Source organism: Citrobacter sp. Cpo109 (genome assembly GCF_030332565.1).
GTDB lineage: Bacteria > Pseudomonadota > Gammaproteobacteria > Enterobacterales > Enterobacteriaceae > Citrobacter > Citrobacter portucalensis.
In genome coordinates this window covers 58,631-116,165 of sequence record NZ_JAOWHQ010000068.1, presented here as the reverse complement: position 1 = coordinate 116,165, position 57,535 = coordinate 58,631, and the positions used below count along the sequence as shown (strand labels likewise).

General features: G+C 53.2%; 54 protein-coding genes and 4 tRNA genes (1 of these 58 only partly in view). 33 read left to right on the top strand and 25 right to left on the bottom strand.

Going from position 1 to position 57,535, the window contains the following annotated elements; all coding sequences use genetic code 11:
* The 9 genes in view from OGY71_RS17380 to OGY71_RS17340 are tightly spaced (at most 45 nt apart) and all read left to right on the top strand, a layout consistent with a single transcriptional unit that may run on beyond the window.
* Positions 1-1,656 carry the 3' portion of a sensor domain-containing phosphodiesterase gene (locus OGY71_RS17380; RefSeq protein ID WP_191222218.1) on the top strand. Its footprint begins 555 nt before the window's first position, so only the last 1,656 of its 2,211 coding nucleotides appear in the window; its start codon lies beyond the left edge, outside the window; its stop codon occupies positions 1,654-1,656.
* A 45-nt stretch (positions 1,657-1,701) separates the two neighbouring features.
* Positions 1,702-3,792 (top strand): methyl-accepting chemotaxis protein, encoded by a 2,091-nt coding sequence (locus OGY71_RS17375; protein ID WP_063940964.1) that lies wholly within the window; start codon positions 1,702-1,704, stop codon positions 3,790-3,792.
* A complete protein-coding gene (locus OGY71_RS17370) occupies positions 3,789-4,856 on the top strand; it encodes a chemotaxis protein CheB (protein WP_003825849.1) in 1,068 nt (355 codons plus the stop codon). Before OGY71_RS17375 ends, OGY71_RS17370 begins: the two co-directional genes overlap by 4 nt.
* A complete protein-coding gene (locus tag OGY71_RS17365; RefSeq protein WP_063940965.1) occupies positions 4,853-6,265 on the top strand; it encodes a CheR family methyltransferase in 1,413 nt (470 codons plus the stop codon). Before OGY71_RS17370 ends, OGY71_RS17365 begins: the two co-directional genes overlap by 4 nt.
* Positions 6,266-6,276: 11 nt before the next feature.
* Complete coding sequence (locus OGY71_RS17360) at positions 6,277-8,409, top strand: hybrid sensor histidine kinase/response regulator (RefSeq protein ID WP_286613493.1); 2,133 nt, start codon at positions 6,277-6,279, stop codon at positions 8,407-8,409.
* Positions 8,410-8,431: 22 nt separating this feature from the next.
* Positions 8,432-8,791 carry a response regulator gene (locus OGY71_RS17355; RefSeq protein WP_008785648.1) on the top strand — a complete coding sequence of 120 codons (360 nt, stop codon included), beginning with the start codon at positions 8,432-8,434 and terminating at the stop codon, positions 8,789-8,791.
* Between the two features lie 17 nt (positions 8,792-8,808).
* Positions 8,809-10,485 carry a diguanylate cyclase gene (locus tag OGY71_RS17350; RefSeq protein WP_003825856.1) on the top strand — a complete coding sequence of 559 codons (1,677 nt, stop codon included), beginning with the start codon at positions 8,809-8,811 and terminating at the stop codon, positions 10,483-10,485.
* Positions 10,486-10,496: 11 nt separating this feature from the next.
* Positions 10,497-11,021, top strand: a complete 525-nt coding sequence (locus OGY71_RS17345; protein ID WP_003825859.1) for a chemotaxis protein CheW — start codon at positions 10,497-10,499, stop codon at positions 11,019-11,021.
* Positions 11,005-11,364 carry a hypothetical protein gene (locus tag OGY71_RS17340; RefSeq protein ID WP_003825861.1) on the top strand — a complete coding sequence of 120 codons (360 nt, stop codon included), beginning with the start codon at positions 11,005-11,007 and terminating at the stop codon, positions 11,362-11,364. Before OGY71_RS17345 ends, OGY71_RS17340 begins: the two co-directional genes overlap by 17 nt.
* A gap of 59 nt (positions 11,365-11,423) precedes the next feature.
* Here the strand turns inward: OGY71_RS17340 and OGY71_RS17335 are convergent, their stop codons facing one another.
* The 6 genes from OGY71_RS17335 to OGY71_RS17310 all read right to left on the bottom strand — a co-directional run bounded on the left by OGY71_RS17335 (position 11,424) and on the right by OGY71_RS17310 (position 17,464).
* A complete protein-coding gene (locus OGY71_RS17335; protein WP_003825862.1) occupies positions 11,424-13,046 on the bottom strand; it encodes a serine hydrolase in 1,623 nt (540 codons plus the stop codon).
* A gap of 94 nt (positions 13,047-13,140) precedes the next feature.
* The gene (locus tag OGY71_RS17330; RefSeq protein WP_003825864.1) at positions 13,141-13,863 is read right to left on the bottom strand and encodes a cysteine hydrolase family protein; all 723 of its coding nucleotides are present in this window, start codon (positions 13,861-13,863) and stop codon (positions 13,141-13,143) included.
* 163 nt (positions 13,864-14,026) lie between these two features.
* The gene (sitD, locus tag OGY71_RS17325; protein ID WP_286613492.1) at positions 14,027-14,878 is read right to left on the bottom strand and encodes an iron/manganese ABC transporter permease subunit SitD; all 852 of its coding nucleotides are present in this window, start codon (positions 14,876-14,878) and stop codon (positions 14,027-14,029) included.
* Positions 14,875-15,732: an iron/manganese ABC transporter permease subunit SitC gene (gene sitC / locus OGY71_RS17320; RefSeq protein WP_008785642.1), complete on the bottom strand. Its 858-nt coding sequence runs from the start codon at positions 15,730-15,732 to the stop codon at positions 14,875-14,877. The genes sitD and sitC overlap by 4 nt, the downstream gene beginning before the upstream one ends.
* A gap of 2 nt (positions 15,733-15,734) precedes the next feature.
* The gene (gene sitB / locus OGY71_RS17315; RefSeq protein ID WP_003825870.1) at positions 15,735-16,550 is read right to left on the bottom strand and encodes an iron/manganese ABC transporter ATP-binding protein SitB; all 816 of its coding nucleotides are present in this window, start codon (positions 16,548-16,550) and stop codon (positions 15,735-15,737) included.
* Complete coding sequence (locus OGY71_RS17310) at positions 16,547-17,464, bottom strand: metal ABC transporter substrate-binding protein (RefSeq protein ID WP_125112827.1); 918 nt, start codon at positions 17,462-17,464, stop codon at positions 16,547-16,549. Before OGY71_RS17310 ends, sitB begins: the two co-directional genes overlap by 4 nt.
* 187 nt (positions 17,465-17,651) lie before the next feature.
* Between OGY71_RS17310 and OGY71_RS17305 the strand changes: the two genes are divergently transcribed.
* Positions 17,652-17,996 carry a nitrous oxide-stimulated promoter family protein gene (locus OGY71_RS17305; RefSeq protein ID WP_003825888.1) on the top strand — a complete coding sequence of 115 codons (345 nt, stop codon included), beginning with the start codon at positions 17,652-17,654 and terminating at the stop codon, positions 17,994-17,996.
* A 122-nt stretch (positions 17,997-18,118) separates the two neighbouring features.
* Here OGY71_RS17305 and OGY71_RS17300 read toward each other — a convergent pair whose 3' ends face one another.
* From OGY71_RS17300 to hypA, 7 genes are all read right to left on the bottom strand, one after another.
* Positions 18,119-18,547, bottom strand: a complete 429-nt coding sequence (locus OGY71_RS17300; RefSeq protein WP_003825890.1) for a TOBE domain-containing protein — start codon at positions 18,545-18,547, stop codon at positions 18,119-18,121.
* A 44-nt stretch (positions 18,548-18,591) separates the two neighbouring features.
* Positions 18,592-20,670: a formate hydrogenlyase transcriptional activator FlhA gene (gene flhA / locus OGY71_RS17295; protein WP_003825895.1), complete on the bottom strand. Its 2,079-nt coding sequence runs from the start codon at positions 20,668-20,670 to the stop codon at positions 18,592-18,594.
* Between the two features lie 220 nt (positions 20,671-20,890).
* Positions 20,891-21,901, bottom strand: coding sequence for a hydrogenase maturation carbamoyl dehydratase HypE (hypE, locus tag OGY71_RS17290; RefSeq protein ID WP_003825897.1), 1,011 nt, complete (start codon positions 21,899-21,901; stop codon positions 20,891-20,893).
* Positions 21,898-23,019: a hydrogenase formation protein HypD gene (gene hypD, locus OGY71_RS17285; protein ID WP_003825899.1), complete on the bottom strand. Its 1,122-nt coding sequence runs from the start codon at positions 23,017-23,019 to the stop codon at positions 21,898-21,900. Before hypD ends, hypE begins: the two co-directional genes overlap by 4 nt.
* Complete coding sequence (gene hypC / locus OGY71_RS17280) at positions 23,020-23,292, bottom strand: hydrogenase 3 maturation protein HypC (RefSeq protein WP_003037411.1); 273 nt, start codon at positions 23,290-23,292, stop codon at positions 23,020-23,022.
* On the bottom strand, positions 23,283-24,155 hold the full coding sequence (gene hypB / locus OGY71_RS17275; protein ID WP_003037409.1) for a hydrogenase nickel incorporation protein HypB: 873 nt from the start codon (positions 24,153-24,155) through the stop codon (positions 23,283-23,285). The genes hypC and hypB overlap by 10 nt, the downstream gene beginning before the upstream one ends.
* Positions 24,156-24,258: 103 nt before the next feature.
* On the bottom strand, positions 24,259-24,630 hold the full coding sequence (gene hypA, locus OGY71_RS17270) for a hydrogenase maturation nickel metallochaperone HypA (RefSeq protein WP_003825904.1): 372 nt from the start codon (positions 24,628-24,630) through the stop codon (positions 24,259-24,261).
* A gap of 198 nt (positions 24,631-24,828) precedes the next feature.
* Between hypA and hycA the strand changes: the two genes are divergently transcribed.
* The 9 genes from hycA (at position 24,829) to hycI (ending at position 32,707) form a co-directional block, all read left to right on the top strand.
* On the top strand, positions 24,829-25,287 hold the full coding sequence (gene hycA, locus OGY71_RS17265) for a formate hydrogenlyase regulator HycA (RefSeq protein WP_003825906.1): 459 nt from the start codon (positions 24,829-24,831) through the stop codon (positions 25,285-25,287).
* Positions 25,288-25,430: 143 nt separating this feature from the next.
* A complete protein-coding gene (gene hycB, locus OGY71_RS17260) occupies positions 25,431-26,042 on the top strand; it encodes a formate hydrogenlyase subunit HycB (RefSeq protein WP_003825909.1) in 612 nt (203 codons plus the stop codon).
* On the top strand, positions 26,039-27,865 hold the full coding sequence (hycC, locus tag OGY71_RS17255; protein ID WP_284962420.1) for a formate hydrogenlyase subunit 3: 1,827 nt from the start codon (positions 26,039-26,041) through the stop codon (positions 27,863-27,865). The genes hycB and hycC overlap by 4 nt, the downstream gene beginning before the upstream one ends.
* A gap of 2 nt (positions 27,866-27,867) precedes the next feature.
* Complete coding sequence (locus OGY71_RS17250; protein ID WP_003825914.1) at positions 27,868-28,791, top strand: respiratory chain complex I subunit 1 family protein; 924 nt, start codon at positions 27,868-27,870, stop codon at positions 28,789-28,791.
* Positions 28,792-28,808: 17 nt separating this feature from the next.
* A complete protein-coding gene (gene hycE, locus OGY71_RS17245; RefSeq protein ID WP_286613490.1) occupies positions 28,809-30,518 on the top strand; it encodes a formate hydrogenlyase subunit HycE in 1,710 nt (569 codons plus the stop codon).
* 9 nt (positions 30,519-30,527) lie between these two features.
* Positions 30,528-31,070, top strand: coding sequence for a formate hydrogenlyase complex iron-sulfur subunit (locus tag OGY71_RS17240; RefSeq protein WP_003825918.1), 543 nt, complete (start codon positions 30,528-30,530; stop codon positions 31,068-31,070).
* Positions 31,070-31,837: a formate hydrogenlyase subunit HycG gene (hycG, locus tag OGY71_RS17235; protein ID WP_003037388.1), complete on the top strand. Its 768-nt coding sequence runs from the start codon at positions 31,070-31,072 to the stop codon at positions 31,835-31,837. Before OGY71_RS17240 ends, hycG begins: the two co-directional genes overlap by 1 nt.
* Positions 31,834-32,244, top strand: coding sequence for a formate hydrogenlyase maturation HycH family protein (locus OGY71_RS17230; protein WP_003037385.1), 411 nt, complete (start codon positions 31,834-31,836; stop codon positions 32,242-32,244). Before hycG ends, OGY71_RS17230 begins: the two co-directional genes overlap by 4 nt.
* On the top strand, positions 32,237-32,707 hold the full coding sequence (gene hycI, locus OGY71_RS17225; protein WP_149334875.1) for a hydrogenase maturation peptidase HycI: 471 nt from the start codon (positions 32,237-32,239) through the stop codon (positions 32,705-32,707). Before OGY71_RS17230 ends, hycI begins: the two co-directional genes overlap by 8 nt.
* Before the next feature lie 56 nt (positions 32,708-32,763).
* Here hycI and OGY71_RS17220 read toward each other — a convergent pair whose 3' ends face one another.
* The 3 genes from OGY71_RS17220 to ascF form a co-directional block, all read right to left on the bottom strand.
* Entirely contained in the window at positions 32,764-33,003 is a 240-nt protein-coding gene (locus tag OGY71_RS17220) for a SymE family type I addiction module toxin (protein WP_008785630.1), read from the bottom strand.
* Between the two features lie 172 nt (positions 33,004-33,175).
* Entirely contained in the window at positions 33,176-34,600 is a 1,425-nt protein-coding gene (locus OGY71_RS17215; protein ID WP_286613489.1) for a 6-phospho-beta-glucosidase, read from the bottom strand.
* A 22-nt stretch (positions 34,601-34,622) separates the two neighbouring features.
* Positions 34,623-36,077, bottom strand: coding sequence for a PTS cellobiose/arbutin/salicin transporter subunit IIBC (gene ascF / locus OGY71_RS17210; protein ID WP_003825926.1), 1,455 nt, complete (start codon positions 36,075-36,077; stop codon positions 34,623-34,625).
* A 264-nt stretch (positions 36,078-36,341) separates the two neighbouring features.
* Between ascF and OGY71_RS17205 the strand changes: the two genes are divergently transcribed.
* The 3 genes from OGY71_RS17205 (at position 36,342) to hypF (ending at position 40,437) form a co-directional block, all read left to right on the top strand.
* Positions 36,342-37,355 (top strand): LacI family DNA-binding transcriptional regulator, encoded by a 1,014-nt coding sequence (locus OGY71_RS17205; protein ID WP_193134580.1) that lies wholly within the window; start codon positions 36,342-36,344, stop codon positions 37,353-37,355.
* Between the two features lie 152 nt (positions 37,356-37,507).
* Positions 37,508-38,053 carry an electron transport protein HydN gene (gene hydN / locus OGY71_RS17200; RefSeq protein WP_003037366.1) on the top strand — a complete coding sequence of 182 codons (546 nt, stop codon included), beginning with the start codon at positions 37,508-37,510 and terminating at the stop codon, positions 38,051-38,053.
* A 143-nt stretch (positions 38,054-38,196) separates the two neighbouring features.
* Positions 38,197-40,437 (top strand): carbamoyltransferase HypF, encoded by a 2,241-nt coding sequence (hypF, locus tag OGY71_RS17195; RefSeq protein ID WP_286613488.1) that lies wholly within the window; start codon positions 38,197-38,199, stop codon positions 40,435-40,437.
* 148 nt (positions 40,438-40,585) lie between these two features.
* On the opposite strand, the gene norW is transcribed toward hypF, so the two are convergent.
* Together norW and norV are read right to left on the bottom strand one after the other, a co-directional pair.
* Complete coding sequence (gene norW, locus OGY71_RS17190; protein ID WP_003825933.1) at positions 40,586-41,719, bottom strand: NADH:flavorubredoxin reductase NorW; 1,134 nt, start codon at positions 41,717-41,719, stop codon at positions 40,586-40,588.
* Complete coding sequence (gene norV, locus OGY71_RS17185; RefSeq protein ID WP_003825935.1) at positions 41,716-43,164, bottom strand: anaerobic nitric oxide reductase flavorubredoxin; 1,449 nt, start codon at positions 43,162-43,164, stop codon at positions 41,716-41,718. The genes norW and norV overlap by 4 nt, the downstream gene beginning before the upstream one ends.
* A 191-nt stretch (positions 43,165-43,355) precedes the next feature.
* Between norV and norR the strand changes: the two genes are divergently transcribed.
* Positions 43,356-44,876: a nitric oxide reductase transcriptional regulator NorR gene (gene norR, locus OGY71_RS17180; RefSeq protein ID WP_191222227.1), complete on the top strand. Its 1,521-nt coding sequence runs from the start codon at positions 43,356-43,358 to the stop codon at positions 44,874-44,876.
* Here norR and gutQ read toward each other — a convergent pair.
* From gutQ to srlA, 7 genes are all read right to left on the bottom strand, one after another.
* The gene (gutQ, locus tag OGY71_RS17175) at positions 44,873-45,838 is read right to left on the bottom strand and encodes an arabinose-5-phosphate isomerase GutQ (RefSeq protein ID WP_191222228.1); all 966 of its coding nucleotides are present in this window, start codon (positions 45,836-45,838) and stop codon (positions 44,873-44,875) included. The genes norR and gutQ overlap by 4 nt on opposite strands.
* Positions 45,831-46,604, bottom strand: a complete 774-nt coding sequence (gene srlR, locus OGY71_RS17170; protein WP_003037350.1) for a glucitol operon DNA-binding transcriptional repressor SrlR — start codon at positions 46,602-46,604, stop codon at positions 45,831-45,833. Before srlR ends, gutQ begins: the two co-directional genes overlap by 8 nt.
* 70 nt (positions 46,605-46,674) lie before the next feature.
* On the bottom strand, positions 46,675-47,034 hold the full coding sequence (gene gutM, locus OGY71_RS17165) for a transcriptional regulator GutM (RefSeq protein ID WP_286613487.1): 360 nt from the start codon (positions 47,032-47,034) through the stop codon (positions 46,675-46,677).
* 55 nt (positions 47,035-47,089) lie between these two features.
* Complete coding sequence (gene srlD, locus OGY71_RS17160) at positions 47,090-47,869, bottom strand: sorbitol-6-phosphate dehydrogenase (protein ID WP_003037345.1); 780 nt, start codon at positions 47,867-47,869, stop codon at positions 47,090-47,092.
* Between the two features lie 17 nt (positions 47,870-47,886).
* Positions 47,887-48,249 carry a PTS glucitol/sorbitol transporter subunit IIA gene (gene srlB, locus OGY71_RS17155; protein ID WP_193134574.1) on the bottom strand — a complete coding sequence of 121 codons (363 nt, stop codon included), beginning with the start codon at positions 48,247-48,249 and terminating at the stop codon, positions 47,887-47,889.
* A 13-nt stretch (positions 48,250-48,262) separates the two neighbouring features.
* Complete coding sequence (srlE, locus tag OGY71_RS17150) at positions 48,263-49,234, bottom strand: PTS glucitol/sorbitol transporter subunit IIB (RefSeq protein ID WP_063940975.1); 972 nt, start codon at positions 49,232-49,234, stop codon at positions 48,263-48,265.
* Positions 49,231-49,794: a PTS glucitol/sorbitol transporter subunit IIC gene (gene srlA / locus OGY71_RS17145; RefSeq protein ID WP_003825953.1), complete on the bottom strand. Its 564-nt coding sequence runs from the start codon at positions 49,792-49,794 to the stop codon at positions 49,231-49,233. Before srlA ends, srlE begins: the two co-directional genes overlap by 4 nt.
* A gap of 265 nt (positions 49,795-50,059) precedes the next feature.
* Between srlA and mltB the strand changes: the two genes are divergently transcribed.
* From mltB to OGY71_RS17095, 10 genes are all read left to right on the top strand, one after another.
* Positions 50,060-51,139, top strand: a complete 1,080-nt coding sequence (gene mltB / locus OGY71_RS17140; RefSeq protein WP_003037336.1) for a lytic murein transglycosylase B — start codon at positions 50,060-50,062, stop codon at positions 51,137-51,139.
* A gap of 191 nt (positions 51,140-51,330) precedes the next feature.
* Entirely contained in the window at positions 51,331-51,828 is a 498-nt protein-coding gene (gene pncC, locus OGY71_RS17135) for a nicotinamide-nucleotide amidase (protein WP_048225249.1), read from the top strand.
* A 92-nt stretch (positions 51,829-51,920) separates the two neighbouring features.
* Positions 51,921-52,985 carry a recombinase RecA gene (gene recA, locus OGY71_RS17130; protein WP_003037330.1) on the top strand — a complete coding sequence of 355 codons (1,065 nt, stop codon included), beginning with the start codon at positions 51,921-51,923 and terminating at the stop codon, positions 52,983-52,985.
* 86 nt (positions 52,986-53,071) lie between these two features.
* Positions 53,072-53,572, top strand: a complete 501-nt coding sequence (recX, locus tag OGY71_RS17125) for a recombination regulator RecX (RefSeq protein ID WP_003825957.1) — start codon at positions 53,072-53,074, stop codon at positions 53,570-53,572.
* Positions 53,573-53,700: 128 nt separating this feature from the next.
* Entirely contained in the window at positions 53,701-56,328 is a 2,628-nt protein-coding gene (alaS, locus tag OGY71_RS17120) for an alanine--tRNA ligase (protein ID WP_003825959.1), read from the top strand.
* Positions 56,329-56,566: 238 nt separating this feature from the next.
* Positions 56,567-56,752: a carbon storage regulator CsrA gene (csrA, locus tag OGY71_RS17115; RefSeq protein ID WP_000906486.1), complete on the top strand. Its 186-nt coding sequence runs from the start codon at positions 56,567-56,569 to the stop codon at positions 56,750-56,752.
* A gap of 336 nt (positions 56,753-57,088) precedes the next feature.
* A tRNA-Ser gene (locus tag OGY71_RS17110) sits at positions 57,089-57,181 on the top strand.
* 3 nt (positions 57,182-57,184) lie between these two features.
* Positions 57,185-57,261, top strand: a tRNA-Arg gene (locus tag OGY71_RS17105).
* A gap of 60 nt (positions 57,262-57,321) precedes the next feature.
* Positions 57,322-57,398 (top strand) — tRNA-Arg (locus OGY71_RS17100).
* Positions 57,399-57,458: 60 nt separating this feature from the next.
* Positions 57,459-57,535, top strand: a tRNA-Arg gene (locus OGY71_RS17095).

Here is a 57,535-nt window from a genome sequence, read left to right as displayed (position 1 = left end):
TACCGCATCATTCGTCGACCGTCTTTCCTGTTGACCTTTCTGCGGGCCATTGCCGAACAGTGTAAAGGCAATATCGGCGTCTACGGCGTTGTGTCTTGGTTCATCTTGCTGTTTTTTCTGATGTTTTTCTTAACATCACCGGATAATTTGGATGTTTTTTTCTCTATCTATAGCCTGATCCTGTTATTCCCGTTGATGTTATGGGGAGCAATCAAGATTGGCCACTTGTTCACAATGCTGGTGTGGACGATCGTATTAATCATCTTAGGCAAACATAACGACAGCTATATCGCCAGCGATGTTAACTTCATGCTGCATCAGGCGCTGGTTTCGACGTTGATCTTTGTCTTTTCACTTACCATTGTGATCATGGGGGTACTGGCAAAATTTACCCGTCAGCGCTTTAACCAGGCGCTGCTGCTGGGGCTGACTGACCCGATGACAGGCATGGCAAATTTACGGGCGCTGAAGACGGAGCTATTTACCACTGAACGCGCGACCGTATGTCTGATACAGATCCCTGAGCTGGAGCTTTTTTCGCGTCGCTATGGTTTTCATTTCCGCGCCCGCTACCAGAAGATCCTTGCTGAGCATTTGCGCAGACATCTGGTGAAAAGCGAGAAAGTCTATTACCACGCGGGTTATGATCTGCTCATCCGGCTGGAAAATGGCACCTGGGAGCGGCTATGCGATCTGTATCAGGCCGCCAACAGTTTTCGTCTCTTTTACAACAACCATCGATTGGGTTTTCGCAGTGGTTTGGGCTATTGCCTGATTAACGATCTGAGTGATGACATTTATCAGCTGGTGGGGAAACTGGGCATGGTGGCGGGTTTATCACTCACCAACGGCAGGCCGGAAAACCTTGAGGCGCAGCATAGCCGGATCCTTGGCAACCACATTGTTGATAAAACAGAAATTCGCACTGCGCTGCAAAATGCGCTGGATAACAATGCGTTTGTCCTGATGGCACAGCCAATAGTTAGTACCCACGGTGAAGCGCCGTATCATGAAATATTGATCCGTATGCTTAATGAACGGGGTGAATTTATTCCACCGAACAGTTTCCTGCCGGTTGCTCATGATGCGGGGCTGGCACCGGATATCGATCTCTGGGTTATCGAAAATACCCTCAAATTTATGCGTAACCACCCGCAGCATTGTTTTTCTATTAACCTGGCACCGGTGACGGTATGTCGTTCAAATATTGTCATGAAGATCACCCAACTCCTGCACGACTACGCGGTGGAGCCACAGCGGATTATTTTTGAAATAACGGAAGCAGATACGTTATCAGACAAAGAACAAACCGTGGAAACGCTACGTTTAATACGTCAGCTGGGATGTCGGGTGGCAATTGATGACTTTGGCACCGGGTTTGCGAGTCATGCGCGCTTGATGAACATCGAAGCAGATATCCTGAAAATAGATGGCTCGTTTATTCGACGGATCACCGAAAGTGAAATTAGTTACTACATCGTTGAGTCATTTTGCCGCGTTGCTGAAATGAAAAAAATGCAGGTGGTCGCTGAATTTGTCGAGAACGCCACTATTCAGGCCTGTCTGGAAAAAATGAATGTGGGCTGGTTACAGGGATATCACATTGGCAAACCTACGCCGCTGTTCACGCTCGAATCACAGGGCGCTAGCTCCTGATGACCAAAAAAAGAGTAATTTCTTCTCAGGTAGAGAATAAAAATCATGAGTGACATTATTAAAGTAAAAAATCGAACGGCGAATACCACTAGTGAGGGACCGCGCGCTCGACTATTGTCCTGGCTGCACAACATCCATCCCGGTGTGGCGATGAAGCTCGGTATGATTTTGGTTGTTTGTATCGCAACGTTGCTGATTGGCGCCTCTTTTATATTATCGTCTTATCTTTCCAGAGAATTGCAGGTCAATGCGCTGGAGATGATTAAAACCAACACGCGGATATTCCACAACAGTATTTCTAACGAGTTTCAGCGTGTGACTCGCGATGCGGAACATTACAGCAATGTTTATATTAATAATTATCAAAACGTTGCCAATAAACCGCTGCGTTATATGGACTCTACTGAATTAAAAGCGGTGCTGAGCAACCCGAATACCAACTCACATTTCACCGAATTAACCAGCGTATTTGCCAGTACGTTTATTCTGCAAGGCGAGCAATTTGTACGTGTCAGCAGTACGTTACTGGCGAGTTCAGGCAATACGGCAACAGCAACAGCACTAGGGCATGATAATCCGGCGTTGCCGCTGCTTTTGAAAAATAAACCCTTTTCCGGTGTGGTCACACTGTTCGGTAAACAGTTTATTAGTCACTACGAACCGATTGCTGACAAATATGGTCAGGTGGTGGGGGCCGTCGCGGTGGGTTTCGACGTCAAACAGAGTTTGCAACCGATCATTCAGCGTTTGTTGAATGTGCATATTGGTAAAGATGGCTACGCCTACGTGCTGGATGCCGGATTTGAACCCGGTCGTATGTTGGTCCATCCCTCGTTGAGCAACCAGCAGGCAATTAATATTACCGATGCCAATGGTTTTAAGCTGTTTGCCGACATGCTCGAACACAAGAATGGCATCACTTACTACAACTGGGTGAGCGGTTATGGCGCATTGCCGAAGACCAAAGTTGCCGTTTATGAATACGTTGAAGGGATTAACTGGATAATCGCCACCACCAACTATGTTGATGATGTCGCCAAGAGCAGCAATCTGGTGCGTAACGGTCTGCTGCTGTTCACCGCGCTGCTGCTGCCCATCATTTTACTGCTGATTGCTGTGGCCAGTCGTTTCCTGATCTCGCGGCGATTAAACCGTGTCCTGGGGATTGCACAAACCATTGCCGAAGGTGACTTAACGGTAGATGTTCAGGTCGATCACCACGATGAGATAGGCGAACTGCTGAGCGCGGTGGAGATGATGCGTCAGCGTCTGCACTCGTTGGTAGGCGGTATGGTTTCTCATGCAAATTCGGTACATCAGGCATCTTTGCATATTACCGAAGCGGTCGATGGGCAGGCATCAACCAGCGTGGAAACCTCATCTTCAGTAGCTGAAATTACCTCCACCATGGAAGAGCTGTCTGCCTCATCGACACAGATAGCCGAACACTCACGGGCGGTTGTGGATATTGCCAACCAGACGCTCGAGGACTGCAATAAAGGCTCCGAGTCGATGTCGCAATTGCTGATGCGTATGACGGATATTGATACCGACAATCAGCAAAACATGCGTGAAATCATGATGCTCGGTAATAAGTCGACGGAAATCAGTCGCGTGATGGTGATCATTAACAGCGTCGCGGATCAGACGAAACTTATCGCCTTTAACGCAGCGCTCGAAGCTGCCAGCGCCGGGGAAGCCGGTAAGCGTTTCTCGGTTGTGGCGGCTGAAATCCGTCGTCTGGCGGATTCGGTGACGGAATCGACGGTTGAAATTGAAAATAAGATCAGCGAGATCCAAAACGCGATTAATCGTCTGGTGCTGAACGCGGAAAAAGGTGGCGAGAGCATTAAAGCGGGCGCAATTGCCTGTAAAGTCAGCGCCGAACACCTGAACGATATTGTTGTGACTGCCGAGCAAACCTCGACGGCAGCGCTGCAAATATCGCTATCAACACAGCAACAGAAAACGGCGAGTAATCAGGTGGTGATGGCGCTGCGTGAGATCGTTGTTGCCAGTAACTATACCTCGCAATCTATCAAAGACATTCTGGTTGTCAGTCAGGATATGACACAACTGTCGAAAGCGCTGAAAGAGGCTTCGTCCTCATTCACACTGACGGAAACAGATGCATGAATAGCAGCAACATTCGGGTGCTGATCCTCGACCTGGGCAGCGCATCGCGTAATGAGCTGGTCAGGCAACTGGAGGATCACCCGCACATTAAGGTGGTGGGGCAAGTAGCCCATCGCAGGCAGGCGATCCGACTGTTGCAACAGCTGATGCCTGACCTGCTGATTCTGACGCTGGATATTTCGAGCGTCGATAACGTCGAGATCGTGGAAACGATCATGGCAACCAGCGCAATCCCGATCCTTGTCATGAGATTTTGTCCAGAGAATCAATGGGATGATGACTACATTTCCCGTGGTGCGTTGGCGGTGTTGCACCATAGCAGTGATTCACCACTCTCAACGGATGCTTTGCATCGTAAAGTAGAATTATTGGTCGGTGTGAAAGTTATTCGACATATCAAGGGATTACGCTATCCAGGCGAACCGGTAATCCCCACTGCACGACCGATGATAGACGTTGTAAAAACGCCACAGGACTGGCCCTTTGTGCTGGCGATTGCCTGTTCGACGGGCGGGCCGCAGGCGCTCAGTAAGCTGTTGCAGGATCTACCCGGTACGTTCCCGTGCCCGGTACTTATTGCCCAACATATTGCCGATGGCTTCGCGAAAAATATGGTGCATTGGCTGGATAGCGTGACCGATCTGAAGGTGCGACTGGCGCAGGAGGACGATCGGGTGGAAGCGGGGTATGTGTATATATTGCCGCCGGAGCAGCACCTGATCGTCAAAAGCAACCAGCGTTTAGCGGCGATCCCAAGACAGGAAAGCGACGTTTACCATCCCAGTTGCAACCTGTTGCTGGAGTCGGTGGCTGAGGTGTTTCGCGAAAAAGCCGTCGGACTGATTATGACCGGCATGGGCAGCGATGGCTGCCGCGGCATTGAGCTTATTGTCCGCCGTGGCGGAACAACGCTGGCGCAGGACGAAGAAAGTTCGGTGGTATTCGGTATGAATAAGAACGCGATCGACAAGCAACTAATACACCGCACGATCCCTCTGGATGGTCTTGCTGCGGTACTGCTTTCGATGGCTTGCCACGGGCATGTTGAGAGTAAATTGCCATGATCCCTAATCTTCCTGACTATGCGCGCCTGATCAAAGAGCGGGTCGGTTTGCATTTCGATAACGCCATGGAAGCATTGCTGAAAACGGCGCTGGGTCGGCGAATGGCCGAGCGAAAAATCAATGATTACTATGAATACTATGAACAACTGCGTAGCTCGCAGAATGAGTTTGATAGTTTCATCACGCTGATTACGATTAACGAAACCTATTTTTTCCGTGAAAGCGATACGCTGGATTTAATCTGCGATAAATGGATCCCGCGTCTGTTGCAACAGCGCAGCGGCCCGGTGCGTATTCTGAGTGCCGGATGCTCTTCCGGAGAGGAAGCCTACTCGTTGGCGATCAAGCTGCATGAGAAATACCTCGGCGGGATGGCCCAGCGCATCGAAATTTACGGCTGTGATATTGACCCGGCAATCCTGGCAAAAGCCCGCAACGCCTGCTATTCAAGCTACTCGTTTCGTGGCGTCGACCCGAGTATTCAGCAACGCTACTTCACCCGCTCGGGAAACCTCTACCGGCTGCATGATGAGATCCGTGAGAAGGTCTCCTTCCATCGCACCAACATTATAAAAGAACAGTTACTGCCGGAAGTGGACATCATTTTGCTGCGCAATGTGTCCATCTATTTTGATACGCCAACGCGTCGCGAGCTGCACAGTAATTTGCTGAAGATGTTGCAACCGCAGGGAGCCTTATTTTTTGGCAATGCGGAAACGCTGGCTAACAATTTCGACATTCTGAAGCTGGAGCAGGAAGAGGGGATTTTCTATTTTTGCCACCATAGTGAAGCGGCAAGGGTTGTGCCTGTCCCCAGAGTTGCGGTGCGCATTCCGCAGTCGAGAGCGGTGGTTGAACAGGTTCCTCTGGTGCCCACGGCGCAGCAGAGTAATGACTGGCTGAAGAAAGCACGCGCCAGCCTCGATGAAAAATGTTTTTCTGAAGCTGAAAAGTGTATCGCCTGTGTATTACGTGACGATCCCCGTAATCAGGATGCGCTGCTGATCCAGGGCGTTATTGCCCTCGAGCAGCGTGAATTTTCTCAAACAGCCGGAAACGCACAGCAGATCCTCGCCCAGGATGAGTGGTCGGCAGAGGCCAAAATGCTGCTCGGCCTGGCGATGATGTGGCAACACCAGACCCAGCAGGCCATCGCCTGGTTCAAGCAGGTGGTTTATCAGGAACCCGGCTACTGGCCTGCACACTATTATCTGGCTGAAATGTACCGGCAAAGCGAGTTATACCAGCCTGCTCAACGGACTTATCGTGTGGTGATGCAGTTACTGAACGACGAGATAAACAATCCGTCATCGGTTTGTCGTCTGCGTTTGCCAATGGTATTTCCTGGCAATACGTTTCGTTTCCTGTGTGAACATCAACTGGCGCAATTCGCCCATCAAAGTGGCTAATAAGAGCGATTATGGCTATCGATCTGAAAAAATTCGTTCTGCGCTTTATTGATGAAGGGAGAGGTCATTTGCAGACGATCAGCGAAGGGGCGTTTCTCCTCTCCGCTGATGAACATACCGACGCCTGGATAGGTGAGATGTTTCGCGCTGCGCATACCCTGAAAGGGGGCGCGCGGATGCTGAAGCTGCAAAGCATTGCCGATGTCACGCATCATCTTGAAGATGTATTGAGTGAACTACGTGATAACAAACTGACGCCGGACAGGGCGCTGGGCAATCTGATCCATGAGTCTGTGGAGTACCTTTCTGGCCAGCTTACCCAGCTTTTTGTCAGCGAAGGGGATAATCAGTTGCCACCGGCGGATACCGGGCTGTGCGAACGCCTTGCCCGCGCCAGTCGGGGAGAGGATATCACGCTGGCTGTCGAAACTGCCGGGGTAACAGAAAAACCGGTAGTCCCTGCGCCCGCGACGCCAGCCAGCATGGATGCCGGTATTAAGCAGGCGGATTTCGTTCGGGTAAAGCTGAATAAGCTCGATGGCCTGATCGACATTCTGGGGGAGGTGCTCGCCGGACACGATCGCCTGGAACAGCAGATACAAAACCTGAGCCAACTGGTACCACGGTTACCGGGATTAAGCGCTGAACAGCTTCGCCAGCAGATCCACGACTTTAGCGCCCAGTTAAAAGAAAGCGTTCAGCTCCAGCATTTGCAGATGTTTGAGCTATACGATGTGGCGGCGCGGATCCGTATGCTGCCACTTTCAACGTTGTTTGAACCCATTTCACTGCAGGTCAGCGAACTGGCTTCCACACTGAACAAGCAGGTGGTGTGCCGCTTTGTTGGCGGAGAAGTGGAAATCGACCGCCAGCTCATTGATCGGCTTTCGGAGTCGCTGACGCATCTACTGCGTAATGCCGTCGATCACGGGATTGGTGAGATCGACGAACGTCTGGCGCTCGGTAAATCCACTCGCGGCACGATTACCATCACTACTCAGCAGGACGGCAGCGGGATATTACTGCGTATCGAAGATGATGGCCGTGGTCTGAACTATGAGGCCATCAGCGCGAAGGCGGTCAGTAAAGGTCTGGTTCCTGCTTCAATGGCCGGGCAGCTCTCCGAGCAGGAATGTAATGAGCTGATTTTTCATCCCGGCTTTTCGACCAGCAAGATCGTCTCCGAGCTTTCTGGTCGCGGCGTTGGTCTTGATGTGGTGCGCAAAACGGTGGTGACAGACCTGCAAGGCGATTTGCAGGTTTATAGCCGCCCGGGAGTCGGAACCAGCTTTAACCTGCGGTTGCCTGTTTCGTTAACCATGATGCGGATTCTGCAATTTGAAGAGCAGGGACACCTGTTTGGACTGGCTGCGCAGTATGTGGTTGAGGTGGTGGAATGCACTGCTCAGGGGATCAGCGATATCGCCGGACGTCCTGCCATTATCTTACATAACGAGTTTATCCCGGTGGTTTGCGTAGGCAGCTTGCTGGGCATTCATGAACGCCAGAGCAGCTTTTCAACGCCTGGACAGCGATTAATCGTGGTGCAGAACCAGTACAGCAAAATGGCGCTGCAAGTGGATAAGCTCCTCGATGAACGCAAGATGATGATCAAACCGTTACCGAAGCATATGCAACAGCAGTCGCTGGTCTCCGGGATGGTACAAACACCGGATAACCAACTGGTCAGCATCCTGCACGTTCCTGCGCTGATGGCGATGGCGCAACAATCACGGCAAACCAGTACAACAGCGCCCGCCACGAGCGTAACGCAGGATGCCTGGCATGTGCTGGTGGTCGATGACTCACTGAATACCCGTGAGATAGAAAAGAACGTGCTGGAAGCGCACGGCTATCAGGTGACTCTGGCAGAAGACGGGCTGTCGGGGCTGCAAAAAGCGAAACTGACCCAGTTTGATGCCGTACTGACGGATGTCGAAATGCCGTTTATGGATGGTTTTACCTTCACCAAATCGTTGCGTGGGGAGAAAAACTACCAGCATACGCCAATCATCATCGTGACGTCCCGCGCGAAGGAAGAGGACCGGCGACGGGGGATTCAGGTGGGCGCGGATGCCTACATCGCCAAGGGCGATTTCGAGCAGGACAGTTTGATAAAAACATTAAAAATGCTTTTGTGCTGATGGCGCAAAATCGAGAGAGAAAATGCGAATTTTATTAGTTGATGATGATCTTTTTGCGGCTGAACTGGCATCCATATTTTTGCAAATGGACGGCTACGATGTGGTGATTGTGGAAAGCGCGATTTCCGCCCTGGCATGCCTGGATTCGGATAACAACATCGACCTGGTGATTAGCGATCTGCATATGCCAGAGATCAGTGGGTTGGATTTGCTGGCGCTGTTACGCGCTCAGGATTGGGCTAAGCCTTTTATTTTACTGAGTGCCAATGAAGTAACGGGCAGCGACGCTCTGTACGACCGTTGGGTGAAAAAAGATGAAAACCTCGCGGAAAATCTGGGGGCTGCTGTCAATGCGCTACTGCAACCATCTGCGATTAACTGAATAAGCCTACGTGTCTGATGAAACAAGAAAATAAGCATATAGCGATGGCGGCAGCGCAGGAAAAAATAGCGCGTTTGCGGCAGGGGTTTCTACGCCGAATTCCCGACATGCTGGCACAAGCGGAAAGATTACTCGTTCAGTTAGTCGCTGAGCCCAGTGAAGCCTGTCGTAAACAGCTACATATCCTGCTGCACAGTATTCACGGTTCGGCAGGGTCCTTTGGCTTTAGCCCGCTGGCGAATGCCTCAGCAGAAGGTGAGCGTTTACTAACGGAGCCGGAAACAGAACAAAGCACATTGCATTACGATGAGCTTCGGCGAATCATCAGGTGGTTGTACACCCTGACCCAGGAGCAGCTCAATCTTGAACATCGTATCAGCGATACGGAGTTCACATTACCGATCACCGCGCAGCGCCCGGAAGAGGGATATGTTCGGCGGGCCAATAAGCCTATCTACCTGTGTGATGATGATATTGACCAGGTCGAGCTTCTCGCGACCCAACTGCGCTGTTTTGGTTTTACCTGCCATGTGTTCGCGAACACGCAGGATTTCACTCAGGCCGTATTGTCGCAACCGCCCGCCGTGGTGATTATGGATGTTAGCTTTCCGGACAACGCCTACGGTGGACCGCTGGCGATGTCGGATCTGAAACAAAAAGTGGGCAAACCTTTCCCGGTGCTGTTCCTCTCGTGTCATAGCGATTTCAATGCCCGCGTCAACGCCATCAAATCTGGCTGCGATGGCTACTACGTAAAACCTGCGTCTATCACCGATTTAGTCCAGGAACTTCATCGCCTGACTCAACCGTCGCTGAAAAAGCCTTACCAGGTATTGTTGATCGATGACGAACCGGCGGTGGCGGAATACAACGCGGAGATGCTGCGCTTGGCGGGCATGGAAGTGCATGTGCTGGAAAAACCTCACTATCTACTGCATGTACTGAATGCGCAGCCGATCGATCTGGTGTTGATGGATTACCACATGCCGGAGTTCAGCGGTGAGGAACTGACAAAACTGATTCGCCAAATACCGCAGCATATTGGCCTGCCTATCGCCTATCTCTCCAGTGAGACCAACAAGCATGCGCAGTTGGGAGCAATGAGCATCGGCGCGGAGGATTTTATCCTCAAACAGAGCGACCCTGAGGAGCTGATCCGCGCCGTATCGATTCGCGCGGAAAGAATGCGCGTCCTGCGTGCCCGTATGTCGCAGGACAGTCTGAGCGGGTTATATAACCACTCAACGACCACCCATTTTCTCAAAAGCGCGATTGCCGAGTCGAACTACAGCGGCAACCCGTTTTGTATGGTGATGGTGGACCTGGATCGCTTTAAAAGTATTAACGATACCTACGGTCATGCGGTCGGTGACCAGGTAATTGTCGGTATTTCGCAGTTGTTCTCCCATCGATTACGCAGCACTGATATCGTTGGCCGTTACGGTGGTGAAGAGTTTGTCATCATTATGCCCAACACCAGCAGTGACAAGGCTGCGCGCGTGGTCGAACGATTGCGCAGGGATTACGAGCAGGTCACGTTTTCCGTTAACGACGCCAGTTTTCACAGTACCTTCAGCGCGGGCATTGCCCAGTGGCAGTTTGGCGATCGGATTGAAACGCTGCGCGAGCGTGCCGATCAGGCGCTGTATGCCGCGAAGCAAAATGGCCGTAACACTTTCTGCATTGCCGAGTAAAAGGAGTCAATATGAGCCAACAGCTGGAGCAGATGCTTGCGCTGAACCATGGTGAAAAACCGGAGTGTGAAAACGTTGATGAACCCCAGCGCACGCTGGTGTTATTTCAACTGGCGGGTAAAAATTTTGCCTTCTATGGGGCGCAAATTAAAGAGATCCTTGCTGAGCGCCCGATCTCCTGGGTTCCCTGTTGTGCGCCAATGCTTGAAGGGGTCATCAACTATCGTGGACGGGTGGAATCGGTGATGAGACTGGACAGCCTGATCGATAAACCTACCGTTAATTCGGCAGGTAAGCGCACTATTCTGATTGGATGCGCCGAGAAAATGCAAAGTGGGATCCTGATAGATAAATTGATTGATGTGTTGGAAGTCGCCGAAAGCCAAATTCATTTGCCAGGAGATTCGTTGCCCCCGGCGTTACAAAGCATCGCTGTGGGGGTGGTTAACGTGATGGAAACCTGGTACACGCTGCTCGATCTGAATCTGGTCTTTGAGCGTTATCAGGAGACCAGCGGTTATGACGGCTCCCACTAATTTGGCGGCGGTACGTATTACTTTGGGAGCGCTAACGTTGTATATACCGGCAAACCAGGTTGGTGTGTGCTCGTTAGTGACTCAGGTTGTGCCTGAAATCCCCCGATTTAGCCAGTGGCTGGGGATTGCGGATGAGCCGCAGGAGGGATGGCATTTGCATTTGCGCGTCCCTGACAGTGGCGTTGAAACCGGCTGGTACCTATGGGGACAACTTGAGAATGTGATGCTCTCCGGCGACATTATTTTTGCCGTACCTCCGCTTCTGGCGCGTAACTGTCATCTACCTGCGCTTCGTGCCCTGGTGGGCCGCGAGGCGTTTAGCCCGCTATTAAGCTGGCGCTGACACGCTGCGGGAGCTTTAACGGTCCCGCAGCATGAGAAGGCTGGGAGTGCTATATCCCGTTACTGGATATAAGCATCAACAGCCCGACTGACCAGCTTAGTCATAAAGTTGTCAATCTTATCAATGGTCTGCTTGTCCTGAAGATCGTAGGTTTTTGCTACGTCATCCAGGTTTTCATAACCGACCCAAACTCGCCCGATCTTATCCTGCCATACGGAGACACGTAACGGCAGATCCAGCGCGACACCCTGTTTATCCTGCATCAGTTTTGTGCCGACTTTAGGGTTACCAAATACCAGGACTTTCGTTGGCCTCAGGTTCATTCCCGCGCCCTCGGCATTTTTCTCGTGATCAATTTCAGTGAATACCGGAACGCCTTCGCTTTTCAGAATGGCTTTCAGTCGGGAGACCGTTTCATCGACAGAGAATTTACTTTCCTGGTTTTTGATCTTCTCTGAATTTAACCCAGAACCCAGCCCGATTTTATAGGCTTCAGCGATATCACGAGCCACCTGAGTCATGTCTACGCCTTCTTTGTTGGTCAGCATTGTCACGCAAACCAGTTCATCACCGGCGGTAAAACGACTCAGATAGGCACTAAATCCACCTGTGGTTCCTTTGATTTCCAGAAAACCAGGATGGCGGGTAAATTCCCAGCCTGCCATGGCAGGCACGACTTTGCCATTTTTCAGTTTTGCCGGGCTATAGATAATGTCGCGCAGCTTTTTGTCTTTAACCAGCGTGCTGCCGGCAAGACCGATATCCCACTTACTGATGTCTTCCGCTGACGACCACAGACCACCATAGGCGTACAGATTATCAGTGGCGATCGCGCTGACAGGCGCCAGTTTGTCACCCGCTGCGACGTAACCTGTTGCAGGCTCAACAGGGTTGATCCAGTCAATTTCTGACTTAAATTTCGAATGCTGATTATGTTGCTTATCAGGCGTCGGGCGATCAAGGAATGCTTTCGTTGGCATGTCTTTTGCGAACATGGTGCTTTGCAGACCTAACGGCGCAATTTGGTATTTGTTGACGAAGTCCACGTAACTCATTCCGCTGACTTTCTCGATAGCCATACCTAGCAGGATAAAGTCAGTTGCGCTGGAGTTGATATCCGTGCCGTTTTTAAATTCGAGCGGTTTATCTTTAACAAGATCAACCAGCTGCGCAGGTGTATATTTTTGCTCTTGTTTATAGCCGAAAGATCTGAAATCAGGGATCCCGGATGAGTGCTGCATTAATTCCAGAATCGTAATGTTATGCCAGCTTTCCGGTAGGCCAGGCAAATAAACACTCACAGGAGTATTCAGATCCAATTTGCCTTGCTCTACAAGTTGCATTACTGCGACTGCAGTAAAAGCTTGCGTGATAGGGCCAATTCCCCACATGGTTTTGGTGGAAGCAAGCTCATCATTGGCTGCTGTTGCCAGACCGTATCCCGCTGAGCGCGGAATATAAGGCGCCTGAACAATCGCCATGGATAAACCCGGCAGATTATTTTTCGCCATTACCTCGGCAATGATCTGATCGATATATTTGCCGTTGACCTTTAATTGTGGATCACCACGGTTAACTAAGTAAGTTGTCTCATTTGTATTGGCAGCGGCCAATACCTGAGTAGCTGAAACTGACATGGAAAGTAAAATACATGCCGAAATAACCTTTAACTTAAGATTCATGGAAAAGCTCCGCGCTTAATGAAATTTATTTTGATGGCTAATGGATAAGCGATGTTGTACATACAATTACCCTCGGTAACCGTACTCATAGCTATTACTTAGCTGCTGCCTTTACCTTTTCAACCGTGGTGTCGGTGTCCCATAAATCATTGGCAATGATGCGGTAGTTGGTTAGAGCGGCGAGATAACCGTCACCTTCCGGAATGCGCGGACCCGCTGTCGCATCTTTAACGACGACAACTTCAAAACCTTGCTCAATCAATTCACGCATATGGGATTCAATACACAGATTGGCAGCCATACCGGCGAGAATGACCTGTGAGACACCGCGTTTTCTTAATTGCAGTACCAGGTCGTTGGTTTCTGGTCCGAAAATCTTATGCGGTGAGGCAATGACCGTTTCGCCATCATAAATATATGGCTTAAACTGCGGTAAAAAGTCTGCGCCGGAATTTTCAAAATTTTCCATTGTCAGTGGACCTTTACGATTGAACATTCCAGTGCCGTGCATAAATGTTTCTCCCGGTGCGGTAGATTGCCATTTATGGTCGTGCGGAAAGTAATAATGCGGAGAGACAAAAACAGGCATTTGTGCTTCTTTTGCCATTTTGAACAACGTCTCGAGATTTTCTACGGTATTATTTTCAATAATGCTGTCTTTGAAAACCTCCCAGCCAATACCCTGAGGACTTAAAAAATCGATCTGTGGATCGACTACCACCAACGCAGCTTCCTTATTATTAAGTGTTATACCTTTGCGTGGTAAGCCATAGGCCTCTGGTTCAGAATAGATTTCTGACATGCTCATCTTGCTCATAAAATTTACCTGTATTTTTATCTAATGTGATAGTGACTATCTGATTATTAAATAGCGCTGGTAAATATGGCATGGTTTCAGAACGGGGCATTTGTTCAGGACGCTGGGAATATTGTCATTACGTATTCTAAAAACGATAGCGGGCATATCACTGCCCACTCCATCAGAGGTCGTATTGCTGGCGTCGCCGTTCTAAACGACGATCGCGCAGGGTGGAATAAATAAAGGTCATCACAAACAGTAGCGAAAATAGTACGACGATGGTGGGGGCCGGTGCACTGTCGATGAAAAAAGACAGGTACACGCCCATAAACGAGGTAACGACCGACATAATCACCGCCAGCCACAAGGCGTGGGAAAATTTCCGCGTCATTAAAATCGCAATGGCGCCAGGCGCAATCAGTAAGGAGATCGACAAAATAATCCCTACTGATTTTAGCGTGGCGACAATCGTCAGGGCGATCATGCACAGCAGGCCGTAATGTAGCAGCGCAGTGTTAAGCCCACTGGCCTTTGCCTGATGCGGGTCGAACGCATGCAGCAGCAGATCTTTCCACTTAAGCCCAATAATAAGCGCTATCCCAAGCGTAATAACCGCGGTTTGTATGATGTCGCTGAACGATACGCCCAGCATGTCGCCGAACAGAATATGATCGAGATGGACCTCTGACTGGATAGAGACGTACAGCACCAGTCCTGCACCAAACATGCCGGAAAAGACGATTCCCATCAGGGTATCGCGCTTGATGCGGCTGTTATCGTCGAGATAACCCGTCCCCACCGCACAGAACAGCCCGGCGATAAATGCGCCAATTGCCAGTGGGATGCCCGCAATCCACGCCAGTACTATTCCCGGGAAAACCGCGTGGCTCATTGCATCGCCCATCAGCGCCCAGCCTTTGAGTACTAAAAATACAGACAGCAGCGCGCAGGGCACGGCGACAATGGTGGAGATGACCAGCGCATTGACCATAAAACCAAACTGAAAGGGTTCCAGCAGCGTTGTTAAGATCATACTGACTCCTTGTTCACCAGACGGGCGCGGCGGCGATTCGCCAGCAGACCGTGTTTTGGCGCGAAGACAAATGCCAGCAGGAACAGCAGCGTTTGCAGAACGACAATAATTCCGCCGGTTGCACCGTCCAGCCAGTAGCTCAGCCAGGCGCCGAAAAAGCTGGTCAGGCTGCCAATAGCTACGGCGATAGTGAGCAGGCGTGGAAAACGATCGGTCAGCAGCCAGGCCGTTGCACCTGGCGTAACCACCAGGCAAATCACCAGAAATGCGCCGACGGTTTGCAGCGCGGCGACTGTGGAAACGGAGAGCAGCGTAAAAAATAACAGCTTCAACCGGCCCGGATTCAGACCGATAGAGCGCGCGTGGTTTTCATCAAAAAAAACCACCATCAGATCTTTCCACTTCAAAAACAGGATGGTTAGCGAAATAACTCCGATGATGGCCAGTTGTAGAATATCTTCTGGCGCAATCGCCAGCACGTTGCCGAGAATAATGGTCTGAATGTTCACCGACATCGGATTGAGCGACACCATAAACAGCCCGATACCGAAAAAAGACGAAAAAATCAGTCCGATAATCGCATCTTCCTTCAGGCGCGAACGTTGATTAAGAAACAGCATACTGCCCGCCGCCAGTCCGCCGGAAAGGAATGCGCCAAGCGCGAAGGGAAGCCCTAACATATAAGCGCCTGCCACGCCCGGAACGATAGAATGCGACAGCGCATCGCCAATCAGCGACCAGCCTTTGAGCATCAGATAGCAGGAGAGAAACGCACACAGGCCGCCGACCATCGCCGAGACCCACATGGCGTTGAGCATGTACTGGTAGCCAAACGGTTCCGTTAGCCAGTTCATGGTTATTCCCCCTCGTTTGCCGTGCGTCGCGAAATAAACGGGCGTTCATCATCGGTAATCACGTGCTGTTCACCGCCGCTCAGCGCAACGTGACGCAGTACGCCGCTGAATGCCAGTTCAAGATTCTCGGGGGTAAAGGTGGTTTCGGTGGGGCCACTTGCCAGCACCGTGCCCTTAATCATCACCGTGTAATCACAAAACTCAGTGACGGATCCCAAATTATGGGTAGAGACCAGCATGGTTCGACCCTCATCACGCAGTTCACGCAGCAGGTCGATGATCCGGGCCTCGGTTTTTACATCCACACCGGTAAAGGGTTCATCCAGTAAAATAACCTGTCCGTCCTGTGCGATGGCCCTTGCCAGAAAAACACGCTTTTTCTGCCCACCGGACAGTTCACCTATCTGACGATGGCGATAATCCAGCATATCAACCCGCGCCAGCGCCGCATCTACGCAGGCGTGGTCAATTTGTTTTGGTCGACGCAGCCAGCCCATATGGCCAAAGCGTCCCATCATCACCACATCTTCCACCAGTACCGGAAACGACCAGTCCACCTCTTCTGACTGGGGGACATAGGCGATCAGATTCTGTTTGAGCGCCTTATTTACCGGCTGTTGCAGAATTGAGATTTCCCCCTGCGCCAGGCGGACAAAACCCATCAGCGCTTTAAAAAGCGTTGATTTTCCTGAACCGTTTACGCCGACCAGAGCGGCAATTGAGCCGCCCGGAACCTGAAAAGTGGCGTCCCGCAATGCGGTATGACCATTGCGATACGTCACCGTAACCTGATTTACGGTAATCGCAGAGTGACTCATGGTTGGCTCTCCAGACCCTTGTTGATGCCGTTAACAATGGTTTGCGTGGTGACGCGCAGTAAATCCAGATAGGTCGGTACCGGACCGTCGGCTGCACTGAGCGAATCGACATACAGCACGCCGCCGTAATGTGCGCCAGACTCACGGGCAACCTGACGCGCAGGTTTGTCGGACACGGTGCTTTCGCTAAATACCGTTGGGATATGATGTGCTCTGATGGCATCGATAACCTTGCGTACCTGCTTGGGCGTACCTTGCTGATCGGCATTGATCGGCCACAGATACAGCTCCTTGAGATTGTTATCACGAGCTAAATAAGAGAATGCGCCTTCGCTGGTGACCAGCCAGCGTTTATCAGCAGGGAGCTTTGCCAGCTCTGTATGCAGTGGCGCCAGAGTCTGCTGGATTTTCGCTTTATAATTCTGCGCATTATTCTGGTAGGTTGCGGCATTGTCCGGATCGTATTTGATCAGCGCATCACGAATGTTATCCACGTAGATAAGCGCGTTCTCCGCTGACATCCAGGCGTGCGGGTTTGGTTTACCGTTGTACGGCCCTTCGCTGATGCCCATTGGTTGCACGCCGTTTGAGACCATCACTTCCGGTACGCCGGACAAATTTTGGTAGAAGCGGGCAAACCATAGTTCGAGGTTAAGGCCGTTGGAGAGAATAAGCTGTGCGCCTTGCGCCCGTTTAATATCGCCTGGGGTTGGTTGATATTCGTGAATTTCAGCACCCGGTTTGGTGATAGAACTAACGTCCGCCGCGTCGCCTGCCACATTGCTTGCCATATCGGCAATCACCGTAAAGGTGGTTACCACTTTGAATTTTTCTTTCGCCCAGGCGGGTGACAGCGTCAGCGCTGTTAACACGCTGGCAAGGAGAAATGACTTCAGATGGGGCAGATGCGGCATAGTATCCCTCGCAACAAAATGGTTAATTTATCATCGAATATAGCCTTTGCTATGTTATATAGCACATGGCATAAATAAATGAAAATAATTCTTATTTGCGTAGGTTGCTAAGGATGTATCACCTTCAGGTAATAGTTCTGTGCTTAGTTAAGGTGTATTATTTATGCAACTTAATTGTGGAGGCATCATGTCCGGCAAACGCATTGCACGTGAAAAAATGACGATCCAGAGAATGATTTCGCTCTACGAGAGCCAGTGCCCGCAGGCTTCAGACGAGCCGGGGCATTACGATGCGTTATTTGCCTATGCGCAAAAGCGCCTCGACAAGTGCGTATTTGGTGAGGAAAAACCGGCCTGTAAACAGTGTCCAGTGCACTGTTATCAACCGGCTAAACGCGAAGAGATGAAGCAAATTATGCGTTGGGCTGGGCCGAGAATGCTCTGGCGTCACCCGATTCTGACCGTACGTCACCTGATTGATGACAAACGTCCAGTGCCGGAGTTACCCGAGAAGTACCAGCGGAAAAAATAAGGTCGCTGTGCGCCGGATGGCGGCTGCGCCTTATCTGGCCTACGAGAATAAGTGCATCTGCCGCGTAGGCCCGATGCGCATTGCGCCATCGGGCAACTTAGCCATGCGGTGATGAATGGCGATTACGCTTTGGTGGCAATCAGAATAGCTGAGGCTTTGATCAGCGCAACAACACGGCTTCCCTGACTCAGTTTCATCTCTTGCTGACTTTCGTTGGTGACGACGGCAACAATCTCGAAGCCTGCGTCAGTTTTGATATGTACCGTGGCGTTGACTGCGCCTTCTGTGACCTGGGAAACACTGCCAGCAAACTGGTTGCGCGCAGAGAACTTCAGACCACAGTCTTCAGTTGCCAGCGTCACCCATGGCGCTTTAATCAGAGCAATTGCTTCTTTCCCTTTCGCCAGACCCAGCGCCTGCTGGCTGCTATGGGTTACAATCGCGACCAGTTTTGCGCCGCCAGCCAGCGTCAGTTCAACTTCATCATTCACTGCGCCCGTAGCGACTGCGCTCACCGTTCCGGTTAATTGATTACGTGCTGATACCGCCATACTGCCTCCTTTCGTTGAGATATCACCCAGTATAGCCACACTAGCTAAACCAGTGCATCCTTATCAATACCCAATCTCTTCATGCGTGAGAGTAACGTTGTACGTTTCAGCCCCAGCCTTTGTGCCGCGCCTTTGGGACCGGCAACCACCCCGTTGGTTTCTTTCAGTACGCGCATAATCAACTGGTATTCATCTTCACCGTCCTGTGCAACTTCGGTTGCCACCGGAGGCGTAGACGGCGTCAAAGGGGCAATATCCGGAAGGGACAGTTGCAGTACGTTGCCTCGGGTAAGCAGAACCGCACGTTCCACCACGTTTTCCAGCTCACGCACGTTACCCGGCCATTCCATACAGCTCAGCGTGCGCAGAGCCTCGGCGGGAATACTGTCGATATTGCGTCCCATCCGACGAGCAATTTTAAAGGTGAAGGCTTTTACCAGCAGCGGAATATCTTCCGGGCGCTCACGCAGCGGCGGCAGATGGATCGGGAAGACGTTCAGTCGGTAATACAGATCGTTACGAAATTCGCGATCGGCAACCATCTTCTTCAGATCGCGGTTGGTCGCGGCGATCAAGCGCACGTCGGTCTGGATCAGCTTATTACTGCCCAGGCGTTCAAATTCCTGCTCTTGCAGAACCCGCAGTAGCTTAGGCTGAAGCTCCAGCGGCATATCGCCAACTTCATCGAGGAACAGCGAACTTTTATCTGCCAGCTCGAAACGACCAATCCGCTGCGTGCTGGCACCGGTAAACGCGCCACGCTCGTGACCAAACAGATCGCTTTCCAGTAATCCGGCAGGCATTGCCGCGCAGTTCATCTTCACCATCCGACGGGCGTTACGTCCGCTCAGGTTGTGAATGGCTCGTGCGATCAGCTCTTTACCCGTTCCGGTCTCACCCAGAATCAAGACGGTGCTGTCGCTTTGCGCCACCATTTCGACCTGCTTGAGTACGCTGTACATCGCTTCGCTGCGACCAATGATTTCGCCGAACTCACTCTCTACGTTGTTGAGTTGTTCAGTCAACGCCAGGTTTTCATCGACCAGACGTTCCTTTAGGCGGTGGATCTCCTGATAGGCGAGGGCGTTATCCACGGCAATTGCCACACGCTCAGCAATCTGGCGCAATAGCTTGAGGTTGGCGGTAGTGAAAACTTTCTCTTCGCACTGTGCCAGTTTGAGTACGCCGAGCATAGTATTGCCGGACATCAGCGGTAGCAGACACAGGGTTTGTAGCTGGTTGCCCCAGGTTTCGAACAGCATCCGTTCGTAAGGGGCAAGGATGTCACGTTCGCTCAGGTTAATCAGCAGCATCTCTTTGCTTTTGAAGACCCGTTCAGAGAGCGTTCCCGCTTCGTCCACTTCACTCTGTTCGTGTGCCGGATGATGTTCATCCAGATAGTGGGTGGAATAGATACTGAGTTTATTTTTGCGATCGCTGCGTAACACGATGCTGATGGCATCGATGTCGAAGTAGTGGTGGATCTCTTTGGCGACTTCGCTGACCAGCTCATCAATATCCAGTCGGGAGAGCACGGCATTGGTGATGGCGACCAGGATGCGAAAGTTGTCACGCTCACGACACAGCAGATCGTAATCGACGTTGTTGCTGACTCTGCTTTGAATTTGTTCAGCAACGACGCCGACTATCTGAGTGAAGGTCTGTAGACGGTTATATTCTTTTTCACTCCACGGACTGTCTTCGTTACGGATGAATTCGCAACCGCCAAAGATGCGCCCATCTGCCGCCAGCGGCAGCAGGCAGTAGTGGCCAAATTCAGAATACAGTCCACCTGAAGCCAATTGTGGCCATGTTTCCGTAAACTCATGATAGTTGCAGTGCAACGCATCAGGGCGAGACAAAATACGGCGTACCGGACCATGTGCCAGCACCGTTTCGTCTTCATAATCGATGGGTTTACCATTTTCACGCGTTGCAAAATAACGCGCACGTTGCGTTTGTGCCTGCCATAAGACAATAGCCGCGCAGTCGGCCAGCGCTGAACGCTTGACCAGCTGCGAAAGCGCCTCGCTAAGAGACGGGAGATCGGGCTGCTGTAATAATGTACGAGTAATATCGAACAGGCCTTGCTGTCCGAGGTCACTCATCGGTGTATACGACATATTGCTTTTCCAGGGAAAGCACCGCAGAACGGTGCGAAAACGGTAAATGAATTATAGGTATAAGTCGTAAATTATTGCCGGATGGCCTGCCACTGAACTGGCCTGGATATACAATCCGTTGGCCCGATCAGCAAAGCGGTATCAGGCATAATGCAGCATTAACGCCGGATGTTGACGCTAATGCGTCTTATCCGGCCTACAGCATGCTGCCAACCGGCTGCTAGCATATACGAGGTAATGGTTCGGCGTGTGGTAAATCGAGGGTTCGTTTCACGCCGTAGAGTCCGGCAAGACGAACACCTTTGCGTTCGACCACTTCACCAATCATTGCAGCATCGCACCCTAACGGATGCGCGCGCAGCGCGGCAAGTACGGTTTCAGCGGCCTGGCGTTCAACGGCAATCACTAGTTTGCCTTCGTTAGCAAAGTTGAGCGCATCCAGACCCAGCAGCTCGCAAACGCCACGCACCGCAGGCTTCACGGGCAGGGCAGCTTCAGACAGCTCAATACCAAATCCGCATGCAGCGGCAAATTCATGCGTGACCGCATTCACGCCGCCACGGGTGGCGTCACGTAGCGCCTTCACGCCAGGAATATCACGCAGCGTCTGGATAAGCGGCGTTAATACCGCGCAATCGCTGACCAGTTCGCCATCCAGACCTAGCTGTTCACGTAGGTTAAGGATAGTTGCGCCGTGATCGCCAAGAGAGCCACTTACCAGCAGCACATCACCCACGCTGAGAGTCTGTGCACCCCAGTGAATGTTGGCGGGAATTGCCCCCATTCCGGCAGTGTTAATGAACAGCTTGTCTGCTGCACCACGCTGCACGACTTTGGTATCGCCAGTCACGATGGCGATACCTGCTTCGCGCGCGGTTGCTGCCATGCTGTTAACAACGGTTTTTAGTGTCTCCATCGGCAGGCCCTCTTCGAGGATAAAACCGCAGGAAAGGTAGCGTGGAATAGCTCCGCTGACCGCCACGTCGTTAGCCGTACCGCAGATGGCCAGCTTGCCGATATTGCCGCCGGGGAAGAACAATGGATCGATAACGTAGCTGTCAGTTGAAAACGCCAGACGGTCGCCTTCTGCCACCAGTTGTGCCAGTTCCAGACGCGCTTGATCTTCTTGTTCCGCCAGCCACGGATTCGCGAAAGCCTCCATAAACAGACTGTTGATCAACTGCTGCATAGCCTGACCGCCGCTACCGTGGGCGAGTTGTACGCTGTTCATGCTTCACACTCCTGCTGACGATACTGATACCAGGCGGCACATGCGCCTTCTGAGGAGACCATCAGGGCGCCAAACGCGGTCTCCGGGTTACACGTTTTGCCAAATAACGGGCACTGATGTGGTTTACATCTGCCCGTCAGCACTTCCCCACAACGCGCGCGCGGATCGTCATACACCTGCTGCGGCGCTGGCTGGAAATGTGCTTCGGCATCAAAGCGCTGATAGTCCGGCGTCAGGTGAACGCCAGAGGATTCGATAACGCCCAGACCGCGCCATTCGCTGTCACCATTGACGCAGAACACCTCGGCAATGGCCTGTTGCGCTAACGCGTTACCGGCATCCGGTACCACGCGGCGGTACTGGTTTTCTACCTGGCTTTGGGCTGCAATTTTCTGCTCAATTAACATCACTACGCCTTGCAGGAGATCAAGCGGTTCGAAACCGGCGACCACCAGCGGGCGATGGAAATCTGAAGCAATGAAGTTGTAGGCGTCGGTGCCAATCACCATGCTGACGTGGCCCGGTGCTAAAAAGGCGTCGATACCGTTGTCCGGCTGTTCCAGCAGGCTACGCAGCGTAGGGATAAGCGTGATGTGCTGGCAGAAAAAGTAAAAGTTCTGCACGTCACGCTGCTTTGCCTGTTGCAGGGTGATAGCGGTCGTTGGCATTGTGGTTTCAAAACCCAGGCCAAAGAACACCACTTTACGCGTTGGGTTTTCCTGCGCCAGCTTCAGTGCATCCATCGGTGAATAGACAATACGGATATCCGCACCGCGCGCCTTGGCTTGCAGCAGAGAGCCTTGCTTACCCGGGACGCGCATAGCGTCGCCAAAGGTGCAGAAAATCACTTCTGGATGGCTGGCAATTTCTACACAGCTGTCGATTCTGCCCATTGGCAGAACGCAAACCGGGCAACCCGGACCATGAATAAACTCCACGTTTTCCGGTAACAACTGGTCGAGCCCGAATTTGAAGATAGCGTGGGTATGACCACCACAAACTTCCATGATTCGCAGCGGGCGTTCAGCCGTGTAGGAGAGGTGGGCGGCACGTTCACACAGGTGCTCTATCAACTGCATCACCTGCTCTGGTGCGCGGTATTCGTCAACAAAACGCATTTATTTTTCCTCGCCGTACAGCAACGCGCCGACATCCGGCTCAACGTCAAACATGTTTTGCAGCGCGTCGAGCGTATCGCGCGCTTCAGCTTCATTAATGATGCTCATGGCAAAACCGACGTGGACCAGTACCCACTGGCCGAGGCGCGGTTGGCCATGTTCATCACAGCTACCGACCAGCGTCAGGTCAACGTCGCGCTGAATACCGCAAACGTCGACTTTGGCCTGGTTGCCATCAATGGTGCGGATTTGACCCGGAACACCTATGCACATCGCTGCGTCTCCAGCCAGGAGAGCCATTGATCCATCCCTTCACCACTGGTGGCGGAAATTAGGATAATCTCAATCCCCGGGTTCACTTCCCGGGCGCTGGCGATGCATTTTTCAACGTCAAAATTGAGGTACGGCAGTAGATCCACTTTGTTGAGCAGCATCAGCGATGCGGCGGCAAACATATGCGGGTATTTCAGCGGTTTGTCTTCACCTTCGGTTACTGAAAGCACGGCCACTTTATGGCGCTCGCCGAGGTCAAAGCTGGCCGGGCAGACCAGGTTGCCGACGTTTTCAATGAACAGAATACCGTTATCGTCAAGCGGCAAACGCGGCGCGGCGTCAGCAATCATTTGTGCGTCAAGGTGGCAACCTTTACCGGTGTTGACCTGAATGGCGGGTGTGCCAGTGGCGCGAATACGGGCGGCATCGTTCACCGTCTGCTGGTCACCTTCAATAACGGCGCACGGCACGCTATCTTTCAGCTTCATCAGCGTTTCGGTCAGCAGGGTGGTTTTACCAGAGCCCGGGCTTGAAACAAGGTTCAGCACCAGATGCTGACGGGCCGCAAAGCGGGCACGGTTGCGCTCGGCGAGGCGGTTGTTTTTGTCCAGTACGTCAATTTCCACTTCCAGCATACGGCGTTGACTCATACCTGGTGCGTGGGTTCCTGCCTCACCGTGACCGTAGTGCAAATCGCCTTCTTCGGTCTGGCTCGGTGTGAAATTTGAGGTCTTCACACCGGTAATATTCAGCGCCGGACGAGCCGCTGGGGCAAATGGCGCGCTGCGAAACGCCGAGTGGGGATTATGCTCATCACCCTCTATATATAGGTTGCCTTCAGCGCAACCACATGTCGTACACATCGCTCACTCCTGATCTTTTTACTTGCGATACATCTGTTGCCGGATGGCTGCGTTGCCTTATCCGGCCTACAAACGAGCTCTTTCTGTAGGCTGGATAAGACGCTTAAGCGTCGCCATCCGGCGCTGGAGTTTCATCTATTTCAATACGTCGAATCTGTAAGCCGTCATCGGCCACAATTCTCAGCATATCGCTGTTGCATTGCGGACATCGGCGCACGCGTTGCGTCAGTAACGTGACGTATTGCTGACAAGATTCGCACCAACATTCGGCTTCTTGTTCTTCGAGGTGGAGTTTACAACCTTCTGCAAGGGTCCCGCGGCATACCAGATCAAAACAAAAGGAGAGAGCGCTGGTTTCTACGCAAGAAAATGCGCCAATTTTGAGCCAGACCCCAGTTACTCGCTGAGCACCGTGTTGCGTGGCCTGTTGTTCAATCAATTCCAGTGCCCGTTGGCAGAGGGTTATTTCGTGCATACCGCCTCCTGTGAAGTTGCCGTGTTAAAAGCAATAAGCATGCCAGGTTGAATTTTTTCATTTGTGACAATGACGACGATGACGAAATGACATGTCGTCACCCGCCTTTGATTTTTTATCTATATGAAAATTAAGTGATTTAATTTTGGCATGAAATGTGCTTAAGGCTGTTCATCTCTGCTAAACGGGTAACCTGACATGACTATTTGGGAAATAAGCGAAAAAGCCGATTACATCGCTGAACGGCATCGTCGCCTACAGGACCAGTGGCGTATTTACTGCAACTCGCTGGTTCAGGGGATCACCCTGTCAAAAGCGCGTTTGCATCATGCGATGAGCTGCGCGCCGGACAAGGATCTCTGCTTCGTCCTTTTTGAACACTTCACTATCTACGTCACGCTGGCGGACGGCTTTAACAGCCATACCATCGAATACTACGTCGAAACGAAAGACGGTGATGATAAACAGCTGATTGCACAGGCAGAATTGACTATCGACGGTAAGGTCGATGAGCGTATTAGCAACCGCGATCGCGAGCAGGTGCTGGATCACTATCTCGAAAAAATCGCCACCGTCTACGACAGCCTGTACACCGCGGTTGAGAACAATATGCCGGTGAATTTAAGCCAGCTGGTTGAGGGACATAGCCCGGCTTAAGCCTCGGGTGCTGCCCACTTTGTCATGGTGCGGTCTACATACTGCATCACGACGTTTTAGGGAATGGGCATGTCGAAAAATGTCGAAATGACATTTGGTAGACATGTTTTCGTCAAAAATGACTATCACCTGAGGAATGCCTGGTGAATCGTTTTGTAATTGCTGACTCCACTCTTTGTATTGGCTGCCACACCTGTGAAGCCGCCTGCTCAGAGACACATCGCCAGCATGGCCTGCAGTCAATGCCGCGCCTGAAAGTGATGTTAAATGAAAAAGAATCCGCGCCGCAGCTTTGCCACCAGTGTGAAGATGCGCCTTGCGCCACCGTGTGTCCGGTTAATGCCATTAACCGCGTTGATGGCGCCGTACAGCTGAACGAAAGCTTGTGCGTAAGCTGCAAACTGTGCGGGATCGCTTGTCCGTTTGGCGCGATAGAGTTTTCCGGTAGCCGTCCGCTACATATTCCGGCAAACGCCAATACGCCAAAAGCGCCTCCGGCTCCGCCAGCGCCTGCTCGCGTGAGTTCGCTGTTGGACTGGGTTCCCGGCGTTCGTGCCATCGCGGTGAAATGCGATCTGTGTAGTTTTGACGAGCAAGGTCCTGCCTGCGTGCGCATGTGTCCGACCAAAGCCCTGCATCTGGTGAGCAACATGGATATCGCCCGCGCCAGCAAACGTAAGCGTGAGCTGACTTTCAATACCGATTTCGGCGATCTCACCTTGTTTCAGCAGGCTCAGAGTGGGGATGCAAAATGAGCGCAATTTCACTGATTAACAGCGGCGTAGCCTGGTTTACAGCGGCTGCGGTTCTGGCATTTCTGTTTTCATTTCATAAATCGCTGAGCGGCTGGATTGCTGGAGTTGGCGGTGCGGTCGGCAGCCTGTTTACGGCAGCCGCGGGTTTTAACGTTCTGACTAATGCGCTGGCGGTGAGCGGCGTGATGCCGTTTATTGGTCACAGTCTGCAAATTACTCCGCTGAATGCTATCTGGCTGATTACGCTGGGCCTGTGCGGTCTGTTTGTCAGCCTGTACAACATTGACTGGCATCGCCATCCGCAGGTGAAAGCTAACGGCCTGCTGGTGAATCTGCTGATGGCCGCGGCGGTATGTGCGGTGGTTGCCAGCAACCTCGGTACGCTGGTGGTGATGGCGGAAATCATGGCGCTGTGTGCCGTGTTCCTTACCGGATGCAGTAAAGAAGGCAAACTGTGGTTTGCACTGGGGCGTATTGGTACGCTACTGCTGGCGGTCGCCTGCTACCTGGTGTGGCAACGTTACGGCACTCTGGAGCTGCGTCTTCTTGACCTGCGCACCCAGGAGCTGCCGCTCGGGTCTGACATCTGGCTGCTGGGCGTGGCAGGTTTTGGCCTGCTGGCCGGCATTATTCCGCTGCACGGTTGGGTGCCACAGGCACACGCCAATGCCAGCGCACCGGCTGCGGCGCTGTTCTCTACCGTCGTCATGAAGGTTGGTCTGCTGGGTATTCTCTCCCTGTCGTTGCTGGGCGGTAACGCGCCGCTGTGGTGGGGGATTACGCTGCTGGTGCTGGGCATGATCACCGCGTTTGTTGGCGGTCTGTATGCGCTGATGGAGCACAACATCCAGCGTCTGCTGGCGTACCACACGCTGGAAAACATCGGCATTATTCTGCTGGGTCTGGGCGCTGGCGTGACCGGAATTTCCCTGAATCAACCGGCGCTGATTGCGCTGGGTTTGACCGGCGGTCTGTATCATCTGGTTAACCACAGCCTGTTCAAAAGCGTTCTGTTCCTGGGTGCAGGCAGCATCTGGTTCCGTACCGGTCATCGTGATATCGAAAAACTGGGCGGTATCGGTAAACGTATGCCGGTTATCTCGCTGGCGATGCTGGTTGGTCTGATGGCGATGGCCGCGCTGCCGCCGCTGAACGGTTTTGCCGGTGAGTGGGTTATCTACCAATCCTTCTTTAAGCTCGGCAATAGCGGCGCATTTGTCGGTAGCCTGTTAGGACCGTTGCTGGCGGTAGGGCTGGCAATTACCGGCGCGCTGGCGGTGATGTGTATGGCGAAAGTCTATGGCGTTACGTTCCTTGGCGCACCGCGCACGAAGGAAGCTGAAAATGCCTGCTGCGCGCCAATCCTGATGGGGGTGAGCGTCGTCGCGCTGGCTATCTGCTGCGTGATTGGCGGCGTTGCGGCACCGTGGCTGTTGCCGATGATCTCCTCTGCCGTTCCGCTGCCGTTGGAAACCGCGAACACCACCGTTTCTCAGCCAATGATCACGCTGCTGCTGATCGCGTGTCCGCTGCTGCCGTTCATCATCATGGCCATTTTCAAAGGCAACCGTCTGCCGTCGCGTTCACGCGGTGCGGCGTGGGTGTGTGGTTACGATCACGAGCAGTCAATGGTGATTACCGCGCACGGTTTTGCCATGCCGGTGAAAGAAGCCTTTGCCCCGGTACTCAAACTGCGTAAATGGCTGAACCCGGTATCACTGGTTCCGGGCTGGCAGAATGCGGCTGCACCGGTGCTGTTCCGTCGCCTGGCGCTGATTGAGCTGGCGGTGCTGGTGGTGATTGTGGTTTCACGAGGAGCCTGAGAATGAGTGTTTTATATCCGTTAATTCAGGCGCTGGTGCTGTTTGCCGTTGCGCCGCTGCTGTCCGGTGTTACCCGCGTGGCGCGTGCGCGTTTGCACAATCGCCGCGGTCCGGGCGTTTTGCAGGAATACCGCGACATTATCAAACTGCTGGGTCGTCAGAGCATTGCGCCTGCGGATTCCAGCTGGGTTTTCCGCCTGACGCCGTTTGTGATGGTGGGCGTGATGCTGACTATCGCCACTGCGTTGCCGGTAGTGACCGTTGGCTCGCCGCTGCCACAACTGGGCGATCTGATCACCTTAATTTACCTGTTCGCCATCGCCCGTTTCTTCTTCTCTATCGCGGGACTGGATACCGGTAGCCCGTTTACCGCCATTGGCGCCAGCCGTGAAGCGATGCTCGGCGTGCTGGTTGAACCTATTTTGCTGCTGGGACTGTGGGTAGCGGCACAGGTTGCGGGTTCAACCCATATCAGCAATATCGCCGATACCATTTACCACTGGCCTGCTGCGCGCAGCATCCCGCTGATTCTGGCACTGTGCGCCTGTGCTTTCGCCACCTTTATCGAAATGGGCAAACTGCCGTTCGATCTGGCGGAAGCAGAGCAGGAGTTGCAGGAAGGTCCATTGACTGAATACAGCGGCAGCGGTTTTGCCGTGCTGAAATGGGGCATTAGCCTCAAACAGCTGGTCGTTCTGCAAATGTTCGTTGGCGTGTTCCTGCCGTGGGGACAGATGGAAACCTTCACCGCCGGTGGGCTGCTGCTGGCGCTGGTGATTGCCGTCGTCAAGCTGGTCCTCGGCGTGCTGGTCATCGCCCTGTTCGAAAACAGCATGGCGCGTCTGCGTTTTTGCGCCACTTCACGCGTGACCTGGGCCGGTTTTGGGTTTGCGTTTTTAGCGTTCGTCTCCTTGCTGGTGGCGTGATTTAAGAGAGTTTGAGCATGTCTGAAGAAAAATTAGGTCAACAATATCTCGCTGCGCTGCACCAGGCCTTTCCGGGCGTGGTGCTGGATGAAGCCTGGCAGACCAAAGATCAGCTGACGATCACCGTCAAGGTGAACTACCTGCCGGAAGTGGTTGAGTTCCTGTACTACAAACAGGGCGGCTGGTTATCCGTGCTGTTTGGTAACGACGAACGTCAGCTGTGCGGTCATTACGCCGTTTATTACGTGATGTCGATGGAGCAAGGCACCAAGTGCTGGATAACCGTCCGCGTTGAAGTCGATGCCAATAAACTGGAGTTCCCGTCCGTCACGCCGCGCGTTCCAGCAGCGGTCTGGGGCGAGCGTGAAGTGCGCGACATGTACGGTTTGATCCCGGTTGGTTTACCGGATGAGCGCCGTCTGGTGTTACCGGATGACTGGCCGGATGAACTCTATCCGCTGCGTAAAGACAGTATGGATTATCGTCAGCGCCCGGCGCCGACTACCGATGCTGAAACTTACGAGTTCATCAACGAACTGGGCGACAAGAAAAACAACGTGGTGCCGATTGGTCCGTTGCACGTCACCTCCGATGAACCCGGTCACTTCCGCCTGTTCGTTGACGGCGAGAACATTATCGACGCCGATTACCGTCTGTTCTATGTCCACCGCGGCATGGAGAAACTGGCGGAAACCCGTATGGGTTATAACGAAGTGACGTTCCTGTCGGATCGCGTGTGCGGCATCTGCGGCTTTGCGCATAGCACCGCTTATACCACCTCCGTTGAGAATGCGATGGGCATCGTGGTGCCGGAACGTGCGCAGATGATACGCGCTATTCTGCTGGAAGTTGAGCGTCTGCACTCGCACCTGCTCAACCTCGGCCTGGCCTGTCACTTCACCGGTTTTGACTCCGGCTTTATGCAGTTCTTCCGCGTGCGTGAAATGTCGATGAAGATGGCGGAGATCCTCACTGGGGCACGTAAAACCTACGGTTTGAACCTGATCGGCGGTATTCGTCGTGACCTGCTGAAAGAAGATATGATCCAGACCCGTCAACTGGCGCAGCAGATGCGTCGTGACGTGCAGGAACTGGTCGATATGCTGCTCAGCACGCCGAACATGGAACAGCGTACGGTTGGTATTGGTCGTCTGGATCCGGAAATTGCCCGTGACTTCAGTAACGTCGGCCCGATGGTTCGCGCCAGCGGCCACGCACGTGACACCCGCGCCGATCACCCGTTTGTCGGTTATGGTCTGCTGCCGATGGAAGTTCACAGCGAGCAGGGCTGCGACGTTATTTCTCGCCTGAAAGTCCGTATCAATGAAGTCTACACCGCGCTGAATATGATCGACTTTGGTCTGGATAACCTGCCGGGCGGCCCGCTGATGGTGGAAGGCTTTACCTATATTCCTCACCGTTTCGCACTGGGCTTTGCTGAAGCGCCGCGTGGAGATGACATCCACTGGAGCATGACCGGCGACAACCAGAAACTGTATCGCTGGCGCTGCCGTGCGGCGACTTACGCCAACTGGCCGACGCTGCGCTACATGCTGCGTGGCAATACCGTTTCCGATGCCCCGCTGATTATCGGTAGCCTCGATCCTTGCTACTCCTGTACTGACCGTATGACTGTGGTCGATGTGCGTAAGAAGAAGAGCAAAGTCGTGCCGTACAAAGAACTTGAGCGCTACAGCATCGAGCGTAAAAACTCGCCGCTGAAATAAGGAATCGCCATGTTTACCTTTATCAAAAAAGTCATCAAAACCGGGGCGCCGACGTCGTCGTATCCGCTGGAGCCGATTGCGGTCGATAAAAACTTCCGTGGCAAACCGGAACATAATCCGCAGCAGTGCATCGGCTGTGCGGCCTGTGTGAATGCGTGCCCGTCGAACGCGCTGACGGTAGAAACCGATCTGGTCACCAATGAGCTGGCGTGGCAGTTCAACCTTGGGCGCTGCATTTTCTGCGCCCGCTGCGAAGAAGTCTGCCCGACAGCGGCAATCAAGCTGTCGCAGGAGTATGAGCTGGCGGTGTGGAAGAAAGATGATTTCCTGCAGCAGTCTCGTTTTGGGCTGTGCAATTGCCGCGTATGTAACCGTCCGTTTGCGGTGCAAAAAGAGATTGATTACGCCATTGCGCTGCTTAAGCACAACGGTGATACCCGCGCGGAAAACCACCGTGAAAGCTTTGAGACCTGCCCGGACTGTAAGCGCCAGAAATGCCTGGTGCCGTCTGACCGTATTGAACTGACTCGCCATATGAAAGAGGCCAGCTGATGAGCAATTTATTAGGCCCACGTGACGCCAACGGTATTCCGGTACCGATGACGGTGGATGAATCCATTGCCAGCATGAAAGCATCGCTGCTGAAAAGCATTAAGCGTTCAGCGTATGTTTACCGCGTGGACTGCGGCGGCTGCAACGGTTGCGAAATCGAAATCTTTGCCACGCTTTCTCCGCTGTTTGATGCCGAACGTTTTGGCATCAAAGTCGTACCGTCACCGCGCCATGCGGATATTCTGCTGTTTACCGGCGCGGTAACTCGTGCCATGCGCTCTCCGGCGCTGCGTGCCTGGCAGTCTGCGCCAGATCCGAAAATTTGTATCTCTTACGGTGCCTGCGGTAACAGCGGCGGTATCTTCCACGACTTATACTGCGTATGGGGCGGCACGGACAAAATCGTACCGGTGGACGTGTATATTCCTGGCTGTCCGCCGACGCCTGCGGCAACGCTGTACGGTTTTGCCATGGCGCTGGGTCTGCTGGAGCAAAAAATTCACGCGCGTGCGCCGGGTGAACTGGACGAACAGCCGGCGGAAATTCTGCATCCGGACATGGTTCAGCCGCTGCGCGTGAAAGTGGATCGCGAGGCTCGCCGTCTGGCGGGATACCGCTATGGTCGCCAGATTGCTGATGACTATATGACGCAGTTAGGGCAGGGCGAGCATCAGGTGGCGCGCTGGCTGGAAGCGGAAAACGATCCGCGTCTGACCGAGATCGTCACGCATCTTAATCATGTTGTCGAAGAGGCGCGTATCCGATGAGTGAAACGGTGGTGTTCAGTCAACTGAGCCGTAAGTTTATTGATGAGAACGATGCGACGCCCGCTGAGGCGCAGCAGGTTGTCTATTACAGCCTGGCGATTGGTCACCACCTTGGGATCATCGATTGCCTGGAAGCGGCGTTAACTTGTCCATGGGACGAATATCTGGCATGGATTGCTACCCTTGCTGAGGGAAGCGAAGCCCGCCGGAAAATGGAAGGCGTGCCAAAATACGGCGAGATCGTTATCGATTTCAACCATGTGCAAATGCTGGCGCGCGCGTTCGATGATGCGCGTGCCGTGCAGACCCCGCAGCAGCAGGAGTGGAGCAAGCTGATGCTTAGCATGCTGCACGACATACACCAGGAAAGCGCCATCTATCTGATGGTGAGGAGACACCGTGACTGACGTTTTATTATGTGTGGGTAACAGCATGATGGGCGATGACGGCGCGGGCCCGCTGCTGGCTGAAATGTGTGCTGCAAATCCTCAAGGCAACTGGGTTGTCATCGACGGCGGTAGCGCGCCGGAGAACGATATTGTCGCCATCCGCGAGCTGCGCCCGCAACGTTTGTTGATTGTTGATGCCACCGATATGGGGCTGAACCCAGGCGAAATCCGCATTATCGATCCCGATGATATTGCCGAGATGTTCATGATGACCACCCACAACATGCCGCTGAACTACCTGGTAGATCAGCTGAAAGACGATGTTGGTGAGGTAATTTTCCTCGGCATTCAACCGGACATCGTCGGTTTTTACTACCCGATGACACATCCGATCAAAGATGCGGTTGATACCGTCTATCAGCGATTAGCCGGTTGGGAAGGACACGGTGGATTCTCCGAGCTGGAAGCGCCAGAAGAGTAAACCGTATCAGTGCCGGATGTGAACGACATCCGGCCTGTTTTCCCAGTGTATCCTCGTCATTCAATTGCCTGCTCAATAATTAACTTCCCCTGCATCACTGATACATTCACTGCCGTACCGGTCGGAAATCCAGCTTGTTCCAGCCAGTCGCCGTTCAGCGTGAGTGAGGCGTGACGACTGATTCGTCGCGTATAACCCGTTTTTGGATCTTCATGGCGTTTTCTGACATAGCTGACTTTCAAGCGACGTACCGGTTTGGTGATTGCCACCGCTGTTTTGCCCTTTTTATCAAACATGCACGCTTCCTTGTGGTGAACGGCCAGGATTAAAAACTACTGAATAAAATGCCAGTAAAAAAGGGGGAGGGCAAACCTGAAACTGGAAGGACGATTCCACATCCGGAATGTAATAAATGAAATGAAAATATGTACTTCTGCCGGAAGGCTGTAACCCCCTCCGGCAGATCCGTCATGCCAGATCGGCACCGTTGCTGGCGATGACTTTTTTGTACCACCAGAATGATTTCTTGCGTGTACGTGCCAGCGTGCCGTTGCCCGCGTCATCGCGGTCCACATACACAAAACCGTAGCGTTTGCTCATCTCACCGGTTGAGGCAGAAACCAGATCGATACAGCCCCAGGTGGTGTAACCCATCAGCGGCACGCCATCTTCAATCGCGTCTGCCATGGCGCGAATATGTTCGCGTAAATAGCTGATGCGATAGTCGTCATTGATCTCACCGTTAGCATCGATTTCATCTTTCGCTCCCAGCCCGTTTTCCACCAGAAACAGCGGTTTCTGGTAGCGGTCATACATCATATTCATGGTGATGCGCAGGCCGAGCGGATCGATTCCCCAGCCCCATTCGCTGGCGGCAATGTACGGATTACACAGCGACTTCACCACGTTGGCAGCACTGGTATTGCCCGTGTTCATTTCAGCGGAGGCGCAGCGCGATGCGTAATAGCTGAACGAGATGAAATCGACGGTGTTTTTCAGGATGTCGTCGTCTTCCGGGGCTTTTTCGATTACCACGCCTTTTTCGCGAAACACGCGGGCAGAGTAAGCCGGGTAGGCCCCGCGCGCCTGCACATCAATAAAGAACAGGTTTTCACGGTCTTTTTCCAGTGCGGTCCACACATCTTCCGGCTTACACGAGTAAGGATAAAAATTACCGCCAGCCAGCATACAACCGACCTGGTTTTGCGGATTAATTTCATGAGCTATTTTAGTCGCAAGGGCGCTGGCTATCAGTTCGTGGTGAGCGGACTGATATTTCACCTGATCCTGATTTTCACCTTCTTCAAATACCAGCCCGGCGCCTGAAAAGGGGCTGTGCAGCATGATGTTGATTTCGTTGAACGTCAGCCAGTACTTCACCAGACCGTCAAAGGCCTCGAAGCAGGTACGGGCGTAGCGGGTAAAGAACTCCACCATTTTGCGGTTACGCCAGGAGCCGTACTCAGTGACCAGATGCATAGGCACATCGAAGTGACACAGCGTGACTAATGGCTCAATACCGTATTTTTTACACTCGGCAAACACGGCCCGATAAAACGCGATTCCGTCTTCATTCGGCGTCAGCTCGTCGCCGTTAGGGTAGAGGCGGCTCCAGGCAATGGAAGTACGAAAAACCGTAAACCCCATTTCCGCCATCAGCGCGATATCTGCTTTATAGCGATGATAAAAGTCGATCGCCTGATGGCTGGGATAAAATTCGTCATCCCGCAGCGTAAAGCGCCTTTCCTGACCCAGTTTGACGGGCATGCGGTGTGTGCCGTGGGGGATCATATCGACGGTAGTCAGCCCTTTGCCGCCTTCCCGGTATGCCCCTTCAGACTGGTTGGCGGCCAGTGCGCCGCCCCATAAAAATCCTTGCGGAAAAACAGACATAATTAACCTCAGTTCATACCAGTCAAATGCTGGCTCCATTGATATTGCCCGGTTGTGCGGCCTGGTTTTTTCTGGCCTGCGCGGCTGCATCTTCGACAGGAATATCTTCAAAGCCGAGAATCAGCGTTAGTACAAAAGAAAGCACTACCGCCAGCGCCATCACGCCAAATACCCAAACGATGGTCATCGGATTGGCCGGATCGAAAAACTGGACGCTGGTGAACAGACCTGGAGCCGCCATGGAGTGGCTTGCAAGTCCGGCCATTCCAGCAACAGCACCGCAGATAAAACCGCTGATAAGGCTCGCAATCAGCGGACGTTTCAGGCGGATTGCCACGCCATACAGCGCGGGTTCGGAAATGCCCGCCATGATGGCTGAGGCGGCGGCCGCTAACGCCGTCTGGCGCAGCTCCGGGTTTTTGGTTTTCCATGCCACTGCCAGCGATGAACCACCTAACGACAAATTGGCGCCAATTTCCGATGGCATTACCATGCCTTCTTTTCCGGTTTCGGCAATGGTCTGAATAATGGTTGGCGTAAAGACACGGTGCATACCGGTCATTACCAGCAGCGGCCACAGCGCGCCCATAATGGCTACCGACAGCCAGCCGAGATAGCCGTGGATGGTATAGACCAGCGCTGAAATCGCGCTACCGATCCAGATACCGATCGGGCCAATGATGACGATGGCTAGCGGGGCGGCGATCAGCACGATCAGCATCGGTTTGAGGAAGTTTTTGGTCACCGCCGGAGTTATACGATCGACCCAACGTTCGATGTATGACAAGCACCAGGTCATGACCAGCGCCGGGATCACCGTGTAGGTGTATTTCACCGCCGTCACCGGGATCAGGGCAAACTCAACGTGCTCACCCTGCGCGGCCTTCGCCATCAGGTCGATAAAGCTGGGATGCACCAGTACGCCCGCGATGGCGATAGCCAGCGACATGTTGGTTTTGAATTTGATAGCGGCCGACGCGGCGACCATCAGCGGCAGGAAGAAGAATGCGCCGTCACCGATAACGGTCAGAATGGTGAGCGTGGACGATCCTTTCACCAGCACGCCAGTCATTTCCAGAACCATCGCCAGCAGCTTGAGCATTGATCCGCCGATAATCGCCGGGATCAACGGCGACATAGTGCCGATCAGCGCATCAAGGATCCCCGCGCCAATCCGCTTCAGCGTCAGTCGGGGTTTGATTTGCGGCTCAGCAGGCTGCATGTTGGCAGGCAACAGGCTGACCACTTCACGATACGCCTGCGAAACGGTGTTGCCGATAATCACCTGACACTGGTTCTCGTTACGCACCACGCCGAGCACGCCAGTGAGGGTTTTCAGCGTAGCACTGTCGACCAGCGAGTCATCTTTGAGAACGAAACGCAAACGGGTCATACAGTGGGTCACTGCTGTGATGTTGTTGACGCCTCCCAGAGCCGTCACAACGGAGCGCGCCAGCGCTGCATAATTCTTGGACATCGGATTTAATCCTGTTTTATCAGTAGAGTACGTTATGTTTTATCCGTTTACGTGGGTCGCTTTTCTGAGTTGATGAAACGCAGATAGGAAACCGGTTCCACAAAATCATGTTTAAATTGCATTAATTGATCAAGGTTTAATTTTGATCATTTTTTGTAATTGTGACTCCGATCACCAGATGTCAGCGTCTGTGATTTAGCAGCAAGGACAGCGGCAAAACGGTGAAGTACACTGCGTCACATTGAGAGAAAAGGGATGAGTAATATGACCACGATGCTGGAGGTGGCGAAGCGTGCCGGGGTGTCGAAAGCGACGGTTTCCCGGGTGCTTTCCGGAAACGGCTATGTCAGCCAGGAAACCAAAGACCGCGTGTTTCAGGCCATTAAAGAGAGTGGTTACCGCCCAAATTTGCTGGCGCGCAGTCTGGCGGCGAAAACCACGCAGACGCTGGGTCTGGTGGTAACGAATACCCTTTATCACGGCGTCTATTTCAGCGAGCTGCTGTTTCATACCGCGCGGATGGCGGAAGATAAAGGACGCCAGCTGTTACTGGCTGACGGTAAGCACAGCGCTGAGGAAGAGCGCCAGGCGATCCAGTACCTGCTCGACCTGCGCTGTGACGCGATTATGATTTATCCGCGTTTTCTCAGCGTGGATGAGATAGACGATATCATCGATGCCCACAGCCAGCCGATTATGGTGCTTAATCGACGCCTGCGGAAAAACAGTAGCCACAGCGTATGGTGCGATCAAAAGCAGACCAGCTTTAACGCCGTTACTCAGCTCATTGCCGCCGGGCATAAAGAGATTGGTTTTATTACTGGCTCGATGGATTCGCCAACCGGCGTGGAGCGACTTTCAGGTTATAAAGACGCGCTGGCACATCATGGTATCGCCCTAAATAATGATCTGATTGTTAAAGGGAAATGGACGCCAGCCTGCGGCGCTGCGGGTGTGGATACTTTGCTTTCGCGCAAGGTCAATTTTACCGCATTGGTGGCCAGCAATGACGATATGGCGATCGGCGCGATGAAGCAGTTGCACGGGCATGGTGTGAGCGTTCCCGCACAGGTGTCGGTGATTGGCTTTGATGATATCGCTCTCGCGCCATACACTATTCCGGCGCTTTCCAGCGTTAAAATCCCGGTAACAGAAATGATTCAGGAAACGATTGGGCGTCTGATCTTTATGTTGGGTGACGGGGCGTTTACGCCGTCAAAGACCTTCACCGGTGAACTCATTGCGCGCGACTCAGTTGCGCCTCCCGCTTCGCGCTGACGGCTGTCATTTGTCATTTGTCATCGTCACTAGTGACGATGACACACCCTTCTTGCGTACTTCAAAACAAAACTCCTTTAATAACAGCAAATTAAATTCTGGCACGATTTGTGTATGCTTCGGCAGATATTCTGTCATTGCTGGAGAAATTGATGAACCGTTTCATCATTGCAGACGCCAATAAATGCATTGGTTGCCGTACCTGTGAAGTGGCCTGCGTGGTATCCCATCAGGATAACCAGGACTGCGCATCGCTGACCCCTGAAACCTTTTTACCCCGTATTCACGTCATCAAAGGCGTTAATGTCTCCACGGCGACGCTGTGCCGCCAGTGCGAAGACGCGCCGTGCGCTAACGTCTGTCCAAACGGTGCGATCAGCCGTGATAAAGGTTTTGTTCATGTAATGCAGGAACGTTGCATTGGCTGTAAAACCTGCGTTGTGGCTTGTCCTTACGGCGCAATGGAAGTGGTCGTGCGTCCGGTCGTGCGTAACAGCGGCGCAGGTCTGAACGTCCGTGCAGAAAAAGCGGAAGCCAATAAGTGCGACCTGTGCCACCATCGTGAGGCCGGTCCTGCCTGTATGGAAGTGTGCCCGACTCACGCGCTGATTTATGTGGATCGCAATAAGCTTGAGCAACTGAGCGCGGAAAAACGTCGTCGCGCGGCGCTGGATTCCACCGCATCTTTGCTGTTCTGATATCTGAAAATCCGCGTAAAATACGGTAGTACTTATGCCGGATGGCGGCTTCGCCTTATCCGGCCTACTGTTCGCATCCACGTAGGCCTGATAAGCGTAGCGCTATCGGGCAAACCGGGATAGATGACTGCGGGAACGACTTAATGACAATAAACAACCACTCCGGCGTACAGCTGCGTATTCGCGGTAAGGTACAGGGCGTCGGATTTCGCCCCTACGTCTGGCAACTGGCGCGGCGGTTACAACTGCATGGCGATGTGTGTAACGACGGTGACGGTGTGGTTGTGCGCTTACAGGAAGATCCAGCGGAATTTATTGCGCAGTTGCATCAACACTGCCCACCGCTGGCGCGCATTGACAGCGTTGAAAGCGAACCATTCGCCTGGACGCAGCAGCCTGCCGATTTCTCGATTCGTCAAAGTGCTGGCGGTACGATGAATACGCAAATCGTTCCGGACGCCGCGACCTGTCCCGAATGCCTTGTAGAAATGAACACCCCCGGCGAACGTCGTTACCGATACCCCTTTATCAACTGCACCCACTGTGGTCCGCGTTTTACGATTATCCGCGCCATGCCCTACGATCGTCCATTTACCGTAATGGCATCATTCCCACTCTGCGCGCAATGTGACAAAGAGTATCGCGATCCGTACGACCGTCGCTTCCACGCCCAGCCAGTGGCTTGTCCAGCATGCGGCCCTCATCTGGAGTGGTTCTGTGCGGGTGAGCGAGCGGAGAAAGAAGAGGCGCTGCAGGCGGCGGTATCGCGGCTGAAAGCAGGCGGTATTGTGGCGGTTAAAGGCATTGGTGGGTTTCATCTGGTGTGCGATGCGCGAAATGATAACGCCGTAGCGCTACTCAGGCTGCGCAAACACCGTCCGGCGAAACCTCTGGCAGTGATGCTGCCCTCTGATGAAGGATTGCCTGAACCCGCTCGTCGTTTGCTGACTACCCCTGCTGCGCCGATCGTGCTGGTGCAGAAACGCTATGTCGCTGCATTGAGCGAGGGTATTGCGCCAGGGTTAACGGAGGTTGGCGTCATGCTGCCAGCGAATCCGTTACAGCATTTGCTCTTACAAGAGATGAATTGTCCGCTGGTGATGACCTCTGGCAACCTCAGCGGCAGGCCTCCGGCCATTACCAACGCCCAGGCGCTGGAAGATTTACACGACATTGCCGACGGTTTCCTGCTGCATAATCGCGAAATTGTGCAGCGGATGGATGACTCCGTGGTGCGCGACAGTGGGGAAATGCTGCGTCGTTCCCGAGGATATGTGCCAGATGCGGTCGCACTACCGCCAGGATTTCGCGACGTGCCGCCAATGCTGTGCTTAGGGGCGGATCTGAAAAATACTTTCTGTCTGGTGCGCGGCGAGCAGGCGGTTATCAGCCAGCATTTGGGCGATCTCAGCGATGACGGCATTCAGCAACAGTGGCGTGATGCGCTACGCCTGATCCAGAACATTTATGACTTTATGCCGCAGCGTATTGTGCATGATGCACACCCTGGCTATGTTTCAAGTCAGTGGGCCAGTGAAATGGAGCTGCCAACTGAAACGGTGCTGCATCACCATGCGCATGCCGCTGCGTGTCTTGCGGAGCACGGCTGGCCGCTCAATGGCGGTGATGTGATTGCCCTGACGCTAGACGGTATCGGTATGGGGGAAAACGGCGCGCTGTGGGGTGGAGAGTGTTTGCGGGTTAACTATCGTGAATGCGAACACCTTGGCGGCTTACCGGCGGTAGCGCTGGCGGGCGGCGATCTGGCGGCAAAACAGCCGTGGCGTAATCTGCTCGCGCAGTGCCTGCGTTTTGTTCCTGACTGGCCGCGTTATCCGGAAACATCGGTGCTGCAACATCAAAACTGGAACGTGCTGGTGCGCGCGATTGAACGGGGAATTAACGCTCCGCTGGCGTCATCGTGCGGACGACTGTTTGATGCCGTTGCCGCCGCGTTGCAATGTGCACCGGAATCATTGAGTTATGAAGGTGAAGCGGCTTGTGCGCTTGAGGCGATGGCATCGCAATGTGATGGCGTTGATCACCCTGTCACGCTGCCGCTTGATGACACTCAGCTGGACTTAGCGGTTTTTTGGCAGCAATGGCTGAACTGGCAGGCCAAACCAGCAGAAAGGGCATGGGCGTTTCACGACGCGCTGGCGTGTGGGTTTGCCACTCTGATGCGAAAGCAGGCTGAAGTGCGCGGGATCAAGACGTTAGTATTCAGTGGTGGCGTGATGCATAACCGCTTATTGTCGGCCCGTCTGGCGTTTTATCTGCGTGATTTTACCTTACTGTTCCCGCAGCGTTTACCGGCGGGCGACGGCGGGTTGTCATTGGGGCAGGGCGTGATTGCCGCGGCGCGAGCGTTGGCGCAAAAATAAAAAAAGCCCCGGGACTGGCGGGGCAAGAAAAACATGTCGGGGCATACCGACAAGTGGCAACGCACATCCATGTGCGTGAGGTTAATAAATCAGTAGCAGCGTTGCCGGGTAAAGTCGTAGGCCGGAGGCGCCATTCGGCATCCCAGACTTACACAGGCAACGTTTTCAGTAGCGCAAAGGCCTCTTTCATGCGGTCTTCACTGACGACAAACGCACACAGCTGGCCTTCGTCGTTCATCCCTCTGGCGACCATTCCCTGCGCTTCGGCGGCGATGTGCCAGTTCAGATCGCGGCGCTGGGTTTCCCCGGCCAAATGCAGAGGCAGTTCTGGCGTTTTGACTTTTACCAGCATGGCTGGCAGTTTCAATGGCGCATTGCCGCCGAGCAGGTTTTTCGCCAGATACATGGCACTCAGCTGAATCGGCTGCAGGAACGGGAGCACCTGACCGTTAATCTCCGCACAGTCGCCGAGAGCATAAATATCCGGGTGGCTGGTTTGCAGGTAGCTATCGACGCAGACACCACGATTGATGTTCAATCCGGCGCGACGCGCCAGTGCGGTCTCCGGGCGTAAGCCGGTGGCGGCGATCACCGCATCGACTTCCACGCTGCGGCTACGATCGAGCGTGGCACGAATACCTGGCGCCGTTTTCTCCAGCCCCTGAAGCTGTGATTTCAGCAGCAGGTGTACGCCCATATCGGTCAGACGATGCTGTAAGCGACTGCTGACTTCCGGCGGCATCAGCGAAGCCAGAATGCTGGCGGCGTTGTCGATAAGCGTTACCGCTTTACCGGCACGGCAGAAATCCATCGCCAGTTCACTGCCAATCAAGCCGCCGCCGACAATCAGTACCCGCTGGGCGTCACGCAGCTGTGTTTCACAAGCGCGATACTCTTGTTGGCTGTTCAACGTGAGCATTAACTCACGTCCGGTAACCGGCGGTACAAAGGCTGAAGCGCCCGTCGCCAGCACCAGCTTGTCGTACTGCCACTGCTGATCCTGGCTTTTCACTACGTGGGCATCAGCATCGATGTCGGTTACCCAGGTGTGCGGAAACAGGCGCAAATTAAACTGTTCGGCAAACTCACCCGCCGACTGGCGGGTGAGGTCGTCTGCACGCTGTGACTGACTGATAACATGGCTGAGATCGGGCTTGTTGTACTCATCCATGCTGTCCGCAGCAATCAAGGTCAGCGGGACATTTGCATCCTGCTTACGGATATTTTTGACTAACTGGCGGGCGGCGAAGCCCGAACCAATAATGACAATTCCGCGGCTCATTTTGCCTCCGTTGCCAGTACGTCGAAGACGTCTTTACCTAATGAACATTCCGGGCACAGGAAGTTATCCGGCACGTCGCTCCACGGTGTACCCGGCGCGACATCCTGCAGCGGTTCACCTTTTGCTGGGTCGTAAATCCACTGGCACACGCTGCACTGCATGCTAGGGCCAAGATCGGCGGCAGCCGCAGCGGCGCAAGCGCACTCTTCTTCTTTGGAAGCTGCTTTCACGGTTGCTTCCGGCAGTGGAGCAAGCGCCCACTGACGCGCGATTTCACGGCCGTGCTGGCGGCACAGTTCCAGCGCATCCAGGTCCGGACGCCATTTCGCCTTCAGGCTCAGCGACATTTCGAAACCTGCATCCTGCAAACGCGTGGACAAACGGTCTACTGCACCGCCGCTCCAGCCGTGTGAACCAAAGGCGCTGGCGCGTTTGTTACGAAAACGCAGGCCGGTCATCTCTTCCACCAAACCGGCGATTTTTGGCATCATCACGTTGTTCATCGTCGAAGTACCGACCAGCACGCCTTTAGAGCGGAAGACGTTAGTCAGAACTTCGTTCTTATCGCTACGGGCGACGTTAAAGATTTTCACGGCCACGTTCGGGTCAACTTCGTTGATGCCCTGGGCAATGGCGTCGGCCATCATGCGGGTGTTGTTGGACATGGTGTCGTAGAAAATGGTGATGCGGTCTTCCTGATAATCCGCCGCCCATTTCAGATACATTTCCACGATTTGCGTCGGGTTGTCGCGCCATACCACGCCGTGGGAAGTAGCAATCATATCGACAGGCAGGTTGAAGCCGAGGATCTCAGTGATTTTCGGTGTAACCAGACGGCTGAACGGCGTCAGGATATTGGCGTAGTAACGCTGGCACTGTTCGAACAGTTCGGTCTGGTCAACTTCGTCGTTAAACAGACGTTCGTCGCAGTAGTGCTGACCGAAGGCGTCGTTACTGAACAGCACCGCGTCGCCGGTCATGTAGGTCATCATGCTGTCAGGCCAGTGCAGCATTGGCGTTTCAACGAAGATCAGCTGTTTGCCGTTACCAATGTCCAGTGAATCACCGGTTTTCACCACGTTGAAATTCCACTCCGGGTGATGGTGATGCCCGTTGATGGAGTCAATGGCGTTGGCTGTGCAGTAAATCGGCGTGTCCGGGATGCAGGACATCAGCTCAGTCAGCGCCCCTGCATGGTCTTCTTCCGCGTGGTTAATAATGATGTAGTCGATATCCGCGAGGTCAATTTCACTGCGCAGGTTCTGTACGAATTCACGGCTAAACTTGTGGTCTACTGTATCGATCAGGACATTTTTTTCTTCACGGATGAGATAGCTGTTGTAGCTGCTGCCGCGCAGCGTTTTGTATTCAGTCCCGTGGAAATCACGAACTTCCCAGTCACGTTGGCCAACCCAATGAATGTTATTTTTAACCAGAATAGACATAGCAACCTCAGTAATTAATTCAGCGTTTTTCTAAAAAAGATGTTTTGCTTATTGCAGGTTGCGTGCCAACTTTTTATTTTATTGATTTTAATGGTTTTATTGTTTTCTGCTTATTAGGTGGTAGTCAAAATGACTATTAATTTTATTGTCAATATGACAATATAAATTGTCAAAATGACAATGAGGTAGTCATGAGCTTTTCCGTAGACGTGCTGGCGGGCATCGCCATTGAATTACAAAGCGGTATTGGACATCAGGATCGTTTTCAACGTCTGATAACCACTTTGCGTCAGGTGCTGGAGTGCGACGCGTCGGCACTGCTGCGCTACGAGTCGCGACAGTTTATTCCGCTGGCGATCGATGGGCTGGCGCAGGATGTTCTCGGCAGACGCTTTACTCTGGAAGGGCATCCGCGTCTGGAGGCGATTGCCCGCGCCGGAGACGTGGTTCGTTTCCCTGCCGACAGCGATTTGCCAGACCCATATGATGGTCTGATTCCGGGGCAGGAGAGTCTGAAAGTGCATGCCTGTATTGGGCTGCCGTTGTTCGCCGGTCAAAATTTGATTGGTGCGTTAACCCTGGATGGCATGGAGCCCGATCAGTTCGATATTTTCAGCGATGAGGAGCTTAGGCTGATTGCCGCGCTGGCGGCGGGCGCGCTGAGCAATGCGCTGCTGATTGAACAACTGGAAAGCCAGAATATGCTGCCAGGCTCATCAACGGCTTTTGAGCAGGTGACGGAAACCCAGATGATTGGCCTGTCGCCCAATATGATGCAGTTGAAAAAAGAAATTGAGATTGTGGCGGGGTCCGATCTCAACGTGCTGATTAGCGGCGAAACAGGTACCGGGAAGGAGCTGGTGGCTAAAGCTATCCATGAAGGTTCGCCGCGCGCGGTGAATCCACTGGTGTATCTGAACTGTGCGGCGTTGCCGGAAACCGTAGCCGAAAGTGAGCTGTTTGGTCACGTAAAAGGCGCATTTACCGGGGCTATCAGCAATCGTAGCGGTAAGTTTGAAATGGCCGACAATGGGACGCTGTTTCTCGACGAGATAGGCGAACTCTCGCTGGCGCTACAGGCTAAGCTGCTGCGCGTATTGCAGTACGGCGATATTCAGCGCGTGGGTGACGATCGCAGCCTGCGCGTGGATGTGCGGGTGCTGGCGGCGACGAACCGTGATTTACGCGAAGAGGTGCTGGCCGGGAATTTCCGCGCGGATTTGTTCCACCGTCTGAGCGTCTTCCCCCTTTCTGTACCGCCTCTTCGCGAGCGCGGCGAAGATGTGGTGCTGCTGGCCGGCTATTTTTGCGAGCAATGCCGACTGCGGCTGGGTCTTTCCCGCGTGGTGCTAAGCCCCGGCGCGCGTAGTCATCTGCTGAATTACGGCTGGCCCGGAAATGTGCGCGAGCTGGAACATGCCATTCACCGGGCGGTTGTTCTGGCAAGGGCTACCAGGGCAGGTGATGAAGTGGTGCTGGAGACGCAGCATTTTGCCCTGCAGGACGAAGGTCCGGCTTCGCAGGCGGCGGAAGTTGTTGCGGAGATCCCGCAACATCACAATCTGCGTGAAGCAACAGAGTCGTTCCAGCGGGAGATGATCCGCCGGGCATTGGTGCAAAATAATCACAGTTGGGCAGCAAGTGCGCGGGCGCTGGAAACAGACGTCGCCAACCTGCACCGGCTGGCGAAACGTCTGGGTCTGAAGGATTAGATAATACCGGCCTGATAAAAATCCTGCAGGTTGATAGCACCGGTGAGTTTACCGTTTTCATCGACCACCGGTGCGGCAGTGATTTTACGCTTCATCAGGATCTCTTTGGCGTCAATCGCGCGGCTCTGCGCCTGTAGCGTAATGCCATTCTTAGTCATAGCTTCGCTAACCTGGGTGGTAAGCGCTCCGCCCCCAACCAGCCAGCGGCGCAGGTCGCCGTCGGTAAAGACCCCTTTCACCAGTGACTGGTCGTCGCAGACCGCGACCAGGCCAAGACCCGTGCGGCTGAGTTCCAGCATCGCGTCCATCACGCTGGTGGTGAGCTTCACCTGAGGTACGGCATCGTCACGGCGCATTAGATGATGCACTTTATTCAACAGACGAGCGCCCAGCGCACCTGCCGGATGTGAGCGGGCAAAATCTTCTTCGTTAAAGCCGCGCGCCTGCATTACGGCGATCGCCAGCGCGTCGCCCATCATCAACGTATTTACGGTGCTGGACGTCGGTGCCAGGCGCATCGGACAGGCTTCGCGCTCAACGGAAATATCCAGCACGGCTTTGGCTGCCAGACCCAACGGTGAGGTCGGTTTTCCGGTCATTGCCAGCAGTGCGACGGATTTGTCTTCCAGGCGTGGGATGATGAGATCCAGCTCTTTCGCACCGCCGGAGTAGGAGATAAACAGCATGACATCACGGCTTTCGATCATCCCTAAGTCGCCGTGCAGCGCTTCCGCCGGATGCACAAAAAAGGCGGGTGTGCCGGTACTGGCGAGGGTCGCCGCAATTTTTTTGCCAATATGACCTGATTTACCAATACCGGAGACAATGACTTTGCCTTCACAGTGGATAATCGTATTGGCGGCGCGGACAAAATCATCGCCCAGGCGTTCTGGCAGTCGGCTGGCTTCCTGTAGTTCCAGCATTAACGTCTGACGGCCCGCGTTCAGTAGTGCATCACTCATTGGTTTCTCCGGTTATGATCACTTCAATCCCTTTTGCTTCCAGCGCCTGACGAAACGCAGGGTCGATGCCCGCATCGGTAATCAGCTTGTCGACGCTTTCCAGACTGCATACAACATTAGGGCTTTTGCGCCCAAATTTTGACGAGTCAGCCATCAGAATCACTTCGCGAGCGGCATTGCACATCGCTTTACTGACGCTAAACACCTCATTAAAGGTGGTCACGCCGGCATTGAGGTCAATGCCGTCGGTGCCCATGAAGAGTTTATCAAAGCTGAACTGCTCAAAGGCGTTTTCTGCCAGCTGACCGTGAAATGACGCAGATTTTTTGCGAAAGGTCCCGCCGGGCATCAGGATAGTTTGCTCGTTGTCCAGCTCCGAAAGGGCGTTAACAATGTGCAGACTGTTGGTCATGACGGTGATGTTGCTAAAGCGCGTGAGCATCGGCACCATCTGCAGTACGGTGCTACCCGCATCCAGAATAATAGAGTCGCCATCGTGTATAAAACGGACGGCGGCTTCGGCAATCTGCTCTTTTTTATGCGTATTGATTAGCGTTTTGTGATCGATTGGCGGGTCGGATTCGTCTTTATTTAATACTACGCCGCCATAGGTACGAATGACGGTTCCGGCATTTTCCAGAATGACCAGGTCTTTGCGAATGGTCGTGCCGGTCGTGTCAAAGTAGTGGGCCAGTTCTTCAACCGAGCATTTTCCCTGCTTTTGCAGATGCTCCAGTATGGCAGCCTGACGCTGACGAGGTTTCATAGGCGTGATTACCCTGACTTAATAGGTTGCAAAATGATAATTTCGCAAGCTATTAGCATTCACAACGAAATTACCCATGTTTCAGTTTAAGCGCCAATGATAGTGCATTCTGCGCTAATGGATCATGGGGAAAGATCACATCAGGCTGTAAATCATCAAGATGTTTGCCCATTATTGTGGCAATTTTGCCGGGTCTGGCGAGTACCGTAAGACCTTTCATAAACAACGTATCGGTAACCCGTTGCTGCTCATCCAGCGCAATGGCTACCACCACGCGCGGTTTAAAACGCCCACCGGAGCGACCAACACCAACCCGACCTTGCTGGCAGAGTTGATCAAACGCCCGGTTAAAGCGGGATATTTGCCAGCCACCAAGCGCCAGTTGCAGGCACCAGGCGATAGCGGCGACGGTAATCAGTGCGGAAACCATTATGTACTCCTTTGATTTTGCCGGATAAGCGCAGCCGCCATCCGGCAATTCAACATTAAAACATCACCTGACCGCCGGTCACGTTGATGGACTGCCCGGTGCAGTAAGAGGCTTTTGGACTGGCGTAAAACAGCAGCATGTTCAGTACGTCCTGATAATCGCAGCCGCGCTTGAGCGGAACCTTATCAATGTAATACTGCTCAACTTCGTCTGGCTTAAGACCCAGCTTGGTCGCATATTGCGGCAATAACGACTGAAACATCGGTGATTTCAGCAGATTACCGAGCATCAACGAATGCACGGTAATCCCGTATTCCGCCAGATCCAGCGCCAGCGACTGGGTTAGGCCCACGCCGCCAAATTTTGCCGCGCTATAACCTGAGTTGTGTTTACTGCCCACTTTCCCTGATTTGGAGTTGATCTGGATAATGCGTCCCTGCACGCCATCGCGGATCATCAGGCGTGAAAATTCACGTGCACAGAGGAAGTAGCCGACCAGATTGACCTGCAGCGAGCGGTCGAAATCCCCAAGCTGAAAGTCGCTGATAAACGCGGCTTTAGCGATACCCGCGCTGTAAACCAGCAGATCGACACGACCGAATATTTCATCCACTCCGCGCGACAGCGCCAGCACGCTCTGTTCGCTGGTGGCATCTGCGCCAAAACCGTACGCGGTACCTTCGCCAAACTCGGCGTTAATTTCTTGCGCGACGTTGGCAGCTTTATCGCTTTGAATATCCACTACCGCGACGCGGTATCCTTCTGTCGCAAGCCCACGGCAAAGGAATGCCCCCAGGGTCTGACCTCCACCAATGACAACGGCAACCTGATTCATTTTTATCTCCTTCAATCTTAAGCAACAAACTTCAAAATACAGCCCGGGGCGATACCGTCCGGGACGGGGCCCGCAACGTGTACAGTGCCGGGGAATTCCGCTTCGCTCTGCCCGTCAAAGCGCAGGGTGATATGCCCGAGTTCACGTAAGTTTTGTTCCGCCACGCTGCCAACGGCGGTGACCGGGTAGTGGTGCTGACCCAGTTCAAACTGGATCCCGGCTTGCAATGAGCCGCTCAGCTCTCCGTGGCAATGGATGAAACAAAACTCTTCGATATCCGCTGGTGCACCTTCACGAAAGGTAATCAGCATCTGGTCGCACAGTGCATCCGAGGCGCTCTGGCCGATACGGGTAATGGTGGTTTGATAAATTACGGTCATTTTTGAGTGCCCCTTATTGGTAAATAAAGCCAGAAACAAACCAGGCGATGAGAACGGTAGGCGCGCCGGTCAGAAAACGGCTCACCAGTACGGATGGCACGCCGACGCGGACCGTGTCCTGACGCGCTTCGGCCAGCGACAACCCAACCGGAATAAAGTCACATGCAGCCTGGGCGTTAATGGCGAACAGGGCAGGTAGCGCCAGATGCGGAGGAATGTTCCCCAGACCAATCTGTACACCGATCAGCACGCCGATAACCTGGGCGATAACCGCACCGGGGCCGAGGAAAGGCGACAGCAGCGGGAAAGAGCAGATCAGCGCCAGAGTAACCAGTCCCAACGGATGGCTGGCCAGCGGCGCGAGTCCATGGGCAATCCAGTCTCCCAGACCCGAAGCCATAATGATGCCGATCAGTGCCGAGACGAACGCCATAAATGGCAGAATAGTTTTCAGGACGGTATCGATGGTGTCGCGCCCGGACTGGAACAGAACCGCAACGGCTGAACCCATGCCCATTCCCACTTTTGCCAACAGGCCGTCGCTTTGTTCGGTAATCTTTTTACTGGTGTCGTAATCGCGACCGATAGTGCTGCTTGCAGGTTGCGGCGCAGCGGATGCATCGCCGACAATCGTGATGTTTTCTTCTTTCACGCCAGAGACATAGATATCTTCGACAATGTACTGAGCCAGCGGGCCGGATTTACCAGTAGCGTGAATATTCACCGTCGGTATACGGCGTTTGGGATAGATCCCACAGCGCAGTGTGCCGCCGCAGTCGATGATCGCCACACCAATTTCGTTCTCCGGCGGCTCGCCTTCTTTGAAGCCATCAATAGCCTGCCAACCGGTCAGGCTTGCTATCCTGTCGACTATTGCGGGGCGAGTTCCGGCGGTGATATAGACAATTTTCTTGCCCGGTTCGGCATCCAGTTCAAGCGGGCCGCCCCAGCCGCCGGTGCCTTTTTCAATACGAATACGCGTCATGATGTTGCTCCCGCCAGATGCACTTTCTGCTCAAGTTGAATGCCCATTTTTTTCTCAAAGATGGCGGTGGTGAAATCAGTCACCCAGCCGCGGAAGAAGTTGGTCACCAGACCGACCAGCAAATAGCTCACCGCTAGCGGGCCAAGCGGAAGCCCCAGCGTGGTCAGTCCGCTGGCGATCCCCAGATAGACGAACAGTTCACCAGGGTTGATGTGTGGGAATAAGCCGTTCATTGAATGGCAACTGTAAGAGGCGGCGGCGTAGTAGCTGGGCTTGTATTTTTCTGGCATAAAGCGACCCAGACTCAGCGTCATCGGGTTACAAAATACAAATGTGCCGATGCACGGCAGCAGCAAATAGCGGGACAGCGGGTTTCCGGCGCAGCGCTGAGCAAAACGTTCAATACGCTGCTGGCCGATAAAGTTAATCAGCGCATTCATGATGACCAGCAGGCTAATCAGCAGGGGAAGAATACCGGTCACCATGCCGGTAAACACTTCTCCGCCTTTCTGGAACAGCCCGATAAACCACTCAGCACCGAGTGTGATGGTGTCGATCATTATTCTCTCCTGTAGGGGGTTTTAGTTATCTTGCCAAACGGTATCTGATTTTAATCACACTGAAAGATTTGAAAGTGTTATTTTGATCTCAAATTGAAAGATAAATATTTTAATTTGAAAGTTATTGCGTGAAAGCTCGCAAATGTGATGGTCAGAGATGAAAGGGGATGTAAATTCTGTGAAGGAGAGCGACTACCGCTTCCTTGTATGGCGGAGGATGCTTTACCATACTTCTCCCAGGCTGAATTTGTTTAATGGATGTCTCATGTTCAAGCGTCGTTATGTAGCGTTACTCCCCCTTTTCGTACTGCTCGCTGCCTGTAGCAGCAAACCTAAACCTTCAGAGACTCAAACGACTACGGGGGCGCCATCCGGCGGCTTCCTGCTTGAGCCACAGCACAACGTCATGCAAACGGGCGGTGATTTTGCCAATAATCCGAACGCGCAGCAGTTCATCGAGAAAATGGTGAACAAGCACGGCTTTGACCGCCAGCAGCTGCAGGAGATCCTGTCGCAGGCCAAGCGTCTGGACTCGGTATTGCGTTTGATGGATCGCCAGGCACCGACGACTCAGCCGCCAGCCGGTCCTAACGGTGCATGGCTGCGCTACCGCAAACAGTTCATCACACCTGACAACGTGCAAAATGGCGTGGCCTTCTGGAATCAATATGAAGATGCGCTGAACCGTGCGTGGCAGGTCTATGGTGTTCCGCCGGAAATTATCGTTGGCATTATCGGCGTTGAAACGCGCTGGGGCCGCGTGATGGGCAAAACCCGTATTCTGGATGCGCTGGCGACGCTGTCGTTTAACTATCCTCGTCGTGCGGAATACTTCTCTGGTGAACTGGAAACCTTCCTGCTGATGGCGCGAGATGAAAGCGACGATCCGCTCGATTTGAAAGGTTCTTTTGCCGGCGCGATGGGTTACGGCCAGTTTATGCCGTCTTCCTATAAACAATATGCCGTTGATTTTAATGGTGATGGCCACATTAACCTGTGGGATCCGGTTGATGCCATCGGTAGCGTGGCGAACTATTTCAAGGGCCACGGCTGGGTGAAAGGCGATACGGTCGCGGTTCCGGCAAATGGTCAGGCACCAGGGCTGGCGAACGGCTTTAAAACCCAGTACAGCATTTCTCAGCTTGCTGCCGCGGGTCTGACGCCACAGCAGTCGTTGGGTAATCATCAGCAGGCCAGCCTGCTGCGCCTGGATATTGGTACCGGCTATCAGTACTGGTATGGATTGCCGAACTTTTACACCATCACCCGCTACAACCACAGTACCCACTACGCGATGGCCGTGTGGCAACTGGGTCAGGCGGTCGCGCTGGCGCGCGTGCAGTAACCGCTCCACCGGCCTACAGGACGATATCGCTTGTAGGCCGGATAAGATGCCCTGACATCGTCATCCGGCAGGTCTTATTTCTGCAACGGAGCAATTTTTGGAATCCCCCTCGTAAAACGTTCTCTCCATCCCCACATTGGTTATGAAAGTGCTATCTTGTCCGGCATATTTTTTAACTGACAGAGGCTGAAATGACTGACAGTGAACTGATGCAGTTAAGCGAGCAGGTTGGCCTGGCGCTGAAAGCGCGTGGGGCGACCGTTACGACGGCGGAATCCTGCACCGGCGGCTGGGTGGCCAAAGCGATTACGGATATTGCCGGAAGCTCCGCCTGGTTTGAGCGTGGGTTTGTGACCTACAGCAACGAAGCCAAAGCGCAGATGATTGGCGTGCGCGAAGAGACGTTGGCCCAGCATGGGGCGGTGAGCGAGCCTGTGGTGGTGGAGATGGCAATTGGCGCGCTAAAAGCTGCGCGCGCGCATTTCGCGGTCTCGATCAGCGGTATTGCCGGGCCGGATGGCGGCAGTGAAGAAAAGCCCGTGGGTACCGTATGGTTCGCCTTTGCCAGCGCGAGCGGCGAGGGGATTACGCGTCGGGAATGCTTCAGCGGCGATCGCGACGCGGTACGCCGACAGGCGACCGTCTACGCGTTACAAACCCTGTGGCAACAATTTCTACAAAATACTTGATACTGTATGAGCATACAGTATAATTGCCTCAACAGAACATTATCTACCACGTTTCGCGGTTTAACCCGAAAGCGGCATGACAGGAGTAATTAATGGCTATCGACGAAAACAAACAGAAAGCGTTGGCGGCAGCGCTGGGTCAGATCGAAAAGCAATTCGGTAAAGGCTCCATCATGCGCCTGGGTGAAGACCGTTCCATGGATGTGGAAACTATCTCCACCGGTTCGCTTTCTCTGGATATCGCATTGGGCGCGGGCGGTCTGCCAATGGGCCGTATCGTCGAAATCTACGGGCCTGAATCCTCCGGTAAAACAACGCTGACCCTGCAGGTTATTGCCGCTGCGCAGCGTGAAGGTAAAACCTGTGCATTTATCGATGCGGAACACGCGCTGGATCCGGTCTATGCCCGTAAGCTTGGCGTTGATATCGACAACCTGCTGTGTTCTCAGCCGGATACCGGTGAACAAGCGCTGGAAATCTGTGATGCGCTGGCGCGCTCCGGTGCGGTTGACGTTATCGTTGTCGACTCCGTTGCCGCATTGACGCCGAAGGCAGAAATCGAAGGCGAGATTGGCGACTCTCACATGGGCCTTGCGGCGCGTATGATGAGCCAGGCGATGCGTAAGCTGGCCGGTAACCTGAAGCAGTCCAACACGCTGCTGATTTTCATCAACCAGATCCGTATGAAGATTGGCGTTATGTTCGGTAACCCGGAAACCACCACCGGTGGTAACGCCCTGAAATTCTATGCGTCTGTTCGTCTGGATATCCGTCGTATTGGCGCGGTGAAAGAAGGCGACAACGTGGTCGGCAGCGAAACTCGCGTTAAGGTTGTGAAAAACAAAATTGCAGCGCCGTTCAAACAGGCTGAATTCCAGATCCTTTACGGTGAAGGCATCAACTTCTACGGCGAACTGGTTGACCTGGGCGTGAAAGAGAAGCTGATTGAAAAAGCCGGTGCATGGTACAGCTATAACGGTGAGAAAATCGGTCAGGGTAAAGCGAATGCGACCAACTGGCTGAAAGAGAACCCGGCAACTGCGAAAGAAATTGAGAAGAAATTACGTGAGTTACTGCTCAATAACCAGGATTCAACGCCTGATTTCTCCGTTGATGACAGCGGCGAAGACGTAAAAGAAACGAACGAAGATTTCTGATAATCTGTTTTGAATCGCATGTTGTGAATCACATATAGTAAAGGGCTGCATATCATGCAGCCCTTTTTCATTTCTGAAGGCTTACTATGACAGAAGCAACTTCCCGCCGTTCTGCTTATTCCCGACTGCTTGACCGCGCCGTACGTATTCTGGCGATGCGCGACCACAGCGAGCAGGAACTGCGGCGCAAGCTGGCCGCTCCGGTGATGGGGAAAAATGGACCAGAAGAAATTGATGCCACGCCGGAGGATTACGACAAGGTCATCGCCTGGTGTATTGAAAGTCGTTATCTGGATGATGATCGTTTCGTGCGGCAGTTTATCGCCAGCCGTAGCCGCAAAGGTTATGGACCAGCCCGAGTGCGCCAGGAATTAAACCAAAAAGGGATCGCACGTGAAGCTATCGAGCGGGCCATGCGTGAGTGCGAAGTTGACTGGGCAGTGCTTGCACGCGAGCAGGCCATTCGGAAGTACGGTGAACCTTTACCTGTCGATTTTTCAGATAAGATAAAGGTCCAGCGTTTTTTGCTCTATCGCGGCTATCTGATGGAAGATATTCAGGCAATATGGCGAAATTTTGACGATTGACCGCATACGGGATTTTACTTCCCAGTAAAGAAAACTTATCTTATTCCCACTTTTCGATTGCCAGAGGCGCAGTTTGCGTGCCGATGCTGGTAATGACATTTCGTTAGCTTGATTTCTTCAGGATAATTATGAGCAAGAGCACCGCTGAGATCCGTCAGGCGTTTCTCGATTTTTTCCATAGTAAAGGACACCAGGTAGTTGCCAGCAGCTCCCTGGTACCGAACAATGACCCTACTTTGTTGTTTACCAACGCCGGGATGAACCAGTTCAAGGATGTTTTCCTTGGCCTCGACAAGCGTAATTATTCCCGCGCAACCACCTCGCAGCGTTGTGTACGTGCGGGCGGTAAGCACAATGACCTGGAAAACGTCGGTTACACTGCACGTCACCACACTTTCTTCGAAATGCTGGGCAACTTCAGCTTCGGCGATTACTTCAAACACGACGCTATTCAATATGCATGGGAACTACTGACCGGTGAAAACTGGTTTGCCCTGCCAAAAGAGCGTCTGTGGGTAACCGTCTATGAAACTGACGATGAAGCCTATGAAATCTGGGAAAAAGAAGTCGGTATTCCGCGCGAACGTATCATCCGTATCGGTGATAACAAAGGTGCGGCTTATGCTTCAGACAACTTCTGGCAGATGGGTGATACCGGTCCTTGCGGTCCATGCACAGAAATTTTCTACGACCACGGCGACCATATCTGGGGTGGACCTCCGGGAAGCGCAGAAGAAGATGGGGATCGCTACATTGAGATCTGGAACATCGTCTTCATGCAGTTCAACCGTCAGGCTGACGGCACCATGGAACCGCTGCCGAAACCGTCCGTGGATACCGGTATGGGTCTGGAGCGTATTGCGGCCGTGCTGCAACACGTTAACTCCAACTATGAAATCGACCTGTTCCGCTCATTGATCGAATCCGTGGCGAAAGTCACTGGCGCAACCGATCTGAGCAACAAGTCTCTGCGCGTTATTGCCGACCATATCCGTTCCTGTGCATTCCTGATTGCCGATGGCGTTGTGCCGTCGAATGAAAACCGTGGCTATGTGCTGCGCCGTATCATTCGTCGCGCGGTACGTCATGGCAACATGCTGGGCGCGAAGGATACCTTCTTCTACAAGCTGGTTGGTCCGTTGGTGGACGTCATGGGCTCTGCAGGTGAAGAACTGAAGCGTCAGCAGGCTATGGTTGAACAGGTTCTGAAAACCGAAGAAGAGCAGTTTGCGCGTACTCTGGAGCGTGGTCTGGCGCTGCTGGACGAAGAACTGGCAAAACTGTCTGGCGATACGCTGGATGGCGAAACCGCATTCCGTTTGTATGACACCTACGGTTTCCCGGTTGACCTGACGGCAGACGTTTGCCGTGAGCGTAACATTAAGGTTGATGAAGCGGGCTTTGAAGCTGCAATGGAAGAACAGCGCCGTCGTGCGCGTGAAGCCAGCGGCTTCGGCGCAGACTACAATGCGATGATTCGCGTTGATGGCGCCTCTGAATTTAAAGGCTACGAGCACCTGGAACTGAACGGCAAAGTGACCGCGCTGTTTGTTGATGGTAAAGCGGTAGACGCAATTAACGCAGGTCAGGATGCCGTTGTCGTACTGGATCAGACTCCGTTCTATGCGGAATCTGGTGGTCAGGTTGGCGACAAGGGTGAGCTGAAAGGCGCAGGCTTCGCGTTTGCCGTTAGCGACACGCAGAAATATGGCCAGGCCATTGGTCACATCGGCAAGTTGTCTGCGGGTTCTCTGAAAATTGGTGATGCGGTACAGGCTGATGTGGATGAAGCCCGTCGTGCGCGTATTCGTTTGAACCACTCCGCAACGCACCTGATGCACGCAGCGCTGCGCCAGGTTCTGGGCACACATGTGGCACAGAAAGGTTCGTTGGTTAACGATAAACTGCTGCGCTTCGACTTCTCTCATACCGAAGCAATGAAGCCTGCTGAAATCCGTGCCGTTGAAGATCTGGTGAACGCGCAAATCCGTCGCAACTTGCCGATTGAAACGAACATCATGGATCTCGAAGCGGCAAAAGCCAAAGGCGCAATGGCACTGTTTGGCGAGAAATATGACGACCATGTGCGCGTTCTGAGCATGGGTGATTTCTCTACCGAACTGTGTGGCGGTACTCACGCCAGCCGTACAGGTGATATCGGTCTGTTCCGCATTGTGTCCGAGTCAGGTACTGCGGCAGGCGTTCGTCGTATTGAAGCCGTAACCGGTGAAGGTGCTATCCAAACCGTGCATGCTGAGAGCGATCGCTTAAGCGATATTGCGCAGCTGCTGAAAGGCGATAGCCAGAATATCGGTGACAAAGTTCGTTCCGTGCTGGAGCGTACACGTCAACTGGAAAAAGAATTGCAGCAATTGAAGGAACAGGCTGCGGCGCAGGAGAGTGCAAATCTTTCCAGCAAAGCGGTTGATATCAACGGCGTGAAGCTGCTGGTCAGCGAACTCGCGGACGTTGAGCCGAAAATGTTGCGTACCATGGTTGATGATCTGAAAAATCAACTGGGGTCTACCGTTATCGTTCTGGCAACGGTAGTGGAAGGTAAGGTTTCTCTGATTGCGGGTGTGTCTAAGGACGTGACAGATCGCGTGAAAGCAGGGGAACTGGTTGGAATGGTCGCTCAGCAGGTCGGCGGCAAGGGTGGCGGTCGTCCGGACATGGCGCAAGCCGGTGGTACGGATGCAGCGGCTCTGCCTGCAGCGTTAGCCAGTGTGAAAGGCTGGGTCAGCGCAAAACTGTAATAATTATAAGCGTAAGTCGACGCTGCGGACTTCAATCCGCAGCGTTTGTATCAACGCTATCGACAACGATAAAGTCAGGTTGAAGTTGTGTATATCGGCTAAACTTAGGTTTAACAGAATGTGATGCCGTGACTGCTTACACTTAGGTGTTTGTCATCGCTTACTTTTTGGCGTTATATGATGGATAATGCCGGGATACAGAGAGACCCGACTCTTTTAATCTTTCAAGGAGCAAAGAATGCTGATTCTGACTCGTCGAGTTGGTGAGACCCTCATGATAGGCGATGAGGTCACCGTGACAGTTTTAGGGGTGAAGGGCAACCAGGTGCGCATTGGCGTAAACGCCCCGAAAGAAGTTTCTGTCCATCGTGAAGAGATCTACCAGCGTATCCAGGCTGAAAAATCCCAGCAGTCCAGTTACTAAGGTTTTCGCGTCTCACCTCTCTGGTGAGGCGCAACCTGATTGAGTGACCCTTTTTCTTCTCTTTTCTTCTTCGTCTTCCCCATTTTTTCGATTCCACTGCGCGTAATGCCTTTTCCTGCGAAGTTTCCGTTTGCTCACTCCTTCAGGAAATTGCCAATTTATCTGTTGATAAAACACTCTTTTTGCCGTTTTTGCAGACTAATTGCGCGTGAAATGTGCAAACGATAAAAGCTCTGGAAAAATTGTTTGACTTATAAGTCCCAGAAAGTAATATGTGCGCCACGCAGCGACGATGAGCAGAAACAAGTTCTTCGAAGCACTCGCAAGAGGCGTGTTGGTGAGGTGGCCGAGAGGCTGAAGGCGCTCCCCTGCTAAGGGAGTATGCGGTCAAAAGCTGCATCCGGGGTTCGAATCCCCGCCTCACCGCCATTTGCATCCGTAGCTCAGCTGGATAGAGTACTCGGCTACGAACCGAGCGGTCGGAGGTTCGAATCCTCCCGGATGCACCATATTACTTGATATCGCTTTAGCAGCGATATCAAATCTGCAGTAAAGTAAGTTTCCCTGATGCATCCGTAGCTCAGCTGGATAGAGTACTCGGCTACGAACCGAGCGGTCGGAGGTTCGAATCCTCCCGGATGCACCATCTCTTACTTGATATCGCTTATCACGGTATCAGTATCGGCAGTAAAGCAAGTTTCCCGATGCATCCGTAGCTCAGCTGGATAGAGTACTCGGCTACGAACCGAGCGGTCGGAGGTTCGAATCCTCCCGGATGCACCA

Excerpts from the sequence above, each read along its gene's own strand:
- OGY71_RS17375 (WP_063940964.1), top strand. The coding sequence starts at position 1,702 with ATGAGTGACATTATTAAAGTAAAAAATCGAACGGCGAATACCACTAGT.
- OGY71_RS17370 (WP_003825849.1), top strand. The coding sequence starts at position 3,789 with ATGAATAGCAGCAACATTCGGGTGCTGATCCTCGACCTGGGCAGCGCA.
- OGY71_RS17365 (WP_063940965.1), top strand. The coding sequence starts at position 4,853 with ATGATCCCTAATCTTCCTGACTATGCGCGCCTGATCAAAGAGCGGGTC.
- OGY71_RS17360 (WP_286613493.1), top strand. The coding sequence starts at position 6,277 with ATGGCTATCGATCTGAAAAAATTCGTTCTGCGCTTTATTGATGAAGGG.
- OGY71_RS17355 (WP_008785648.1), top strand. The coding sequence starts at position 8,432 with ATGCGAATTTTATTAGTTGATGATGATCTTTTTGCGGCTGAACTGGCA.
- OGY71_RS17350 (WP_003825856.1), top strand. The coding sequence starts at position 8,809 with ATGAAACAAGAAAATAAGCATATAGCGATGGCGGCAGCGCAGGAAAAA.
- OGY71_RS17345 (WP_003825859.1), top strand. The coding sequence starts at position 10,497 with ATGAGCCAACAGCTGGAGCAGATGCTTGCGCTGAACCATGGTGAAAAA.
- OGY71_RS17340 (WP_003825861.1), top strand. The coding sequence starts at position 11,005 with ATGACGGCTCCCACTAATTTGGCGGCGGTACGTATTACTTTGGGAGCG.
- OGY71_RS17335 (WP_003825862.1), bottom strand. The coding sequence starts at position 13,046 with ATGAATCTTAAGTTAAAGGTTATTTCGGCATGTATTTTACTTTCCATG.
- OGY71_RS17330 (WP_003825864.1), bottom strand. The coding sequence starts at position 13,863 with ATGAGCAAGATGAGCATGTCAGAAATCTATTCTGAACCAGAGGCCTAT.
- sitD (WP_286613492.1), bottom strand. The coding sequence starts at position 14,878 with ATGATCTTAACAACGCTGCTGGAACCCTTTCAGTTTGGTTTTATGGTC.
- sitC (WP_008785642.1), bottom strand. The coding sequence starts at position 15,732 with ATGAACTGGCTAACGGAACCGTTTGGCTACCAGTACATGCTCAACGCC.
- sitB (WP_003825870.1), bottom strand. The coding sequence starts at position 16,550 with ATGAGTCACTCTGCGATTACCGTAAATCAGGTTACGGTGACGTATCGC.
- OGY71_RS17310 (WP_125112827.1), bottom strand. The coding sequence starts at position 17,464 with ATGCCGCATCTGCCCCATCTGAAGTCATTTCTCCTTGCCAGCGTGTTA.
- OGY71_RS17305 (WP_003825888.1), top strand. The coding sequence starts at position 17,652 with ATGTCCGGCAAACGCATTGCACGTGAAAAAATGACGATCCAGAGAATG.
- OGY71_RS17300 (WP_003825890.1), bottom strand. The coding sequence starts at position 18,547 with ATGGCGGTATCAGCACGTAATCAATTAACCGGAACGGTGAGCGCAGTC.
- flhA (WP_003825895.1), bottom strand. The coding sequence starts at position 20,670 with ATGTCGTATACACCGATGAGTGACCTCGGACAGCAAGGCCTGTTCGAT.
- hypE (WP_003825897.1), bottom strand. The coding sequence starts at position 21,901 with ATGAACAGCGTACAACTCGCCCACGGTAGCGGCGGTCAGGCTATGCAG.
- hypD (WP_003825899.1), bottom strand. The coding sequence starts at position 23,019 with ATGCGTTTTGTTGACGAATACCGCGCACCAGAGCAGGTGATGCAGTTG.
- hypC (WP_003037411.1), bottom strand. The coding sequence starts at position 23,292 with ATGTGCATAGGTGTTCCGGGTCAAATCCGCACCATTGATGGCAACCAG.
- hypB (WP_003037409.1), bottom strand. The coding sequence starts at position 24,155 with ATGTGTACGACATGTGGTTGCGCTGAAGGCAACCTATATATAGAGGGT.
- hypA (WP_003825904.1), bottom strand. The coding sequence starts at position 24,630 with ATGCACGAAATAACCCTCTGCCAACGGGCACTGGAATTGATTGAACAA.
- hycA (WP_003825906.1), top strand. The coding sequence starts at position 24,829 with ATGACTATTTGGGAAATAAGCGAAAAAGCCGATTACATCGCTGAACGG.
- hycC (WP_284962420.1), top strand. The coding sequence starts at position 26,039 with ATGAGCGCAATTTCACTGATTAACAGCGGCGTAGCCTGGTTTACAGCG.
- OGY71_RS17250 (WP_003825914.1), top strand. The coding sequence starts at position 27,868 with ATGAGTGTTTTATATCCGTTAATTCAGGCGCTGGTGCTGTTTGCCGTT.
- hycE (WP_286613490.1), top strand. The coding sequence starts at position 28,809 with ATGTCTGAAGAAAAATTAGGTCAACAATATCTCGCTGCGCTGCACCAG.
- OGY71_RS17240 (WP_003825918.1), top strand. The coding sequence starts at position 30,528 with ATGTTTACCTTTATCAAAAAAGTCATCAAAACCGGGGCGCCGACGTCG.
- hycG (WP_003037388.1), top strand. The coding sequence starts at position 31,070 with ATGAGCAATTTATTAGGCCCACGTGACGCCAACGGTATTCCGGTACCG.
- OGY71_RS17230 (WP_003037385.1), top strand. The coding sequence starts at position 31,834 with ATGAGTGAAACGGTGGTGTTCAGTCAACTGAGCCGTAAGTTTATTGAT.
- OGY71_RS17220 (WP_008785630.1), bottom strand. The coding sequence starts at position 33,003 with ATGTTTGATAAAAAGGGCAAAACAGCGGTGGCAATCACCAAACCGGTA.
- OGY71_RS17215 (WP_286613489.1), bottom strand. The coding sequence starts at position 34,600 with ATGTCTGTTTTTCCGCAAGGATTTTTATGGGGCGGCGCACTGGCCGCC.
- ascF (WP_003825926.1), bottom strand. The coding sequence starts at position 36,077 with ATGTCCAAGAATTATGCAGCGCTGGCGCGCTCCGTTGTGACGGCTCTG.
- OGY71_RS17205 (WP_193134580.1), top strand. The coding sequence starts at position 36,342 with ATGACCACGATGCTGGAGGTGGCGAAGCGTGCCGGGGTGTCGAAAGCG.
- hydN (WP_003037366.1), top strand. The coding sequence starts at position 37,508 with ATGAACCGTTTCATCATTGCAGACGCCAATAAATGCATTGGTTGCCGT.
- hypF (WP_286613488.1), top strand. The coding sequence starts at position 38,197 with ATGACAATAAACAACCACTCCGGCGTACAGCTGCGTATTCGCGGTAAG.
- norW (WP_003825933.1), bottom strand. The coding sequence starts at position 41,719 with ATGAGCCGCGGAATTGTCATTATTGGTTCGGGCTTCGCCGCCCGCCAG.
- norV (WP_003825935.1), bottom strand. The coding sequence starts at position 43,164 with ATGTCTATTCTGGTTAAAAATAACATTCATTGGGTTGGCCAACGTGAC.
- norR (WP_191222227.1), top strand. The coding sequence starts at position 43,356 with ATGAGCTTTTCCGTAGACGTGCTGGCGGGCATCGCCATTGAATTACAA.
- gutQ (WP_191222228.1), bottom strand. The coding sequence starts at position 45,838 with ATGAGTGATGCACTACTGAACGCGGGCCGTCAGACGTTAATGCTGGAA.
- srlR (WP_003037350.1), bottom strand. The coding sequence starts at position 46,604 with ATGAAACCTCGTCAGCGTCAGGCTGCCATACTGGAGCATCTGCAAAAG.
- gutM (WP_286613487.1), bottom strand. The coding sequence starts at position 47,034 with ATGGTTTCCGCACTGATTACCGTCGCCGCTATCGCCTGGTGCCTGCAA.
- srlD (WP_003037345.1), bottom strand. The coding sequence starts at position 47,869 with ATGAATCAGGTTGCCGTTGTCATTGGTGGAGGTCAGACCCTGGGGGCA.
- srlB (WP_193134574.1), bottom strand. The coding sequence starts at position 48,249 with ATGACCGTAATTTATCAAACCACCATTACCCGTATCGGCCAGAGCGCC.
- srlE (WP_063940975.1), bottom strand. The coding sequence starts at position 49,234 with ATGACGCGTATTCGTATTGAAAAAGGCACCGGCGGCTGGGGCGGCCCG.
- srlA (WP_003825953.1), bottom strand. The coding sequence starts at position 49,794 with ATGATCGACACCATCACACTCGGTGCTGAGTGGTTTATCGGGCTGTTC.
- mltB (WP_003037336.1), top strand. The coding sequence starts at position 50,060 with ATGTTCAAGCGTCGTTATGTAGCGTTACTCCCCCTTTTCGTACTGCTC.
- pncC (WP_048225249.1), top strand. The coding sequence starts at position 51,331 with ATGACTGACAGTGAACTGATGCAGTTAAGCGAGCAGGTTGGCCTGGCG.
- recA (WP_003037330.1), top strand. The coding sequence starts at position 51,921 with ATGGCTATCGACGAAAACAAACAGAAAGCGTTGGCGGCAGCGCTGGGT.
- recX (WP_003825957.1), top strand. The coding sequence starts at position 53,072 with ATGACAGAAGCAACTTCCCGCCGTTCTGCTTATTCCCGACTGCTTGAC.
- alaS (WP_003825959.1), top strand. The coding sequence starts at position 53,701 with ATGAGCAAGAGCACCGCTGAGATCCGTCAGGCGTTTCTCGATTTTTTC.
- csrA (WP_000906486.1), top strand. The coding sequence starts at position 56,567 with ATGCTGATTCTGACTCGTCGAGTTGGTGAGACCCTCATGATAGGCGAT.